The following is a 57,671-nucleotide window of genomic DNA, read 5'->3' as shown; positions in this document are numbered from 1 at the left end:
TGCGGGCCGAGCACGCCAACCTCCGCGCCGCTCTGGAGTTCAGTCCCACGGAGCCCGAGGAGGCGGCCGTGGGGTTGGCGATGATCGCGAACTCGTCCCAGTACTGGGTCGCGCTCAGTGCCCAGAGCGAGGCCAGGCAGTGGCTGCAGCGGCTGCTCGCGGTCGCCGGCGACGCCGGCGCGGCCCGCACCAAAGCGATGGGCGTGCAGGCCTTCTTCGCCCTCATCCAGGGCAACATCACCGAGGCGTGGCCGCTGCTGGCGGCGCTCCGGGAGCGCGCCGAGCGGCTGAACGACGAAGAGCAGATCGCCTGGGAAACGCACTACCGGGGGATGGCCATGGGGTACGAGAATCCGGGGCCCGCGGCGATAGCGGTCGTCGAGGAGGCACTCGCCCTGCACCGGGCACGCGACGACCTGGCCGCCGTCGCCCACACCCAGATCACACTGGCGATCATGGCGAGCCTGGTGGGAGACATCGACCGTGCACTGGCCGTCAGCCGGGACGTCGTGTCGCTCACCGAGTCCTGGGGGGAAAGCTATGTGCGGTCCTACGCCACTTCCATCGAGGCGCTCGCGGTGTGGATGACCGGGGACCGTCCTGCCGCGGACGCCCTGGTGCGGGAGGCGATCCGACTCAAACAGCCCTTCCGTGACCGCTGGGGGCTGGCATTCTGCGCGGAGATCGCCTTCTGGAGCGCCGCCCGGGACGGAGCCCACGAGCGGGCCGCCCACCTGCTGGGCATCCTCAGCGGCCTCTGGGCGGGGCTGGGCGGCACCATGCGCGAATCGGTCCCGCACATGGTCGAGCCGCACGAGGCGTTCGAGGCGCAGGTACGCGCGGCGCTGGGCGGCCGGGCGTTCCAGGCCGCCGTCGAGCGCGGAGCGCGCCTGTCCCCCGACCAGGTCGTCGCCGACCTGCTGCGCGAGGAGCCGGCACAGGTGGCCGACGATCCGCACGCCGTCCGGCTGACCCGGCGCGAGCGGCAGGTCGCCGAACTGATCGCGAAGGGGAAGAGCAACAAGGAGGTCTCGGCGTCCCTGGTGATCTCCCTGCGGACCGCCGAGAACCACGTCGAACACGTCCTGGCCAAGCTCGGCTTCACCTCACGCACCCAAGTCGCCCTGTGGGTGTCCCAACAGGAAGCGCTGCCGGCCGAGAACGCGGGCGGCAAGGGGCCCTAGGCTCCCGGGAGAAGGTCGGACCGACCGGGCCGGACGGGTGCGACCGACCACGGACCGACCACGGACCGATCGGGCGGCGGCACGCGCCACCGGGTGCCCGGGCGGTCCCGGCGCGGCTCGGGTCGCGAACGGGCGTCACCCCGGTGGGCTGCTAAGGGGTGGCCGTGCCTCGATCGGCGGGTCGGTGGCCGGTGCGGTGGCCGGTGCGGTGGCGAGCCACTCCTCCACCGCGGCTACGTGCACGGCGCAGGCCCCAGCGGCGAGGGCGGCGTCGCGGGTGGCGAGTGCCCGCCAGATGGCCTCGTGCTCACGGTGGGCCTGTTCCCGGGCCGGAGCGTGGTGGGCACCTCTGACGATGCGCAGGCGCTGGGTGTGGGTGGAGAGGATGCCCAGCAGGGTGGAGAGCACGGGATTGCCGACGGAGTCGGCGATGACGCGGTGGAACTCGATGTCCAACTCGACGAAGTCCTCGATACCGGTCGTCTCCGCGCTCCGGTCGAGGATCGTCCGCAATGTTCCCAGCTGCTCCTCGGTGAGCCGGGTGGCGGCGAGGGCGGCGGCCTGCGGTTCGAGCAGGCGTCGTACTTGGAGGAGCTGCGCCGCGGTGGGGCCGTGGGAGACGTCGGCCGCGAAGGCCAGCGCCTCCAGCAGCAGGTGTGGTTCCAGCCCCGAGACGTAGGTGCCGTCGCCCTGCTTCGGCACGAGGATGCGCATCGCGGTGAGTGCCCGGACGGCCTCGCGGAGCGAGCTGCGGGACAGGCCGAGCTGGTCGGCGAGGTCACCCTCGTTGGGCAGCCGAGCCCCGGGCTGCAGGGTGCCCGACACGATCATTTCCTTGATCTTCTCAATGGCCTGGTCCGTCACTGCCATGTCGGACTCCACTCCCGGTCGGCCGACAGGGGACGGTGGTGCATCGGGGTGACTCCTTCGGAAGTGGCGCCGGACGGGGATGCCGATGCGGCGCGACGCTGGTGCTGGCGCAGCCGGTCGCGCCGCTTCGGCGTCGGCGGGGGGTGGCGGGTGTCTACTCCTGCTTCTCGCCGGAGGCGAAGCGGGAGATGATCAGGGCGAGGATGATGATCGCGCCGTTGAGGAACTGGTTCCACAGCGCCGGCACCCCGGCGAGCGTCATGACGTTGACGACGAGTTGCAGCGTGAGCACGCCGGTGAGGGCGCCGAACAGGGTGCCGCGGCCGCCGTTGAGGCTGACGCCTCCGATGACGGTGGCGGCGAAGACCTGGAAGATCCAGCCGTTGCCCTGGTCGGCGGAGATGGATCCGTAGTGGCCGGTGTAGAGGATGCCGGCGAAGGCGGCGAGTGTGCCGCCGAGGATCAGCACGATCCAGGTGATCCGGTCGACCCGGATGCCTGCGGCGCGTGCGGCTTCGGCGTTGCCGCCGATGGCGTAGAGCGCGCGACCGTGACGCAGCCAGGCGAGGGCGGCGCCGCCGGCCAGGAACAGGACGGCGCAGATCCAGAGCGCTGCGGGGACGCCGAACCAGGAGGCCCCGCCCAGGTAGGTGAAGGAGGTGGGGAGGTTGACGATGGACTGACCCTGGGAAATGGCGATCTGCAGGCCACGCAGCAGAGTGAGTGCGCCGAGGGTGACGATGAAGCCGTTGAGGCGCAGTTTGAGGATCAGGAAGCCGTTGGCGGCGCCGATGAGGGCCCCGACGAGCAGGCAGAGCGGGATGGCGCTCCAGCCGGGGAAGAAGCCGAGGCCGTTGAAGCGGTCGCCGTGGTCGGGCAGCACCAGCCAGACCGCGATCACGGGGGCGACGCCGATCGTGGACTCCAGGGAGAGGTCCATTCGTCCGGCGATCAGGATGAGTGCCTCGGCGAGCACCAGCAGGCTGAGCTCGGTGGCCTGCTGTCCGACGCCGAGCAGATTTTCCGAGGTAAGGAAGGCCGGCGAGACGGCGAAGCCGATGACACCGAGGACCAGCAGCACGGGGAGCAGTGACAGGTCCCGGTAGCGGGCGAGGTCGAAGCGGCGTCCTGCTCGGTCGGCGGCGGGGAGGGGGGCGAGCTTAGTGCTGGTGGACATGGCTTTCCTTCGTTTCAGTGCCGGCCATGCCCTCCATGGCGGCGACCAGTTCTTCGTCGCTCCAGCCGTGCTCGAACTCTGCGACGACGCGGCCGTGGAACATCGCCACCACCCGGTCGCAGACCCTGAGGTCGTCGAGTTCGTCGGAGACGATCAGGGCGGTCCTGCCGTCGTCGGCCACCTGCCGGACGGTGCCGAGCAGGGACTCCTTGGACTTGATGTCCACTCCGTTGGTGGGCCGGATCGCGACCAGGACGTGCGGTCGGGTGGCCAGGGCCCGGGCGATGACCACCTTCTGCTGGTTTCCGCCCGAGAGCCCGTCCACCGGTGCGCCGGGGCCCGGGGTCTTGATGTCCAGGTCGGCGATCATCCGCTCGGCGAATTCCCTGGTCCGGGACGGAAGGACGGTGCCGAACGGGCCGAGCTGGTCGGTGACGGTGAGGGTGGCGTTCTCCGCCACGCTGCGGTGCGGGACCAGGCCCTGGATGTGGCGGTCCTCGGGAACGAACCCGATACCGGCGGAGAGCGCGGCCGGGACCTTGCCGGTGCGGACCGGCCGGCCGGCGACGGTGATCCGGCCCGCCTTGGGGCGATGCAGGCCGGCGATGCTCTCGCCGACCTGCACGTTGCCGCTGGCGGCGGCCCCGGCCAGCCCGAGTATCTCGCCGGCCCGGGCCCGCAGGCTGAGGTCCTCGAACGCCCCGGGCAGGGTCAGGCGGTCGAGTTCGAGCAGGTACGGCGCGTCGGGCGCGGGCCCCGAGGTCGGCCGCGCCTCGGCGGCCGCGGTGCGACTCTCGCCGGTCATGGCCTCGACCAGGGCGTGGTGGCCGAGGCGGACGACGGGTGCGGTGGTGATGTGCCGGGCGTCGCGGTAGACGGTGACGGTCTCGCAGAGGTCGTAGACCTCCTGGAGGTGGTGCGAGATGAACAGGAATGCGACGCCCTGCGCCTGGAGCGCGCGGAGCTTGTCGAACAGCCGCTCGATGCCGCGGGCGTCGAGTTTGGCGGTTGGCTCGTCGAGGATGATGAACCGGGCGCCGAACGACAGCGCCCGGGCGATCTCGACGAACTGCCGCTGCTCTACCGTGAGCCGTTCGGTCCGGGCGGCGGGGTCGATGTCGACGCCGTACTCGGCGAGCAGGTCCGACGCGCGGGTGCGCAGACGCCGCCAGCTGATCGGGCGCAGCGCTCCGTCGCTCTGCCGGTCCAGGAAGAGGTTCTCGGCCACGGTGAGGCTGCCGATGACGGTGGAGCGCTGGTAGACGCAGGCCACCTTGGAGCGCCAGGCCGCGGTGTCCCCCGGGGCGGGGGCTGCCTCGCCGTTGAAGCGGAGGGTGCCGGTGTCGGGGTTCTGCAAGCCGGTAAGGATGGAGACGAGGGTGGACTTGCCTGCTCCGTTACGACCGACCAGGGCGTGCGACTCGCCGGGGGCGACCGTCAGGTGGGCGTCGTGCAGGGCGACGGTTGCGCCGAAGCGCTTGCTGATGCCGCGTGCCTGGACGAGCGGGACTGTCAGGCGGCTGGTGTCCGCCATGGTGGTGTTCCTTTCCGCTGAGTGGTCCGCGGGGGGGCGGGCCCGGGGCCCGCCACCCGCAGGGTCACTTGCCGACGCTGTTGCCCCAGAGGGACTTGTCGTCGACGTTCTCCTTGGTCACCAGCGGGGCGGGCAGCTGGTCCTCCAGCCCGTTGGGCAGCGCGATGATCGTGGAGCCGTGGTCCGTGGGCCCGGCCTTGAAGGTCTTGCCCTGGGCGGCGGCGTTCGCGTAGTACAGCGCGTACTTGGCGTAGAGGTCGGCGGGCTGGGAGACGGTGGCGTCGATCTGGCCCTTGCGGATGGCGTCGAACTCCTGCGGGATGCCGTCGTTGGAGACGATGGCGATGTGGCCCGCCTCGCCGGCCGGCTTGAGCAGGCCCTTCTGCTGGAGCAGGGCGAGGGTCGGTTGCAGGAAGACGCCGCCGGCCTGCATGTAGATGCCGCCCAGGTCGGGGTGGGCGGCCAGGGTGGACTGGAGTTTCGCGGAGGCGACGTCGCCCTTCCAGTCGGTGGCCAGCTCGATCACCTGGATGCCGGGGAAGCCGGTCTTCATGCAGGAGGCGAAGGCCTCGGAGCGGTCGCGTCCGTTGATGGAGTCCAGCGCGCCCTGGAACTCGGCGACCGTGCCCTTGCCACCGAGCTGCTTGCCGAGGAACTCGCAGGCCTTGGTGCCGTACGCCTTGTTGTCGGCGCGCACCACCATGTAGACCGGGCCCTTGTCGGGGCGGGTGTCGACGCTGACCACGGGGATCTTCTTGGCGGCCAGCTGCTCCAGGGTGGAGGCGATCGCCCCGGTGTCCTGCGGGGCCATCACCACCGCCTTGGCGCCCGTGTTCTGGAAGACCTGGACGTTGGCGACCAGCTTGGTCACGTCGCCCTGCGAGTTGCTGACCGGCAGGGCGTTCAGGCCCTGGTCCATCACGCCCTTCTTCACGTACTGGGCGTAGGAGTTCCAGAAGTCGGAGTCGGCCCGTGGCAGGTCCACACCGATCGCCGGCTTGTCACCGGCCGCGCTGCTGTTGTCACTGCCCCGGTTGCAGGCCGTGGCGAATCCCGCCAGGACGACCGCAGCGGCGGCGGAGGCCGCGATTCTGCTGGAGCGAAGCTTCATGATGTGAATCTCCTTGGCGTGGTGGCCGGGTGGGTGGGGAGAGACGTCGGTCGTCCGCGTGGTGGGAAGGACCGAGCGGCGGCCACGGGACGAAGTGGGGAGGTACCGGCCGCGCCTGCGGGCCCTCATCTCCCAGGAGCGGCCGGCACCCGTGGGCCGTGGTCCGGCTCAGGGCTGGGGACCGGACCACGTGTCCGTGGGGCCATCCCCTCGCGACGATCACATCGCCGTGAGTCATCGGATGGCTTCTGTAGCCGGGACATTACGAGCATGAAACCACCATGGCAAGAGAAGACCTCTGATGAATCTGAAACGTAACCTCCATACGCTCCGCGATCCCGTCGCAACCCCGCTGTGACTGCTCTGGCCTGCGGGTCTGACAGGGCTCCTCGGTTGACCGCACGGAAACATCGGAGGACTTCTTGCCTTTCGACCCGCTCGATCGTATGGTCAGGCCACTGCGGATTCATCCGATGTGTTGGGGGTCGAGGACATGGCCTCCGCGTCAACAGGAGGTAAGGCATGAAGCTGCTACGTATCGGCACACCGGGCGAGGAGGTTCCGGCGGTACGCGACGGCGACGGCCGGACGTTCGCCATCTCGGGCCTGACCGGGGACATCGACGGGGCGTTCCTCGCCTCACGCGGGATCGACAAGGTCCGCGCGGCGCTCGCCCGAGGAGTCCTGCCCGCCCTGGACATCGCCGGGCTGCGCATCGGCGCCCCGGTCGCCCGCCCCGGAAAGGTGGTCTGCATCGGGCTCAACTACCGGGACCACGCCGAGGAGACCGGCGCCCCCGTCCCGGCCAGGCCGGTGGTCTTCCTGAAGGACCCGTCCACCGTGGTCGGCCCCTACGACCACGTGCTGATGCCCCGGGGCTCCACGAAGACCGACTGGGAGGTCGAACTCGCCGTCGTCATAGGCCGCGAGGCCCGCTACCTCGCCGACCCCGCCGACGCGGCCGAGGTGATCGCCGGCTACGCGATCAGCAACGACGTCTCCGAGCGCGAGTTTCAGCTCGAGTACTCGGGCCAGTGGGACCTCGGAAAGTCCTGCGAGACCTTCAACCCTCTGGGCCCCTGGCTGGTGACTCCCGACGAGGTCGGCGACCCCCAGGCGCTGGGCCTGCGCCTGTCCGTTGACGGAGAGTCACGCCAGGACGGCAACACCAAGAACATGATCTTCGACGTGGCACACATCGTCTGGTACCTGAGCCAGTACATGGTGCTGCGGCCCGGCGACGTCATCAACACCGGCACCCCGGCAGGTGTGGCCCTCGGCCTGCCCGGCACGCCCTACCTGCGCGAGGGCGACACCGTCGAGCTGTCCATCGACGGCCTCGGCACCCAGCGTCAGACCTTCCGGAACGCGTGAAAGGCACTCACTTGTCCACCACCGTCGCGCGAATCACCGCCGTCAACACCTATGACATCCGATTCCCCACCTCGCGGGAGCTGGACGGGTCCGACGCGATGAACCCGGACCCCGACTACTCCGCCGCCTACCTCGTCCTGCGAACCTCCGCAGGCGGCCACGAGGGCCACGGCTTCACCTTCACCATCGGCCGCGGCAACGACGTCCAGGTCGCCGCCATCGACGCGCTCAGCGCGCACGTCCTCGGGCGCCCCGTCGCCGAGCTGTGCGCCGACCCCGGCTCGCTCTACCGCGACCTGATCGGCGACAGCCAACTGCGCTGGCTCGGCCCCGAGAAGGGCGTGATGCACATGGCCATCGGCGCCGTCGTCAACGCCGTCTGGGACCTGGCGGCCAAGCGCGAGGGCAAGCCGCTGTGGCAGCTGCTCGCCGACGCCGACCCGGCGTGGCTGGTCTCCCAGGTCGACTTCCGCTACATCGCGGACGCGCTCACCCCCGACGAGGCCCTCGAACTCCTCGCCAAGGGCAAGGAGGGCCGCGCCGAGCGCACCGCCCACCTGCTGCGCACCGGTTACCCCGCCTACACCACCTCCCCGGGCTGGCTCGGCTACTCCGACGAGAAGCTCACCCGCCTCGCCAAGCAGGCCGTCGCCGACGGCTTCACCCAGATCAAGCTGAAGGTCGGCGCCGACCTCGACGACGACATCCGCCGCTGCCGCGCCGCCCGCGCCGCCGTGGGCCCGGACATCCGGATGGCCATCGACGCCAACCAGCGCTGGAACGTCGGCGAGGCCATCGAGTGGACCAACGCGCTGGCCGAGTTCGACCCGTACTGGATCGAGGAGCCCACCAGCCCCGACGACGTGCTCGGCCACGCCACGATCCGACGGGGCGTCAGCCCCGTCAAGGTCGCCACCGGCGAGCACGTGCAGAACCGCATCGTCTTCAAGCAGCTGCTCCAGGCCGACGCGATCGACATCCTCCAGCTGGACTCCGTCCGGGTCGGCGGCGTCAACGAGAACCTCGCCATCCTGCTGCTCGCCGCGAAGTTCGGTGTCCCCGTCTGCCCGCACGCCGGCGGCGTGGGCCTGTGCGAACTCGTCCAGCACCTGTCGATGTTCGACTACGTGGCGCTGACCGGCACCACCGAGGACCGCGTCATCGAGTTCGTCGACCATCTCCACCAGCACTTCCTCGACCCCGTCGTGATCGACGCGGGCCGCTACCAAGCGCCCACCGCGCCCGGATTCTCGGCCACCATGTACCAGGCCACCATCGACACCTACCATTACCCCGACGGCGCGTTCTGGGCGGCCGACCGCACATCGGAGCGGCCCGCCCCGCAGACGGAGCTCAGCGCATGACCACCTTCGAAGGACTCACCGCCCTGGTTACCGGGGGAGCCTCCGGCATCGGCCTCGCCACCGCCCAACTCCTCAGCGAGTACGGAGCCGACGTGGCCGTCCTGGACCTGGACCCCGACGGCGCCCTGCCACCACTGCACCGCTTCGCCGCCGATCTCTCCGACGACGCCTCCGTGCGCGCCGCCGTGCAGGAGGCAGCAGCCGCCCTGGGCGGCATCGACATCCTGGTCAACAACGCCGGGATCGGCGCTGCCGGGACCGTGGAGGACAATCCCGACGAGCAGTGGCACCGCGTCCTGGACGTCAACGTCCTGGGACTGGTGCGCACCACCCGAGCAGCTCTGCCGTACCTTCGCCGCTCGGAGTTCGCCTCCGTGGTCAACACCTGTTCGATCGCCGCCACCGCCGGCCTTCCGCAGCGGGCCCTGTACTCGGCGAGCAAGGGCGCCGTTCTCTCGCTCACCCGGGCGATGGCCGCCGACCACGTCCGCGAGGGCATCCGCTTCAACTGCGTCAACCCCGGGACGGTCGACACCCCCTGGGTCGGTCGGCTGCTGGACGCCGCCGCCGACCCGGTCGCCGAACGCGCCGCGCTGAGCGCCCGCCAACCCATCGGCCGACTCGTGAGCGCCCACGAGGTGGCCGCCGCCATCGCCTACCTGGCGAGCCCGGGCGCCGGCTCCGTCACCGGCACCGCTCTCGCCGTCGACGGCGGCATGGCAGGCCTGCGCCTTCGACCCGGCGGCCAGTCGTGACCGTCCGACAGAACCCCTCCCCCACCGGTACCCTCCCGCTGAGCGAACTGGCCTTCGGCGCCGCCGGAATCGGGAACCTCTTCGCCCCGGTCAGCGACCAGGACGCCGAACTGGCCGTCGAAGCCGCCTGGCGCCACGGTGTGCGGTACTTCGACACCGCACCCCACTACGGCCTCGGACTGTCCGAGCGACGGCTCGCAGCAGCGCTGCGCGGCCTGCCCAGAGAGCAGTACATCCTCTCCACCAAGGTCGGCCGGCTGCTGGAACCCTCCTCCTCCGTCGAAGGCGACGACCTGGCCGCCGGATTCGCCGTCCCGGCCACCCACCGGCGCCGCTGGAACTTCAGCGCTCACGGCGTTCGCCGCTCCATCGAGGACAGCCTCGAACGGCTCGGCCTCGACCGGATCGACATCGCCTACCTGCACGACCCCGACGACCACGCCCACCAGGCCCTCACCGAGGCCTATCCCGAACTGGAGAGGCTGCGCGCAGAGGGCGTGGTGGGCGCGATCGGCATCGGCATGAACCAGGCCGAGCTACCGGCCCGCTTCGTCCGCGACACCGACATCGACGCCGTCCTGCTGGCAGGCCGCTACAGCCTGCTCGACCAGCGTGGCCTGACCGAACTGCTCCCGCTCGCCGCCGAACACGGCGTCAGTGTCGTCATCGGCGGCGTCTTCAACTCCGGCCTGCTCGCCGATCCCCGACCCGGCGCCACCTTCGACTACGCCCCCGCCCCCGACGCCCTCCTGGCCCGCGCACTGGAACTCAAGACCGTCTGCGAGCGACACGGGGTGCCGCTGCGAGCGGCCGCACTACGTTTCCCGTTCGGACACCCGGCGGTGGCGAGCGTCCTGGTCGGAGCCCGCAGTGCCGCCGAGATCCAGGACGCCGCCGCCATGCTCCACCACCCGGTGCCCGCCGCACTGTGGGCGGAGCTCAAACACCGCCGACTGCTCGGCCCGGACGTCCCCGTCCCCCAGGCGGTGGACTGATGCGCATCGCCCTGTTCATCACCTGTTTCAACGACACGATGTTCCCCGGCACCGGCCGCGCCGTGGTCACCGTCCTGGAACGGCTCGGCCACACCGTGCACTTCCCGCAGGAGCAGACCTGCTGCGGCCAGATGCACTTCAACACCGGCTACCGCCCCGACGCCCTCCCCCTGGTCGCCAGGTTCGCCCGCACCTTCGCCGAGTACGACGCCGTCGTCACCCCGTCCGCCTCCTGTGCCGGCATGGTCAGGGAGAACCACCCGCTGCTCGCCGAGGAGTACGGCCACGACGTGCTGCGGTCCTCGGTGGCCGACCTGGTACCCCGGGTCCACGAGTTCACCGAGTTCCTCACCGACGTCCTGAAGGTCACCGACGTCGGCGCCTCCTTCCCCCACCGCGTCACCTACCATCCCACCTGCCACTCCCTGCGCGGACTGCGCCTGGGGGACCGGCCGATGAAACTCCTGCGAGCGGTGAACGGAATCGACCTGCTCGACCTGCCCGACGCCGACTCCTGCTGCGGATTCGGCGGCACCTTCGCCGTCAAGAACGCCGACACCTCAAGCGCCATGCTCGCCGACAAGGCGGGCGACGTACTCGCCACCGGCGCCGACGTCCTCTGCGCCGCCGACAACTCCTGCCTGATGCACATCGGCGGCGGCCTGTCGCGGGGCGGCAGCGCGGTGCGGACGATGCACCTGGCCGAGATCCTCGCCGCCACCGAAGGAGCCCCGCGATGACAACCCCACCTGGCCCCGCAGGCCGAGGGGTGGTGTGGCTGGACACCCCGTCCTTCCCCGCCGCCGCCCGCACCGCGCTGAAGGACGATCAGCTGCGCGCGAACCTCAAGCGGGCCACCGGCACCATCCGCGAGAAGCGTCTCGCGGTCGCCTCGGAGCTGGACGACTGGGAGGACCTGCGGGCAGCGGCGGCCGCCATCAAGAACCGCACCGCGCGCCATCTCGACCACTACCTCGTCGAGCTGGAAAGGTCGGTGACCGCGGCCGGCGGGGCCGTGCACTGGGCGGCGGACGCCGCAGAGGCCAACCGGATCGTCACCGACCTCGTGAAGGCCACCGGCGAACGGGAGGTCGTCAAGGTCAAGTCCATGGCCACCCAGGAGATCGGCCTCAACGAGGCACTCGCCGAAGCCGGCATCACCGCGTACGAGACCGACCTCGCCGAACTCATCGTCCAGCTCGGCGACGACCGCCCCTCCCACATTCTCGTCCCGGCGATCCACAAGAACCGCACCGAGATCCGCGACCTCTTCGCCGCACGCATGGGCGACTGGGGCGAACCGGCCTCCGAGGGCCTGGGCGACGACCCCCGCGAGCTGGCCGAGGCCGCACGCCGCCATCTGCGGGCGAAGTTCCTCACCGCCAAGGTCGCCGTCTCCGGCGCCAACTTCGCCATCGCCGACACCGGCACCGTCACCGTGGTGGAGTCCGAGGGCAACGGCCGGATGTGCCTGACCCTGCCCGAGACCCTGATCACCGTCATGGGTATCGAGAAGGTCCTGCCCACCTGGTCCGACCTGGAAGTCTTCTTCCAACTGCTGCCTCGCTCCTCCACCGGCGAGCGCATGAACCCCTACACCTCGACCTGGACCGGGGTGACGCCGGGTGACGGACCGCAGCAGTTCCATCTCGTCCTGCTCGACAACGGCCGAACCGACACCCTCGCCGACACCGTCGGCCGTCAGGTGCTGGCCTGCATCCGCTGCTCCGCCTGCCTGAACGTCTGCCCGGTCTTCGAGCGCACCGGCGGCCACGCCTACGGCTCCGTCTACCCCGGACCGATCGGCGCCGTCCTCACCCCGCAACTGGTCGGCGTCGAGCAGGCCTCCTCCCTCCCCTTCGCCTCCACCCTGTGCGGGGCCTGCTACGACGCCTGCCCCGTGAAGATCAACATCCCGGAGGTGCTGGCCCACCTCCGCGCCGAGGTGGTGGAGGCCAAGCGCCACCCACTCGCCCCGGAAGCACTCGCGATGAAGGCCGCCGCCACCGTCCTCGACTCCCCGCGGCTGCTCTCCCTCGCGCAGAAGTCCGCCTCCCTGGGCGGGCGGGCCCTGGCCCGCAACGGCCGGATCGGCCGGATGCCCGGTCCGCTGCACGGCTGGTCCGACTCCCGCGACACCCCCGTCCCACCGGCCGAGTCCTTCCGCAGCTGGTGGCGCAAGAACCGCGAAGGTGACCGATGACCAGCCGCGAAGCCATCCTCGCCCGCATCCGTACCGCACTCGCCGACGTCCCGGCGCAGGAAACTCCGCAGGACGTACCCGTACCCCGGACCTACCGCCGCAGCCACGCCTCGCCCGGCGATGACATCGTCGCCCTCTTCGCCGAACGGGTCGCCGACTACCGCGCCACCGTGACCCGCGCCACCGAGGCCGGTCTGCCGGATGCCATCGCCGCCGCCCTCCGCACCCGTGGGGTCCACCACCTGGCGCTCCCGACAGGCTTCCCCCCCGGCCTCCTCCCGGCCGGCGACTGGCAGTGGCACCCGGAACCTCTCGATACCCCTGCCCTGGACGCCCTCGACGGCGCGATCACCCTCGCCGCCGTCGGCATCGCCGTCACCGGGACCATCGTCCTGGACACCGGTCCCGGCCAGGGCCGGCGCGCCCTCACCCTCGTCCCCGACCACCACCTGTGCGTCATCCAGGCCGGGCAGATCGCCGAGGACGTCCCCGCCGCCCTCGCCCGGCTCGACCCCGCCCTGCCGCTCACCTTCATCTCCGGCCCGTCCGCCACCAGCGACATCGAACTCCACCGGGTGGAGGGCGTGCACGGCCCCCGCGTCCTGGACGTCATCATCGTGGAGACCTCATGAGAATCGCCCTGCACACGCGTGTCCGCGCCGACCGCATCAGCGAGTACGAGGCTGCCCACCAGCAGGTACCCGCCGCGCTCACCGCCGCGATGCGGGCCGCGGGCGTCACCTCCTGGACCATCTGGCGCAGCGGATGCGAGCTCTTCCACCTGCTGGAGTGCGAGGACTACGCCCGGCTGCTCGCCGAGCTGGAAGGCCTGCCGGTGAACATCGCCTGGCAGGCCCGGATGGCCGACCTCCTCGAAGTGGTGCACGACTACTCCGCCGAGGGCGCTTCCGCCGGTCTGCCGCAGGTGTGGGACCTGTGACCGACCGGCGGATCATCGACGCGCACCACCACATCTGGGATCTGTCGGCCCGCCCGCAGCCCTGGATCACCGGAGAGGCACTCGCCCCGCTCGACCGCTCCTTCTCCGTCGCCGACCTGCAACCCGAGGCCCGCGCGGCAGGCGTCCGCGCGACCGTGGTCGTCCAGACCGTGTGCGTCCCCGAGGAGACACCCGAGCTGCTCGCCGTGGCGCAGGCCGGTGACCTGGTGGCCGGAGTGGTCGGCTGGACCGACCTCACCGCCCCCGACATCGCCGACCGGCTCGCCGAACTGCTCGAAGGGCCGGGCGGTGAGCGGCTGGTGGGCATCCGCCACCAGGTCCAGGAAGAGCCGGATCCCGGATGGCTGCTGCGCCCGGACGTCCGGCGCGGCCTCGCCGCCGTGGCAGCCGCCGGCCTCGCCTTCGACCTCGTCGTCCGACCGGGCCAGCTGGCCGCCGCCGTCGCAGCCGCGGCCGGCCTGACCGGTCTGACCTTCGTCCTCGACCACCTCGGCAAACCTCCCGTCGCCGAGGGCCGGTCGGAGCCGTGGGCCCGCGACCTGCGCCGGCTGGCCGCGCTGCCCAACACCGTCTGCAAGCTCTCGGGACTGATCACTGAGGCCACCCCCGGAGTCTGGAGCATCGAGGACCTGCGACCGTACACCGACACCGTCCTGGAGGCCTTCGGCCCGTACCGCCTGCTGTTCGGGTCCGACTGGCCCGTCTGCACCCTGGAGGCCGACTACGGGCGGACGCTCTTCGTCGCCGAGGAGCTCACAGCATCCCTCAGCCCGACAGAAAAGGAGATGATCTTCCATCGCAACGCGACCCGGGTCTACGACTTGCGGCTGCCGTAGGCGCTGCCCGCCGCAGGTCGGGGTGCCCGGGAGCAGGCGACGGCCACATCGGGACAGAGTGCTCGACGGGACCGGATCGTTGTACGCGGCGGTCCGGTCACGCGGCAGTCCGCTCACGCGACGCCACCGTCACGCCCGCGGCGGCAGCAAGAAGCCCTTCGAGCCGACCGTCCCCCGGAGCCACTGCTCCACGCCGGCGACGTGGACCCGGGCCCAGGCCTCTGCCAGGTCCGGACGACGCCCCGCGATCGCCTCGAAGATCGCCCGATGCTGCTCCAAGGTGCGGCGCAGGGAGCCCTCCTCGGTCAGTCCGCGCCAGATCCTCGCCCTGGCGGTCGGCCCCGACATCCCTTCCACCAGCGCGCAGAGCACCGAGTTGCCCGCGCCGAGCGCGATCCTCCGATGGAACTCCAAGTCGTTCTCGATGACCTCCTCCAGCGTGAGGTCCTCGCTCGACCTGTCGAGTACCTCCCGCAGGCCCTCGATGTCCTCGTCCGACATCCGCTGGGCGGCCATCGCCGACGCGGCCGGCTCCAGAATCCGCCGCACTTCGAGGAACTCCAGCACCGTGTCGTCCTGGTGAAAATCCACGACGAACCCGAGCGCCTCCATCAGCAGTCCGGGTTCGAGACTGGTGACGTACGTGCCGTCGCCCTGACGCACGTCCAGCACCCGGATCAGCGACAGCGCCTTGACCGCCTCACGCAGGGAACTCCTCGACAGTCCCAGCCGCTCGGCGAGGTCCGGCTCCCGGGGGAGACGAGCGCCCGGCCCCAGTTCCCCGCTGACGATCATTGCTTTGATCTTCTCGATAGCCTCGTCGGTGACCGGCATGGCCCTCCTCCCTCCCGAACATCTGAGGTTTGCAGCATAGACGGGTCAATCCCTCGTGAGGATACCGGCGGGAACCTCGCCGACCGTGGTGCTCGATCCCGCCCTGGGCCCGCTGGCCGTTCGACCCCACGGGCGGCCGGCACGGCACAGTCGCGAACGCTTCGACCAGCACCGACTCCCCACGGGAGCGGGGGGCTGCCCGCGGCTCGTTCCCATCACGCCGCCGGGTGCGGTACTGAACCAAGCGGTCCGCCGCCGACATCCGCGCGGTCATGTGACCTCCGATGTAGCGCGGCGGCACTACGCGCTCTGCGTCTTGTGATGCGGCATCCTTACCGACAGTAACGAATAGGCGCCCTCCGGCGCGCGGCGAGGTGCGGGCAAGGTGCCGCACCTGCCCACGATCCCTGCGGGCCGCGGCATGGACCGGGAATCGTCCAGGCCGGCGCCGACTTCGAGCACCGCCGCAAGATCACCGCGTTCCGCGACGCCCTGGCGAAACGCGGGCCGCCTCCACGCAGACCCTGGCCACCGGCAGCGGGCCCAAGGTGTTCCGCCAGACCACCTGGTGTCGGGGCTCCAAGGGCACAATGCGCTCCCGCTTCCGGGTCCTCACCGTGCGACCGGCAGGCGCCGCGGCCCGCACTCACACCATGACCCAGGCCGGCGGAGGCGCCACCTGGGCCGGCGTCCTGCCCGGGACCACCCTGCTCAGCGAGTGGGCCACCGGGCCGAAGGTGCCCACCAAGTACTGGCTGACTAGCCTGCCCGCCGACACCGCGACGCGTCACCTGGTCCGGCTCGCCAAATGCGCTGGCGCATCGAGCACGACTACCGCGAGATGAAGCACCGCCTGGGTCTGGACCACTTCGAAGGCCGCGCCAGGCGCGGATGGCACCACCACCTTGCCTCGTCACCGCCGCCCACGCCTTCCTCACCCTCCGGCGCCTCGACACAAATGCCCAAGCGCTGTCCTGCCCCTTATCAGGTCCTCGACCAGCGCCAGAACTTGCTGAGCTGCTGGACCGGCATCTGCCACACCGTCCTGCAACTGGTGGTGGCCTGGCCGACGAGTCCGTGGTGAGCCGGCAGGAGAGCCCGGGGGTGTGCGGTTCCGGCTGTTGGAGACGGTCCGCGAGTGCGGCGACGACCACCTGACCCCGCCGGCCGAGCCGACACGTGTGCGCCGTCTGCAGGCCACCTGCTCCGCATCGAACCAGTGGTCCCGCAGCTGGTCCAGCAGGCCCTTGATCTTTGAGTCTCGTAACGGGCTCCGCCGCGGCCAGGTCCGCTCTCCGAACCCCCGCAGCGTACGGCCCGGGAACGATCCCCAAAGCCAGCCCGACGGCGGGCAGCGGGCGGCCCGATACGGCAAACCAGTTCCCGGCCGATGCGCCGAAGTCGGTTCACCGCGCCGGACCGTGGGCTATCGCTCGCCTGTCCTGGTCGGGGCGGGTCGCGGTCGGAAACGGGCCGGAGCACCCCAGGCCCACTTTGACTCAACCGTAACAATGCGTGATCGCCACTGTTGGGCACCGAGGCATGTGTCACGTTGCGTGTGCATACTGGTGAGAGGCGGTCTCGTGCCGAGCACGCCTGCCTCGTGGGCCGTGGGAGCCCCGTCGACGCGGGGCGGGCAGCTACGGAGAGTCCGGGCCCGTGGGCGCCGAGGTGAAATCATGGGTGCAGACGTACTTACGGCCGGGGCTTTCGGGCTGCCGGCGGAGGTGGACCGTTTCGTGGGGCGGCGCGGTGAGCTGGCCGCGGTGGTCGGGTTGCTGTCGCGGTCGCGGTTGGTGACGCTGATCGGCCCGGGTGGTGTCGGCAAGACGAGGCTGGCTTTGCGGGTGGCCGCCGATGTGGGCGGGTCGTTCGAGGGCGGTATGTGCCTGGTCGAGTTGGCGCAGCTGCGGGATCCGCTGCTGGTGGCGCAGAGCGTGGTGGACGCGCTTGACGTCGAGGACCACTCCGGTCGGACGCCGGAGGAGGTGCTGGCCCGCTTTCTGGCGGAGCGTCGTTTCCTGCTGGTGCTCGACAACTGCGAACACCTGGCCGTCCCCTGCGCCCGGCTGTTGGAGGGCCTGCTGCGGGCCGCGCTCGGCCTGAAGGTACTGGCCACCAGCAGGCAACGGCTCGCCGTCCCGGGGGAGCACGTGTTCGTCGTCCCGCCGATGCGTGCGCCCGTGGAGGAGCGGTTTCCCGGACTTCGGGCGCTGCGGCAGTTCGAGGCGGTGGCGCTGTTCGAGCAGCGGGCGGCCGCCGTGCTGCCGGGGTTCGCGGTCACCGAGGCCAACGCCGGGACGGTGGCGCGGCTCGTCGCCGCGCTCGACGGCATCCCGTTGGCGATCGAGCTGGCCGCGTCCTGGCTGCGGGTGCTGACTCTCGATGCCGTGCTGAGCCGGCTGACGGACCGCTCCACCCTCCTGGACACCGAGGCCGCAGGCGCCCGGCCCGACCGGCAGACCCTGCGGGAGATGATGGACTGGAGTTTCGAGCTCTGCTCGCCCCAGGAGCGGCTGCTGTGGGCGAGGGTGTCGGTCTTCTCCGGCGGCTTCGACCTGGCCGCCGCCGAAGCCGTCTGCTCCGGCAACGGCATCCCGAAGTCCGCGGTCCTGCAGCTGGTGGCCGGCCTGGTCGACAAGTCCGTGCTGAGCCGGCAGGAGAACGCCGGGGGCGTGCGGTTCCGGCTCCTGGAGACGATCCGCGAGTACGGCGACGACCACCTGACCCCGCCGGCCGAACGCGCCCGCCTGCGCCGTCGCCACCGGGACCACTTCAAAGGCCTGCTGGAACAGCTGCGGGGCCACTGGTTCGGTGCGGAGCAGGTGGCCTGGTTCACCCGGATACGGGCCGAGCATGCCAACCTCCGCGCCGCTCTGGAGTTCAGCACCGCCGAACCCGGCGAGGCAGCCGTGGGACTAGCCATGATCGTGGAGTCGATTGACTACTGGAACGCGCTGAGCGCCCAGAGCGAGGCCAGGCAGTGGCTGCGCCGCCTGCTGGCGGTGGCCGGGGACGCCGGCGCGGTCCGTACCCAGGCCATGAGCGTCGACGTATATCTCGCGGTGGTGCAGGGCAGAACGACCGAGGCGTGGCCGCTGCTGGCGGCTCTCCAGGAGCGCGCCGAGCGGCTGGGCGACGACGAACAGATCGCCTGGGCGGTGCATCACCGGGCGATGGCCACGGGGTTCGAGAATCCGGGGCCCGCAGCGGTCCCGGCCTTCGAGGAGGCACTCGCCCTGCACCGGGCACGCAACGACCTGAGGGCGGTCGCCAACACCCAGGTCAATCTGTCGATCACCGATAGCCTGGCGGGAAACCCCGAGCGCGCGCTGGCCCTCAGCCGGGAAGTCGTGGCGCTCACCGAGTCCCGGGGAGAGACGTACCAGCGTTCCTACGCCATCTCCGCCGAGGCGCTGGCCGTGTGGATGGCCGGCGATCGGGCCGCCGCCGACGCCCTGCTACGAGAGGCGATCCGTCTCAAGCAGCCGTTCCGCGACCGCTGGGGCCTGGCATTGTGCGTCGAACTCGCCTTCTGGAACGCCACCCAGGACGGAGCCCACGAACGGGCCGCCCACCTGATCGGCATTCTCCAGGGCCTGTGGGCCGGACTGGGCGGCACCATGCAGGAATCGGCTCCGTTCATGGTCGGGCCGCACGAGGCGTTCGAGGCGCAGGTACGCGCGGCGCTGGGAGGCCGGGTGTTCCAGGCCGCCGTCGAACGCGGAGCGCGCCTGTCCCCCGACCAGGTCATCGCCGACCTGCTGCGCGAGGAGCCGGCACAGGTCACCGGCGATCCGCACGCCGTCCGGCTGACCCGGCGCGAGCGGCAAGTCGCAGAACTGATCGCGCAAGGAATGAGCAACAAGAACATCTCGGCGGCCCTGGTGATCTCCCTGCGGACCACCGAGAACCACGTCGAACACGTCCTCGCCAAGCTCGGCTTCACCTCCCGCACCCAAGTCGCCCTGTGGGTGTCCCAGCAGGAAGCGCTGCCGGCCGGAAGCACAGCAGACAAGGAAGCCTGAACTCGGACGACAGCCGAACCTCCATGATCGGCACTATGGACTGTGGGCGCCGGACCGAACTGCACCCGGCCCGCGAGAAGTTCGCAGCTCACATCTCTGCCACCAGGGCGTGCCAGTGGCCGCACGCCCGGATCCAGACCGATCCGGGCGTGGGGACCAGGCAGCATGATCCGCGCCTTCAGATGTCGAGCTCGACCACCCCCTTCCTCCTCCAGCAGCGTTCCCGGCATCTCTCCACCACCTCCAAGGCCGACGTTCGCGGCTGGTATCCGCATGAGTCCCGGTGGAAGACCGGATTCACCCTCCTCATCAGATGGCGGGCCACCACGGTCTGAGCCACCCGGTCGGCGACGGCGGGTGTCAGGGGACGGCCTCGCCGGTGCCTCGGACACTCCGGGCCGCGCAGGAAGCCCGCTGCGGGACGCTCTCAGTAGGCACGCAGGTCCGAGCAGCGACGGCCTGGAGAAGTACGTCCAACCTATTGACATTAATCCGATGTTTAATCCACCATCATGCTTCAAATCCCCCATGAACGGCCGACCATCCGCCAGTACATCGGATGTATTGGCTAGGAATCGGAGTGACCCCCATGACTCCACCGCTCAGACCGACGCTCGCGGCTTCAGTAGCCACCCTCGTGGCTGCCGCCTCCTGCGCCCTGGCCGCCCCCACGGCAACGGCCGCTGTCCAGACGACGCTCTACGCGTCACCGTCGGGGTCGGGCAGCGCCTGTACGCTGACCGCTCCCTGCAGTCTCACCGGCGCGCGTGACGCCGTCCGTACCCTGGCACCGGCGATGACGGGTGACATCGTGGTGCAGCTGCGCGACGGCACCTACCGCCTCTCCAGCCCCTTCCAACTCGGTCCGCAGGACTCCGGAACCGGTGGCCACACCGTCGTCTACCAGGCGTACCCAGGCGAGCACCCCGTTTTCAGTGGCGCGCAGCAGATCAGTGGTTTCACCCAGGTCGACGCGGCCAAGAACATCTGGAAGGCCCCGGCACCCGCGGGGGCGCAGGGCCTGCAGTTGTACGTCAACGGTCAGCGAGCCGACCGTACCCGCTCAGCCCTCAACCCCACCGGCTTCACCAAGACCGCCGCCGGGTTCACCACCGCCGACCCTTCGTACACCGGCTGGCGCAACGCGTCCGACGTTCAGATCGTCGCCCGAAATGCCTGGAAGCACCTGCGCTGCCCGCTGTCGGGCATCACCGCGGCGGGTGGAGGCTCCAGCCTGAACGTGGCCCAGCCCTGCTGGTCCAACACCAAGACATCGCCCACACCGGGCTTCCCGTTCAACGGGAACGGCACGATCGGGATCAACTCGATCAGCTGGCTCGAGAATGCCTACGAGCTCCTGTCCGCACCGGGCCAGTTCTATCTGGACCGGACCGGCGGCATCGACGGCAGCGGAACCCCGGAGCTCTACTACATCCCGCGCGGCGGCGAGAACCTCGCCACCGCCGATGTCGAGCTGCCCACGCTGGAAACCCTGGTGAGCGCCACCGGCACACCCGGCCATCTGGCGCCGGTCAACGACAGTGACGCGGGCGCCTCCTACACCGGATCGTGGGCCGTGTCCCCCAACCGCGGAAACGGCGACCTGAACAACGACGTCCACTACACGACCGCCAACGACGCCTCGGTCACCTACACGTTCACCGGCACCGGCCTGGACGTGCTCAGTGAGACCAACACCGACGAAGGCGCATTCGACGTCTATGTCGACGGTGTCCGCACGTCGTCCTCGGCGAACAGCTCGACCCGCCTGGCCCAGCAGGTGATCGCCTCGGTCACGGGCCTCGCCAAGGGCACGCACACCGTGAAGCTGGTCAAGACCGCCGGCACCTACCTGCTCGTCGACGCTTTCACCGTCGTCCCGGACGTGATCGCTCCGGTGCACGACATCGCGTTCCGGGGCGTCACCTTCTCCTACGCGACCTGGCTCCAGCCCGGCGGGCCGGACGGGTACGCGGACAACCAGGCCGGCGTGCTGTGGGCGGGCAGCGCGACACGGGTGGTCCGCACTCCGGGCGCGGTCTCCGTCCACCGCGGACAGCGGATCTCCATCACCGGCGGGCAGGTCAGTCACGTCGGAGGCAACGCCGTGGACCTGGCCGACGGCACCCAGGACTCCACCGTGAGCGGCAACAGCATCTACGACGCCTCCGGCGGCGGGGTGTCGGTCGGCGAGGTGGACGACTACTACCTCACCGACACCGCGCGGATGACCACGGGCGACACCGTCCAGGACAACGCGGTGTTCAACATCGGCCGCGAGTACGAGGACGCGGTCGGCATCTTCGTCGGCAACTCCCGCAACGTCACGCTCGCCCACAACGAGATCGCGCACACCCCGTACTCCGGCATCTCGCTGGGCTGGGGCTGGGGCTGGGCCTCGCCCGGGGTCACCCAGCACGGCACGATCTACTCCGGGGCCAACCAGATCCTCGGCAACTCCATCCACGACACCATGCGCACGCTCAACGACGGCGGTGCCATCTACACCCTCGGCGGCCAGGGCAACGGCAACGGAACCACCACCTCGGTGGTGTCCGGCAACTACCTGTCGACCTCCAGCGGCTCGCAGGGCGAAGCCCAGGGCCTCTACCACGACGAGGGAAGTTCCTACTGGAACACGTACAACAACGTAGTCAGCCAGATAGGCCACCGCTGGACCCAGGAGTGGATCGACACCATCCACGACATCACCATCCACGACAACTACACCGACACTCCGAACTACCTGAACAACGGCACCAACGTCACGATCACCAACACCACGCTCGTCACGAACGGCACCTGGCCGCAGGGCGCCAAGGACATCGTGGCCCAGGCCGGCCTGGAATCCGGCTACCGCGCGCTCATGCCGCCCACCGCCGACCTGCTCAACGACGGGGACTACGGCGCCCTGACGGCCCCGGCCACCATCTCCTACACCGGCAGCTGGACCGTCGACCCCCCGCACAGCTACGGCGAGCTGAGCGTGCGCAGCTACGGCGACCTGAGCGCCGACGTCCACGACACCAAGACCAACGGCGACTCGGTCACCGTGGCCTTCACCGGCACCGGTATCCGGGCCCTGGGTGAACTCTCCTCGGACCAGGGACAGCTGGCCGTCACCCTCGACGGCTCCGCCGCCGGCACCGTCGACACCTCCACCACCGGCGCGCGCCGGGCCCAGGCCGTCATCTACCAGAGCGCGAACCTTCCCTACGGGAGCCACACGCTCACCCTCACCAAGAACAGCGGGACCTACGCGACCATCGACGCCTTCCAGCTCGACCGCTCGGTCAACGACGACGACCCCTCGCTCGTCTACAACGGCAGCTGGGGCCCGCTCGCCAACCGGGGGTTCGGCGACTTCAAGAACGACGTCCACTTCACCCCCTTCAACGGCGACTCCGTCACCGCCACCTTCAACGGCACCGGCGCCGACGTGGTCACCGAGACCAACAGCGACGAGGGCACCATCACGGTGTACGTGGACGGCCAGTCGCGCGGGACGGTAAGCGCCAACGCGGCCACCCGTACCGCCCAACAGCGCGTCTACACGATCGACAACCTGCCCTACGGTGTCCACACGATCAAGCTCGTGAAGACCTCGGGCCAGTACCTCCTGGTCGACCGGCTCACCTACCGCTAACGGTACCCGTGTTCGTTCCGCCGCCCGGCAACGGACGGCGGAACGAGCACGACGATTTCTCTGAACAATGGATCCGGCAGAGTGAGCATGAGATGTCCACACATCCTCTCCTCCGGCATCCACGGAATGAGGCACCCCGTGCGACTGCTGTAGAGATCCCTCGGCAGCGTTCCGACCGTCCTCGACGCACTCCGAGCCGCCACTTCGATCCCTCCCACCGCTGCGGCGGCCACCAGCGGGAATCCGATTGTCGACGGTCACGCCGAGCCCGGGTTCTGCACCAAGGACCGGACCGCCGCCACCACGATTCCCGGCTGAACCGTGGAGTGCGACAACCCGGTCACTTATCGGATGAGCAGTGGGTGTTGATCGAGCCGACGATCACAGCCTCGAAACAGGACCGTGTGAGGCGATCGGCGACCAGACACCCCGGGGCCTATGATCTCCGGGAGATCGTGAACGCGATCTTCTACCAGAACCGGACGGGCTGTCAGTGGCGCTACCTGCCCCATGACCTGCCGACCTGGTCGGCGGTGTTCTACTATCTCACTCTGTGCCGCCGGGACGAGCTCGACCAGCGGATCCAGGAGCTTCTGCGCTGCCAGCTTCAAGGACGAAGTGATCATCCACGGTGCACTGCTGGCCATCACCGTCGAGGTCGTCCGCCGCTACCAGGCCGACCAGGGCAGGGGCTTCGTCCCGCAGCCAAGCGGTGGGTGGTCGGGCAGGTCAACGGCACGCTAAGGCTGCACCAGCGCCTGGCCCGCGAGAACAACCTCCGGCCCGACAACTCCGCCTCGCGGGTCTACTGGGCAGCTACCGCGAGCATGACCCGCCGCCTCACCATACCCACCCCGGCCTGGCGCGACATCCTCCGGGCAACCGCGTGAACGTCACCGAACTCCTGACGGACCTCCAGGGCCGGCAGGACGAGGCCACCGACCGCGCCCACGAAGTACGCGGCAAGATGAAGCGCCTCACCGCCGCCCTCACCGAGACCGAAGCACGCCTCGCGGACCTGGCCACCACCCGGAAGGTCATCGCCGGTCCTCAGGGGAAGCTCGTGTGGATCTCTCGAGCCCTGCCCGGTCGCACCCACGACCTGACCGCGGCCCGCTCCCACCGCATCGTGAAGACCTGCGTCCGGCTCCGCGTCCCCGTCCTGGCCGACATGGCCTACACCAGCGCGGGCGGCACGTTCGCCTTGCCGGCCAGGCGCTCGCCCCGCCAAGAGCTCACGGCCGGGCAGAGATCGGTCAACCGGGCCCACGCCCGGCTGCGGTATCCCGTCGAACGCGGCGTGGCAACCGTCAAGCGCTGGCGTATCTTCCACCACGCCCGCTGCAGCCCGACCCGTCTGACGTCAGCAGCCAAGGCAGTCCTCACTCTGGAGAGGCAACGCTGAAAAGGCTCAGAATGAGTTGGCCAGGTGCAGCGCCCGGCCTGCCGACATAACAGCCCTTCCAAGAGCTCGGGTTCACACGGTGTCAGATATCCAAGCGCCCAACCCATGCGCCCCACGGTAGTGGCGCTGTCCATCGACTTTCGGTGGCTTCAACGGGAGCGGTCGACGGCGGCCCGCACACAGCGCAAGTACCTGATCCCGAGGGGGATCGGGCGCTCGTCGGCATGGGGGGCGCGCTCAGCGGCCGGGGCCTGTCGATCCCATCGATGAGGGGCCAGCACGTTCGGCCCGAAGTCGGCGTGCCGCGCCCCTCCCTTCAGAACTGCCTGCACGTCGAACTGGTTGGAAAACGACAGACTCATACGCCCTCCCGCATCATGAGCATTATGGCCGCACTCGAGCCTCAAGTTCAGCGGACAGGTACCAGCCTTCGATGGCCGGCGCCATGTAGAGGCGGGCCTTGAGACTATGAGCAGTTGGCGGCGGTGTTCCTGGTCTGCTCGGATCCAGGCATCGGCGAGGGTCTGGCCGGTTTCGACGTCGACCCAAGCGGCAGGGCGTTGCGGGAGGGCAGCAAGGCGGCGTCGTTCGTCGACGACGATTTCGAGGGCTTCGGAGTACTCGTCGTCCCCGCCGGGGTAGTCGAACAGGCCGCGGCGCTTATCCTCCCGCAGATCCTTCATCGCCTGGGCTACATGGTTCAGCTGCTCGGTGTGGTCCTCGCCCGGGATGAACCGGCGGACCGTCAGGACCGCCGGATTCGGTGACGAGCCGGCGGCAGGACCTCTCGGCAGGAGGAATGCGCCCGCGCCCACAACCGTCAGGGCAGGCGCGCCTTGCCATGTCGTCCGTGCCCGGCACCCTGCGGGTCCGGGCCGCCGAGGAACTGCCGGCGGCACCTGGTGGGGCGTCGCCCGCCGTGGCGGTCAGATGCCGGAGACATCGGCGAGCTGCCCGACCGCCGCGGTGATGGCCATGGCCAGCCCGCCGCCGAGGACGACGCGCACGGTCGGGTGCAGCACACCGGTTCCGGCGGCGCGGGCAGCCAGCACGCCGGCCGTGGCGAGGCCGAGGAGGGTGACGGCGACGATCAGCCACATCCTGGCGGTGGTACTCCCGGCGAGGAGACCGAGGAAGGGAACGAGTCCGCCGGCCAGGAAGCTCGTGGCGGAGGCCACGGCGGCCTGCAGCGGCTTCGCGGCGGTGTGCTCGCTCTGGCCGAGTTCGTCACGCAGGTGGGCCTGAAGCGGATCGGCCTCGTGAAGGGCGACCGCGACCTGCCGCGCGAGATCCGGCGGAACGCCGCGGGCCCGGTAGATGGCGGTGAGTTCGGCGAGCTCGGCCACCGGGTTCTCGGCGAGTTCGCGCTGCTCCTTCGCACGGTCGGCGGTCTCGACGTCGACCTGGGAACTGACCGAGACGTACTCGCCGGCGGCCATCGACATCGCCCCCGCCGACAACCCGGCGAGGCCGCCGGTCAGCACCGTCGAGGTGCTCGCACCGCTGGCCGCGATGCCCACCATCAGGCTCGCGACCGACACCAGACCGTCGTTGGCGCCGAGCACGGCGGCGCGCAGCCAGCCGGCCCGGCCCGCGCTGTGGCTCTCCTGGTGCGGGTTGGGCCGGTCGAAGAAGGTCATCGGTCAGCCGCTCCTGTCGGTCGTCGAGTTCATTGTCGGTTTGCCGGCAGGCCTGCGCACTCGACGGGCCCGGTTCGAGTGGTGGGCGAACACGTCGGGGCCGCCGCCGTCCTGCTCGATGAAGCCGAAGCCATGTTCGGCGTTGAACCATTTGACGGTGCCGGTGGCCGTGCGCTTCTCCTTCGTGGGAACTGATCGGTCCCACTGGTCGGGCGAGAACTTCGGAACCACACCGCAGCGGACCCCGCAGCCAGGGAGCCGAACCGGACACGAAACGGCGTGGGTGTGGCGCCCGTACGCGCCTCGGTCGGGTCGGGCCGCCGTCGGCCGCGAACACGGGCGGACTCCCCTGCTGAACAGATGCGGGAGTCCCCGCACTGGCAGACCCTGGGAGAGGAGCCGACCTCGGAGGAGAGCGATGACCAGTACCAGTGGCTCACGGGAACCGAGCGCCATGGTGCACATGTCGATCTCCGGTGCGCCGCCCGTGGCGAACGTGGTCGCCGACACGGTGGGGCAGTCGTTCAAGCTGATCGTCGTCCCTGGTCCTGGCGCAGCAGGGGACTATGTCTCGCCCGGCGATCAGGTGGTCCGCACCCGCTGGCAGGTGGACACGTCGGCGCCGATCGAAGAAAACGCCGCACGGCCGGTCCCCCTCGCGGATGCCGGCGCCGGCCCGGTGAAGGTCGAGCTCGGCGGTCGAGCCGATGCCGTGGTCAAGGTCGCGGCGCTGATCCGCGGCCGCTTCCGCGCCGGAGCTCCGGCGGGGATCTCCCAGGCATTCGAGGTGTGGCCGGGAAGTCCGCCGCACCCAACAGGCCAGCCATGACCGACATGGCATGCGCCTGGCAAAGTGTCGGGCCCTGCCGCACCGCATGGGTCGACCGGCACGGTCATCCGGTCTCACCGAGCGGGTTCGGCATGACGTTGCGGCCACGACCGCACCACGCCCACCCGTGCCGGGCCGTGTGAGCCGCCACCCGGTTCAGAGCAGCAGCGGACGGCAAGCGGGGGGCGGTGGACATCTGCGCCGCCCTCGGTCCGGCCCGGCCACGGCAGGCGCCAGGTGGCGGGCTGACGCCAGCGTCCGCCCGCACCGCGGTGCCGCGCCAGGGCCGGTCGGCTCGGACAGCCCGCCGACGAGCCGGGACCGCCCCGTGGGGCCCGTTGCATCGTCTTCGGGGCCCGAACGGCCCTGGCACCGGGCCCCCGGCCCGGCGAACGATGAGAGTGAAGAGGCGACGGCTGTCGGCTGTCGGCCGGACCCGGGGGCCCGAGGCAGGAGAGGGAGCATGTTCACTCCCGCGGCACCTCCGTACGGACGGAACCTCTTCGAGGCGATCTGGCAGCGCCACTGCCGCCAGCCCTTCGCCAACCGCGACGTCCCCGAGACTGGCCTCGGCGAGCTGACCGCTGACGCCGAACGCCGCACCGGCCCCGACCTGGCGCGAATGGCCGGGACGCGCGCCTGGCTGCGGCTGGAGGAACCGGCGGCGGACGGGATCCCGGCAGCCGCTCTGGGTCCTCAGGACCACGACGCCCTCGAGGCCCTGCCTCAGCTGGCCACGCTCACCACCCACCCGGCGCGGCACCGGAGCAAGGAGGTCCGTCATGGCAGGCACGTCTGAGCGTGGACAGGCCATCGTGGTCGGATTCGACGGATCGCCGGAGAGCCTGGCCGCCACCGAGTGGGCGGCCCGCGAGGCCCTGCGGTGCGGGCTGCCGCTGGAGCTGGTGCAGGCCTGGCCGTGGACGCAGCCCTACGTCCTCGGGAGCGAGGAGGCCGAGCGGTGGGGCCGGCAGCGGCTGGCCGCGCGGGAGGCCGAACTCCGGACGGCGTTGCCGGGGATCGAGGTGAGCGCCGTCCACGTTCCGGACGCCGCACCCGCCGTGCTGGAAGCGGCCGGGAGGACGGCGGCGATGCTGGTGCTCGGCTCGCGCGGCCTGGGCCCGCTCCGGGGGTTCCTGATCGGCTCGGTGAGCCAGGAGGTGCTCGGCCGGGCCGGCTGCCCGGTGGTACTGGTGCGCGCGGACGACAGCGCGCCGGGCGAGCACCTCCCGGCGGCCGGCGGGGGCCCCTCCACCGGTACGGCGCTGCGGGAGGTCGTCCTCGGGCTGGACCTGCGGCACCGCTGCGACGAGGTGGTGGCCTTCGCCTTCCGGAGCGCCGCCCTGCGGTCGGCGCCGCTGCGGGTCGTGCACGCCTGGGCCCCGCCGCACGGCAGCGAGTACCTGGCCGCCGTAGCGGCCCGCTCCCTGGAGAGGGATCTGGCCGCGGTCGAACGCCAGGCGCTCGCGGACGCGTTGGGCCCGGTGCGGGAGCGGTACCCGGAGGTGGACGTGGTCGAGGAGGTGACGCCGGGCAACGCCGCCGCCACGCTCCTGGAGGCGGCCGCGCAGGCCGGGCTGCTGGTGATCGGCCGCCGCACCCGGCGCGCGGCGGTCGGCCCGCGGCTCGGCCCGGTGGCGCATGCCGCGATCCACCACGCGCCCTGCCCCGTCTCCGTCGTCCCGTACCCAGGACGCCCCTGACGTCCGACGGCCCGGCAAGGGGGTGTCGGACGGTGGTGGACGGACCCAGCCGGTCTCCCGAGAGGTGAGTGGTCGTGCAGGCAGTGATCGTGTACGAGAGCGTTTACGGCAACACCCGAACCGTGGCCGAGGCGATCGCCGAGGGCCTGCGGGGTGCCCGGCCCGACGCGGTGGTGAGCTGCGTTCCGGTGGCCGGGGCGGGGCCCGAGGTCACCGGCGCCGCGGACCTCCTGGTGGTCGGCGGGCCCACCCATGTGTACGGCATGAGCACGGGGCCGAGCCGCAGGATGGCCCGGTTCGCCGCGGCCGGGGCGCCCGAGGGGGACGAGCCGCGGGCGCACGGCCCGAAAGCCGACGCCGGCCCGGGGCTGCGCACCTGGTTCCGCTCACTCCCGAAGGCGCCGCCGGGCACCCGCGCGGCTGCCTTCGACACCCGCGCGGACATGCTGATCAGCGGTGGGGCCGCCCACGGGATCGCCCGCCGGCTGGCTCACCACCGCTACCACCTGGTGGCCGGTCCCGAAGGCTTCGTCGTCGAGGGCACCGGCGGCCCGCTGCGCGGGGGCGAGCGCGAGCGGGCCGCCGCCTGGGGCGCGTCGCTGGCCTGACCGGGACGGCGCCGGCCCGGCCCGTCACCGTCGTGGCGGCCGCTCCACAGGCAGCCGCGGTGACCGCGGGGTCGCCGAGCCTCCGCTCCACCCGAGCAGGTCACTGCCGTCGCCGACCGGTTCACGGTCAGGGGTCCACGGCCCCGACCGGGCGCCCCGGGACGTCCGTGCCGTCGCGTCCGAACCGCCCGCGCTCGAACGGCTGAGCCCGCTCGAGAACGCGTCCATCCGGCGGCGGATCGGCCTCCGGGCCGCCGCGCCGGGGCCGCGCGGCCATCGCGGATCAACCCGTGGTGGTCAGGCCGAAACCGTAGGGGAACAGCGGGTCGTAGTGCGGGTCGCCGATGTTGATCGGTTCCTGGGCCTCGCTGCGCGGCCAGGTGACGGGGAGCTTCCCGGTGAAGGGGCGCTGGCCGAACAGGACGTCGGCGACCCCGTCGCCTTCGCTGCCCGGGAGCCAGGACATCACGAAGGCGTCGGCCTCGGGCAGTTGGCCGGTGACGATCTGGGGGCGGCCGGCGACGTCGAGGACGACGCAGGTGGTGATCGTGGAGCAGACGCGGTCGATGTTCGCCCGGTCGGTGGTGGAGAGCTCCAGCGTGCGGCCGCGGGTGCCGACGTCGCCGAAGCCTTCGGCGTAGGGGGTCTCACCGACGACCACGATGCCCACGTCGTAGCCGGCGGTGGGGGCGCCGGCGTCGGCGCTGTAGGTGACGTTCCCGGCGACGTGCCGGATGCCGTTCAGGATGCTGGTGCCCGGGAACGCGGTGTTGCCGGACTGTCCCTGCCAGGTCACGGTCCATCCGCCGGCCTGGTTGCCGAGGTCGTCGGCGTTCACCCCGGCGACGTAGATCCGCTGGGAGGGCGCGAGCGGCAGCGCGTGGTGGTCGTTCTTCAGGAGCACCTGGGATTCGGCGACCGCGCGGCGGGCCACGGCCCGGTGGGCGGGTGAGCCGATGCCGCCGATGTTGGTGCGGTCCGTGAAGGGGTGCTCGAACAGGCCGAGTTCGAACTTCGCCCGTAGGATGCGGGACACGGCGTCGTCGACGCGCGACATCGGCACCCGGCCGGCCTGGACCTCGGCCGCGAGGGCCTGTTCGAACTGCGGCGCGTCGTACGGCTGCATGAACATGTCCATACCGGCGTTGACGGAGGTGCGGACCTGGGTCGCGAAGTCGCCCGGGAGTTCGGTGATGGCGTCCCAGTCGCTGATCAGGAAGCCGTCGAAGCCGATCTTCCGCTTCAGGACGTCGGTGAGCAGCTCCTTGCTGGCGCTCATCTTGACCGGGCCGCTGCCGGGGACGTCGGTCCACCGGACGGACGAGTAGGACGGCATGATGCTGCCGACGTGGTGGACCTGGACGGCCGCGACGTACGGCGCGAGGTCGATGGCGTCGAAGCGCCGGTGATCGGTGACGGTGACGCCGCGGTCGATGGTGTAGTCGCCGGTGGTGGAGGTGCCGTAGGTGGTGTCGCCGTCGCCGGCGAAGTGTTTGACGGTGGCCAGCACGCGGTCCGGCCGGGCCAGATCCTCGACCCGGGTGCCCTGGAAGCCGTCGACCGCGGTCGTCATCCGCTGCACCAGCCGCGGGTCCTCGCCGAAGCTCTCGTACGCCCGGCCCCAACGCTCGTCCCTGGTGACGCACACGCACGGGGCGAAGACCCACTGCGGGCCGGTGGCCCGGGTCTCGGCGGCGGTGATGTGCTCGGCCTCGGCCACCAGCCGGGGATCGCGGGTGGCGCCCATGCCGATGTTGTGGGGGAAGATCGTCGCGCCGACGAGGTTGCCGTGCCCGTGCACGGAGTCGACGCCGTACAGCAGCGGGATGTGCAGGCGGGTCTTCAGCGCCTGCCGCTGGTAGCCGTCGACCATGTCCGCCCAGGCCTGCGGCGTGTTGGGCGTCGGGGTGGAGCCGCCGCCGGACAGCAGCGAGCCGAGGCCGAGGGCGGTGATCCGGGTCGGGTCGGCGTCGACGGAACCGCGTTCGGCCTGGGTCATCTGGCCGATCTTCTCCTCCCTGGTCATCCGGCCGAGCAGGTCGCGGACCCGTTGCGACGTGGGCAGACCGGGGTTGAGGTAGGGCGGCCTGGCACCGGCGGCGGTCGTACCGGGTTCGGCCTGGGCCGAGGCCGACGGAAGCGCTGTGGCGAGCAGGGCGGCCGCGGCCAGCAGGACGCCTGCGGCGCGCCGGCCGGTGCCGGGTCGGGGCAGGACGGGTCGGGGCTGGTACCTCATGTCGATGCTCCTCGGGCGTGGTTGCGGTGGGACCGGGGTCGGCGGCCGGGCCGGCGACCCACGGCGTTGTCGCCGCCGTGGGTCGCCGGCCGGACGGGCTACCGCAGCGTCCAGACCTGGTTGGCCTGGGTGCCGCTGCCGTAGCAGTCCCAGATCTGCAGCAGGGCGCCGTTGCCGGAGCCGCCAGCGTCCAGGCACTTCCCGGACGCCGGGTTGACGACGGTGCCGTTGGCGTTGAGCTGCCACTGCTGCGCGCCGGTGCCGTTGCACGACCAGAGCTGCACCTTGGCGCCGTTGACCGTGGCACCGGCGGCCACGTCGAGGCACTTGCCGGACTGCGGGTTGACGAGGGTGCCGCCGGTCCGCGTCCACCTCTGGTTCCAGCCGGCCCCGCAGTCCCACAGCTGGACCGGGGTGCCGTCGGCCGTGCCCCAGTCCTTGAGGTCCAGGCACCGGCCGCTCTGCTGGCCGGCGACCGTGCCGGACGGACCGCCGCCGGAGCCGTTGGCCTCGTAGGAGAAGGAGTTCACGGCCAGGCCGGGGCCGCCGACCCAGGGCTCGAAGCCGAACTGCACGCTGGTCATGTACCAGGCCGGCGACAGATAGCCGCGGCCGATCGAGTCGTCGGTGAAGTCCTTGATGTTCACCGTGATGGTGTTGGTGGGCTGCTGGCGGACGTAGGAGACGGTGTTCCAGGAGACGCCGTTGCTCTGGCGGCCGTACCAGACGTCCCAGTCGGCGCCCTCGATCCGGACGGTGGCGACCTTGGAGCCGAACGGCGAGGGCGGCCCGGCGTGGTTGGCCCAGATCATCATCTCTTCGCCGTTGTTCTGGCCCGACGGGTTGGCACCGGTGTCGAACCAGAGGTCGTACGCGGCGTCCCACTGCCCGTCGGCGGTCGAGAAGTCGACGCTGGACTGCGGATTGCCGAAGGCCGACACCTGCAGCGGCAGACCGTTGCCGCTGGAACAGTTGCCGTAGTGGCAGCCGGCGTAGATCGACGGGTACGCCGCGGGCGCGCCGCCGGTGGAGACGTTGTGCCAGCCCTTGGTGACCTTGAAACCGTCGTCGTTCACGTCGATGCACTGCTCGATCGAGTCGCCCCACTCGTTGTTCTGGACGACGTACTTGCCGCCCGAGACCTTCACGCTGTCGGTCCGGCCGCAGAGGGTGGTGCTCGCGGACGCCGGCGAGGCGCCGGCCAGGGAGAGGGCGGCCATCAGCAGCGCGGCCACGACGGCGGCGAGCACTGCGGCTCCGCGGTGCGGCCTGGTACGGGATCCGGGCATGGGAATCCTTTCGATCGCCGGGCAGGTCGGTGCCGCACCCGGGCGGTGGGGGCTGCGCATCGGACGGAGGCGTGGGAGCGCTCCCGCGAGCGGTTGTGCGGACGCCCGCTCCTTCCGGGGGTGACCGGCGGGCACGTGGGGCACGTGGGGCGGGACGGCTCCGTCAGGGCCGGTTCGCATGGTGGGACCGGTGCGCGACAGGTGAGCCGCACGGGCTCACTCGCACTGCAACACATGAAGCCAGCGAGGCTGATGGACTGTCAAGCGGTCTGCTTGCCTTCAAGTTTTGAAGAAAAGGCGGCATGTCCCTGACGAGGGAAAACGAATTTCGCGCGTTGGAGCGGACCCGTCGGGCGCCTGTCACTTCATCAGTCGACGTAACAGTTCCGGCACCCGCTCCGGCCGTCCGGCCGCCCGGCCGCCGGGGTCGCGGCGGCCGGAGCGGGCGGCGATCGGCTGTCGGCTATCGGCGGCCGGCCGCGCCCGGTACGGGCAGGGCGGTGCGGTCGACCTTGCCGTTGGCCGTCAGGGGGAGGGCGTCCAGGGCCACGAACTGGTCGGGGACCAGGTAGGCGGGGAGCTTGGCGGCGAGGTGTTCGCGCAGCTCGCCGGGGGCTGTGTGGGCCGGGGTGACGTAGGCGACCAGCCGTTTGGCGCCGCCGGGGGCGTCGACGGCGGTGACGACGGCTGCGGCGACCTGCTCGTGGGCGAGCACGGCGGCCTCGATCTCGCCGAGTTCGACCCGGAAGCCGTGGATCTTGACCTGGAAGTCCTCCCGGCCGAGGAACTCCAGGTTGCCGTCGGGCAGGTAGCGCCCCAGGTCACCGGTCCGGTAGAGGCGCTCGCCGGTGCGCGGGTGGGTGAGGAAGGACGCCTTCGTCCGTTCCTCGTCGCGCCAGTAGCCCATGGCCACGCCGTGGCCGCCGATGTGCAGCTCGCCCGGCACCCAGTCGGGGCGGCGGCGCAGGGCGCTGTCGAGGACCTCGAAGTGCTGGTTGGTGAGCGGCCTGCCGTACGGGATGCTGGGCCAGGCGGGGTCGACCTCGCCGATGGGGTAGCAGTTCGACCAGATCGAGGCCTCGGTCGCGCCGCCCGCGCCGATCACCTCGATGCCGGGAGCCGCCAGGGCCCGGATGCGGTCCGGCAGCGAGACCGGGATCCAGTCGCCGCTCATCAGCACCAGGCGCAGCGACCCGGCCAGTCGCTGCTGCCGGCAGGCGGTGTACTCGACCAGCAGCTCCATCAGCGCGGGGACGGTGTTCCACACGGTGACCCGGTGTTCGGCGAGCATCCCGGCCCATTCCCAGGGAGCCCGGCTGCTCCCAAGGCCGGGCATGACGAGGGCGCCGCCGACGCTCAGCGGCCCGAGGATGTCGTAGACCGACAGGTCGAAGGAGAGCGCGGAGAGTGCGAACACCCGGTCGGTCGGGCCGATCGCGAAGCGGCGGTTGATGTCGGTGATGGTGTTGAGCGCGCCGCGGTGGTCGATCATCACACCCTTGGGGCGACCGGTCGAACCGGAGGTGTAGATGACGTAGGCGAGGTCGCGCTGCCCGCGCCTGCGGGGCAGTGCCCGCTCGCCCTCTCCCGCGAGGTCGGACTCGTCCAGGACGATCAGCGGGAGTCCGTCCGGCCAGGGCAGCGTACGGGCGAGCTGTGCGGTGGTGACGGCCGCGGCCGCCTGCGCGTGGGCGAGCAGGTGGTGGAACCGCTCGGCGGGCAGGTCGGGGGCGATCGGCACGTAGGCGGCGCCGGCCGCGAGCGTGCCCAGGACGGCGGCGGCCTGCTCCCAGCCCTTGTCGAGGACGACCGCGACCATCGCCGGCCGGGCCCGGTGGTCCGGCAGTTGCTCGGCCACCCGGGTCGCCGCGGCCCGCAGTTCGCGGTAACTGACCGTGCGTGCGGCGGTGATGACCGCCGGGGCGTCGGGGGTGAGCTCCGCCCGGCGCCAGAACGGCTCGTGCAGCAGGTCGTCGGCCAGCGGGGCGCCGGTCGAGTTGACCTGCTCGCGCACCAGCTGCTGACGGGCCGGCAGCGGATCGCCGGGCGCCTCCTGCCAGGCCTCGGCGGGCTGCTGGAGCAGCAGGAGGTGGGTGTCCGCCAGGTCTTCGAGGAGGCCCTCGGGCAGGGCCAGGCCGGCCGCGTCCCAGGTCAGCAGCAGGCCGCCGGCGGCGTCCGCGGCGGCCTCGTACCGGAGTCCGGCCCGCAGCCGCAGGGGCAGCTCGGGCCGGGGCCGGGCGCTGCCCAGGGCGCGGGCGCAGTCGAGGAGGCCGCGGTGCGGGTCGGCGTCGACGGGCAGCGGCACGCCGTCCGCGTCGAGGGTGAAACGGGGCTCCTTTGACCAGTCGGCGACGGTGCGGGCGAAGGCCGCCGCGAGCACCACCGGGGCCGGCAGGTCGTGTGCGGCCGCTCGGGCCAGCAGGGCGCACCACGCGTCGGCGGGCAGCCGGCGCGTGACCGTACAGTCCCCGTCGGGCCGGGTGGCGTCGCGCGGACAGGGCAGCTGCGGCGGCGCGGGGGCGGTGGAGGTCGCTTCGGGGGCGCGCGGGATCGGGGCGGTCGGTGTCATGGGGTGCCTCCTCGTCAGAACGTGTCACCGCCCGGGCCGGACGGTGCACCGGGTCGGCGGCACTGCACCGGGCGGCACTGCACCGGGCCGCTCCGCACTGCCGGCCTGAGCGATCGGCTCGTCGCGCAGCGCTGCGGCGGATCGCCTCGGTCAGGCTGCCAGGTCGGTGGGGAGCCGCACGAGAGAAAAACAGGCAGCGCGCACCGCGGCCACAGGTGCCGCCCGGGCCCGGACCGGTGTCCGTACGACGGCCGGGCCGGGCATGGGGGGATCGCCCCCATGTTTCCGGTCGAGTCCTGCTGGAGCCCGGTGGTGGACGCCGAAGCCCGGTGGCAGCGGGCGCCACGGCGGTGCGGGCGGCAGGCGCGGGAGGCGGGGCCGGGCGGGCGGTGGGGCCACGTCGGGCGCGGTACGGGTCGGTGGCGGGCGCCGGCGGCCCGGGCCGCCGGTGGGTCGGGAAACCTGGGTGCCGTCACCCGATGCCGCCGGGCGGCCGCGCGCCCGATGCTCTTCGAGTCGGACCCAGGCCACATTCCAGGAGGAGCTGATGGGCGAACCGGTGAAGGTCGGCATCGTCGCGCAGGACCCGGTGCTGGAGGCCGGTACGCGGATCAGCCTGCAGTGCCACGCCGACATCGCGGTGGCGCTGCCCGGGGAACAGGCGCAGGTCGCGGTCATGATGGTGGACCGGGTGACCCCGCGGGTGATGGACGCGGTGCAGGCCGCCCGGGCGGCGGGCCAGCGCCAGGAGGTCGTGCTGGTCGCGACGGAACTGGCGGCCGGCGACGCGGTCCAGGCGTTCGCGGCAGGTGTCCGAGGGCTGCTGCGCCGCTCCGAGGCCACCGCCGAGCGCCTGGCGTCGACCGTCGTGGCGGCCGCCGCGGGCGACTGCACGCTGCCGCCGGACCTGCTGGACGGGCTCCTCGACCACGGCCACCGGGCCGGCGCCCGCCGCACGGGCGCGAACGGGGCGGGCGCGAACGAGGCGGCCGCGAACGGGGCGGCGGCGCCCGGCGGGTCGGCGCTGTCGGAGCGGGAGCGGGCGGTGCTGCAACTGGTCGCCGACGGCCGCGAGACCGAGGAGATCGCCCATGAACTGTGCTACTCCCCCCGCACCGTGACCAGCGTGGTGCACGACGTCACCCGACGGTTCCAGCTCCGCAACCGCGCGCACGCGGTGGCCTTCGCCCTGCGGGCGGGCCTGCTGTGATCGCGACGATGGCGGCCCCCGCCGCGGCCGCGGTCACGGGCGCCTCCCCCGCCAGCGGGCCCCGGGTGAGGGTGCGGTCGAGCGACGCGGCGGCGCGCGCGGTGGTGGAGGCCAAGCTGATCATCGCGGGGCTCCGGCCGGCCCACGCGCCGGATCCCTCGCCGCAGGACGTCCTGGTGGCCGTCGGCGACACCGTGGAGGGTGCGATCGAAGCCTGCCGGCCCGCCCTGCCGGGCAGCGGCGAGCAGCTGCTGGTGGTGGCCGGGGTGCTGTCCCGCAACGGCGCCCTGCAGGCGCTGCGGGCGGGCGCGCGGGCCATGCTGCTGTCCGCCGAGGCGACGCCCGACCGGCTGGCCGCGGCCGTCCACTCGGCCCACCGCGGCGAGGGCCGGCTCTCCCACCTGGTGCTGGCCCGGCTGCTCAACGGGTCGCCGGAACCGGCCGATCCCGGCCGGCGCCCGGGCGGCTCGACCCTGACGTACCGCCAGATCGAGGTGCTGCGGCTGATGGCGGACGGCCACGGCAACGAGGCCATCGCCAGGACGCTCGGCTGCTCCAAGCACACCGTCAAGAACGTGATCTACGAGCTGATGGGCCAGCTCCAGGTCCGCAACCGGGCCCACGCGGTCGCGCACGCCGTGCGGACCGGGCTGATCTGACCCGCGGGCCGGCCCCGGGACGCCGGGCCGGGACAAACGCGCAGCGACCCGGCCCCGCGGCTGCCATTCGTTCCCTGGTGCCGGGCCACGCTCCGGCGGCACGCTGCTCCTGCCCATGTCCGCCCGGCGGGCATGGCGACCCTCCCTCCACCTGCGGGCACTGCCACGAGCGGCCGCCGCGGGCCCGACCCCTGCCGAGAGGACCTGATGGACATCGCCGAGGACACCCCGACCACCGGCCAGGAGCCGTTGCCGGAGCCCGAGTTCAAGATCTTCGAGGAGCTGGAGTCGGAGGTCCGGCTGTACTGCCGCACGTTCCCGGCCGTCTTCGAGCGGGCCAAGGGCGCCGAGCTGTTCGCCGAGGACGGCCGGTCGTTCATCGACTTCTTCTGCGGCGCGGGGACGCTCAACTACGGGCACAACAACGACTTCATCAAGGCCCGGCTGGCCGACTACCTCGCCGCCGACGGCATCGCGCACGGCCTGGACATGTACACCGTGGCCAAGCGGGAGTTCCTGACCACCTTCGCCGACACGGTGCTGCGGCCCCGCGGGCTGGACTACAAGGCCCAGTTCACCGGCCCGACCGGCACCGATGCCGTGGAGGCCGCGCTCAAGCTCGCCCGCAAGCAGACCGGCCGCTCCGGCCTGGTCGCGTTCACCGGCGCGTACCACGGCATGTCGCGCGGTTCGCTCGCGGTGACCGGAAGCCGCCGGGCCCGCCGGGCGGGCGGGGTCGGCGGGCAGGACGTCACGTTCATCCCCTTCGAGGACGGCCCGCAGGGCCGGTTCGACTCGATCGGCTACCTGGAACGGCTGCTCGCCGACCCCTCCTCGGGCGTCGAGGTGCCCGCCGCGGTGATCCTGGAGCCGATGCAGATGGAGGGCGGCGTCTACCCGGCGAGCGCCGAGTGGCTGCGCGCCCTGCGCGAACTCACCGAGCGGCACGGGATCCTGCTGATCCTCGACGAGATCCAGGCGGGCTGCGGCCGCTCCGGACGGTTCTTCTGCTTCGAGCACGCCGGGATCACCCCGGACGTGGTGACGCTCTCCAAGTCGCTCAGCGGCTACGGGCTGCCGCTGTCCATGGTGCTGTTCAAGCGGGAGCTGGACGCCTGGGAACCGGGCGAGCACACCGGGACGTTCCGCGGCAACCAGCTGGCCTTCGTCGCCGCCACCGCGGCCTGCGAGCTGTGGCGGCAGGACGCCTTCCAGGCCCAGCTCGCCGCCGCGATCGACCGGCTTGGCCAGTTCCGCGGCGAACTGGACGCGCTGGAGCAGGGATTGGTGACGCGCGGGAGCGGGATGGCGCTCGGCATCGACCTCGGTGCCGGCGACGGTCCGCAGCGCGCCGACCGGCTGCAGCGGTACGCCTTCGACCGGGGGCTGATCGTCGAACTGTGCGGCCGCCACGACGAGGTGGTCAAGCTGCTGCCTCCGCTGACCGTCGATCCCGCCGTCCTCGACCGCGGCCTCGACGTGCTGCGGCAGGGCTTGCAGTCGGTCTGACGTCCCGCCAAGGAAGCAAGGAGACGCAATGTCCCGTCCGCTACGCCGCCATCTGATCTCGATCGACGACCTGGGCTTCGAGGAGATGCACCGCATCGTGCAGCGGGGCGCCGACTTCGCCGCCGGCCGCTGCGAGGACGCCCGCCCGCTGCGTGACGCGGTGGTGGGCATCCTGTTCCGCAAGACCTCCACCCGCACCCGCACCGCCTTCTCGGCCGGCACCCTGCGCCTGGGCGGCCGGCTGATCGGCTACGGCCCCGACGACCTCCAGGAGAACACCGGGGAGACGGTCGAGGACACCGCCGCCGTGCTGTCCCGGATGCTCGACGTCCTGGTGGCCAGGACCGCCGGCGACGAGGCCGAGCTGCGGGCCTTCGCGGCCCAGCGGCGGATGGCCGTGGTCAACGCGATGAGCGCGGCCGAGCATCCCACCCAGGCGCTCACCGACCTCACCACGCTGCTCCGCCGGTTCGGGCGGATCGAGGACCTGCGGGTGCTCTACGTCGGCGAGGGCAACAACACCGCCTCGGCGCTGACGCTGGCGCTGTCCCGCTACGCCGGTACGGAGCTGCACCTGCGCACCCCGGGCGGCTACGGGGTCGAGCAGCGCTACCTCGACCGGGCCGCCGAGTACGCGGCGGGCAGCGGCGCGCTGGTGGCGCAGCGGCACGACATGGCCGAGCTGCCCGAGGTCGATGTGGTCTATACCACCCGCTGGCAGACCACCGGCACGGCCAAGGCCGACCCCGACTGGCGGCGCGCCTTCGAGCCGTTCCAGGTGGACAAGACCGTCCTGGACGCCGCCCCCGGTGCGCTGTTCATGCACGACCTGCCCGCGCACCGCGGCGACGAGGTGACCGCCGAGGTACTCGACGGGCCCGCCTCGATCGCCTTCGAGCAGGCCGAGAACAAGTACCACAGCGCCCGTGCGGTGCTGGAGTGGTGCGTCGGCGGCGACCCGGCGGGAGACGGCGATGAGTGAGCCCGTCCTGCTGCCGGACGGCAGCTGGCGCCTGTGGCGACACTTCGCGCTGCGCGGGCCGGGCTTCCCGGTGACCGGGGTGCTGCGCCTGGCGCCGCGGGGCCTGGCCGAGGCGGCCGACCGGTTCGGCGCCGCGGCGGAGCTGGCCGGGGCCGACTGGCAGTCCTTCGAGGCCGCCTTCGCCGACGCCGCCGTCGGCACCGCCCGGGAGCTGCAGACGATCGCCGGCCGGCCCGACTTCCGGGCCGCGGTGGCCTGGCAGAACCGGGCCGTGCTGCGCTCCGGCATCGCGCCCTTCCTCGCCTGGACGCCGAGCGCGACCGGCCGGACCAGCATGCCCCGCCAGCGGGAGGAGCTGGTGGCGCACTACTGGCAGCGGTTCTGCGTGAAGAACGACACCATCGGCTTCTTCGGCCCGGTCGGCTGGGCCACCCTCGACCCGGAGCTGCGCGGGGTCGAGGTGGACCGCGGCACGGGCCTGATCAGCCGCTCCGAGGTGTTCTTCTCCAGCTGGTCGATCGACGAGCTGGCCAGGACCCTGGACCGCGATCCGGGCCTGCGCCCCTGGCTGGCGCCGCGCCGGTTGCCGTACCTGCGGATCGGGGAGGTCGAGGTACGGCTCCCGGGGCGCCCCGCGCAGCCGGTGTCGGCCCTGGAGCGCCAGGTGCTGCTGCGCTGCGACGGGGTGCGCCCGGCCCGGGACATCCAGCGGGAGCTGGCCGACCTGGCCGCGCCGGAGCTCGTCGAGCAGGTGCTGGAGCAGCTGGTCCGGCGGCGCTGGATCACCTGGCGGCTGGAGATCCCCGCCACGGCCTACCCGGAGCGCCACCTGCGCCGGACCCTGGAGCGGGTCGGCGACCCGGCGGTCCGCGAGCCCGCCCTGGCCGGCCTCGCCGTGCTGGAACGCGGCCGGGACCGGGTGCAGGCCGCCGGGACGGACGCGGAGGCGCTGGTCTCGGCGCTCGCCTCGCTGGAGACCGACTTCGCCGGCCTGACCGATGCCCCGGCGCAGCGCGAGAAGGGAGCCCGGACGGCGCCGAACCGCGCGCTGGTGTACGCGGACTGCCGCCGCTCGGCGACGGCCCGGGTCGGCAGTGCGGTGCTGGAGGCGCTCACCCCGCTGGAGCTGTGCCTGACCGCCTCCCGCTGGATGACCGACCGGTTCGCCGAGGTCGTCGGCGCCCGGATCACCGAGGCGTACCGGCGGCTGCGCGCGCAGTCGCCGACGGTCGACCTGGGCTCGCTCTGGTTCGAGTGCCTGCCCGCCCCGCACAGCCGCTCGATCGCCGACATCGACGTCATCCAGGCGGAGCTGCGCGAGCGCTGGGCGGGCATCATCGCCGCCCCCGAGGGGGCTCGCCGGGTGGAGCGGGCCTCGGCCGACATCACCGAGCAGGTCCGCAAGGCGTTCGGGGAGCCGGGCACCGGTTGGTCGCTGTCCCGTTACGCCAGCCCCGACGTGATGCTCATCGCCGAGGACCTCAAGGCGGTGGAGCGCGGCGAGTTCTCGCTGGTGCTCGGCGAGCTGCACGTCGCGATGAACACGCTGGGCGCCTCGCTCTTCGTCACCCAGCACCCGGACCGCGAGGAGCTGATCGCGGAGACCACCGCGGACTTCCCCGGCCCCCGGCTGATCCCGATGCTGCCCAAGGAGCTGCCGCTGATCCGTTGGTCGGCGCGCAGCCGGCCCTCGCTGGAGCGCCCGCAGGACTACTTCGTCGCGCTGGTCGACCACACGGCCGACCCGCGCCGGCCGGGCACCGTCCGCTGCGCGGACGTGACGGTCGAGGAGCGGGACGGGCGGCTGGTCGCCGAACTGCCCGACGGCGCCGTGTTCGACCTGCTGGACGTCTTCTGCCACGCGATGACCAACCGGGTGATGGACCGCTTCCGGATCCGCCCGGACGCCGACCACTCCCCCCGGGTCACCGTGGACAAGATGGTCCTCTGCCGCGAGACCTGGCGTGTCGCCGCCGGGCAGCTGCCGTTCGCCACCGAGCGCAACGAGGCGCGGCGCTTCGTCCGGGCCCGCCGCTGGCAGGCCGCGACCGAGCTGCCGCGGCACGTGTTCGTGGTCTCGCCCGCCGAACCCCGGCCGTTCTACGTGGACTTCGACAGCCCGGTGTACGTCAACATCCTCGCCAAGGCGATCCGTCGGCTGGCCGCCCGCGATCCGCAGGCCCGGCTGACCGTCTCCGAGATGCTGCCCACCCCGGAGCAGGCCTGGCTCACCGACGACCAGGGCAACCGGTACAGCTCCGAACTGCGCTTCGTCGCCGTCGACCGCTCCAAGCTCCCGGGCGGTGCCGCATGACCGTACCGTCGAGCTACGTCGACGCGATCCTCGCGCACGCCGCCCGCGCCCCCGGGGCGCCCGCCCTGGTCACCCCGGACACCGTCCTGTCGTACGGCGAACTGGCGGACCGGATCGACCGGCTGGCGCGGCTGCTGGCCGCGCGGGCGGTGGGGCCCGAGCAGGTCTGCGCGGTGGCGGTGGAGCGCGGCGTGCACGCCGTGGTGGCGATGGCCGCCGTCTCACGGGCCGGCGGCGCCTTCCTCACCCTGGACGTGGACGCACCCGCGCCGCGGCTGCGGGCGATGGCCGACAGTGCCCGGGTCGGCTTCCTGCTCACCACCTCCGCCCTCGCCGCCAGGCTCGGACCGGCCGTCCCCGGCCCGGTCGTGCTGATCGACGGAGCCCAGGCCTCGGGGCCCGCTCCGCGGGTCCCGCTGCCGGACGTCGCACCGCGCTCGCTGGCGTACGTGTCGCACACCTCCGGCTCGACCGGCACGCCCAACGCGGTGCTGATCGAGCACCACGGGCTCACCCGCTACCTGCGGTTCGTGGCCCGCGACTACGGGCTCGGCCCGCACACCACCGCGCTGCAACTGGCGCCGCTCGGCTACGACGCGTCCGTCCGGGACACCTTCGCCCCACTGGTCGCGGGCGCCCGGCTGGTCCTGGCGGACCGCTCGGTGCTGCTGCGGGCCGAGGGATTCGCCGCCACGGTACGGCAGTTCGGCGTGGACACGGTGCTCAGCGCCACGCCGTCGCTGCTCACCTTCCTGACCCGGCACGAGGCGATCGCCGAGGAGCTGGGCGGCCTGCGGCTGACGGTCTCCAGCGGGGAGTCGCTGCGGCCCTTCCTCGCCGCGGGCGGCCACCGGGTGCTCGGCGGCCGGCTGGTCAACCAGTACGGCCCGACCGAGTGCACCATGACCTCGACCCGGCTGCACCTCCCGGAGGAGCCGGAGACCACCGCCGACCTGATCGGCACGCCCATCGACGAGGTCGCGGTCCGGCTGCTCGACGCCGACCTCGCCCCGGCGTCGGACGGCGAGGCCGGCGAGATCCACATCGCCGGCGCCGGCGTGGCGCGCGGCTACTGCGGGCGCCCCGGGCTGACCGCCGACCGCTTCCGGCCCGACCCGGCGGGCCCGCCCGGCAGCCGGATGTACCGGACCGGCGACCTGGCCCGGCGGCGGCCCGACGGCACCCTGGAGTACCTGGGCCGCGGCGACCGGCAGATCAAGATCCGCGGCTACCGGGTGGACCCGGCCGAGATCGAGGGCGAGCTGCTCGGCCACCCCGCGGTGACCGGCGCCGTGGTCACCGCGGAGACCGACGACCAGGGCCGCACCTATCTGGTCGCCCACGTCGCCGGAGCGCTGGCCGAGGTGGCCGACGCCGCGCTGCGCACCCATCTGGCGCGGACCCTGCCGTTCCACCTGATGCCGCGCCGCTTCACCCGGATCGACCGGGTGCCCACCACCAGCACCGGCAAGGCCGACCGCCGCGCGCTGAGCTCCCCGGCCCTGGACCGGACGCCATGACAGGTCTGCAGACCCGGCTCGAACTGGCGGACGTCCGGGCGGCGGCCGACCGGATCGCCGCCCAGGTGCGCCGCACCCCGCTGCTGGCCCTCGACGCGCTGCCCGGCCTCCTGCTCAAGGCCGAACACCTGCAGCACAGCGGTTCGTTCAAGGTCCGCGGCGCCGCCAACGCGATGGCCGGCGCCGGCGCGGGCGAGATCGTCACCGGCTCCTCGGGCAACCACGGCATCGCGGTCGCCCGCAACGGCCGGGCGCTCGGCGTCCCGGTCACCGTGGTGATGGCGGCGGGGGCCAGCGCGGACAAGGAGCGGGTGATCCGCTCGCTCGGCGCGCAGGTGGTCCGGGTGGACGGCGGTGTGGCGGAACGCGAACGGCAGGCCCTCGCCCACGCGAGGCGGACCGGCGCGCTGCTCGTGCCCTCCTCCGACCACGAGCTGGTGGTCGCGGGCCAGGGCACCGTCGGCCTGGAGATCTTCGAGGAGGCGCCCGAGGTCGACACCGTCTTCGTCCCGACCGGCGGCGGCGGCCTGCTCGCCGGCATCTGCCTTGCCGCCCGGGCGGCCAGGCACCCGGTGCGGATCATCGGCGTCGAGCCGGCCGGGGCCAACCGCTACGCCCGCTCGCTGGCCGCCGGGCGGCCGGTCTCGGTGCCGCCGTCGACCACCGTCGCCGACGGGCTGCGCGGGCAGCGGCCCGGCGCCGTGCCGTTCCCGATCGTGCAGGAACGGGTGGACGCGCTGGTCGACGTCACCGACCAGGCGATCGTACGGGCGATGCGCCTGCTGCACCGGGCGGGCGTCCCCGCCGAGCCCAGCGGCAGCGTCGCCCTGGCCGGGGCGCTCTCCTGGGCGGGCCGCCCGCTGCGCGGCGGCCGCGTCGCCGTCGTGGTGTCGGGGGGCAACACCCCCGGCGCCCTGGCGGCCGGGCCGGGCGGCCGCCCGCCGGAGGGCCCGGCCCGCCCCACCCGCGGCTGACATGCCGTCAATTCTCCCGTCCCGCAAGCATCCACTCACTCGGAGGTATCGGATGACCAGCACGCACAGCCCGCAGGTCGAAGCGGCCGCACTCCCCGAACTGATCGCCTCCTTCTACCGGGAGACGCTGGGCGACGAGGCGCTGGACACCTTCAGCGACTTCTTCGAGGCCGGCGGCGACTCGCTCAGCGCCTTCCAGATCACCGCCCGGCTGCAGCAGGCCGTCGGCGTGGAGATCCCGGTCGCCCTGGTCTTCACCTACCCGTCGCCCGAGGACCTCGCCGAGGTCGTCATCGCCGACGCCGGCCTGAGCTAGAAGGAGGCGGACCATGGCCGGGACAACCGTCCCGCTGGGGGACAAATGGCAGCTGTGGCGGCAGTTCGCCCTGCGCGGGCCGGGCTTCCCGGCCGACGGGGTGCTACGGCTGGCCGCGCCCGGGCTCGCCCGCGCGGCCGACGCCCTGGGGCCGCGGGCCGCGCTGACCGGGCCCGCCTGGAAGGCCTTCGAGGCGACCTTCGCCGAGGCGGCGGTGGACAGCGCCCGGGAGCTGCAACGGATCGCCGCCCGGCCGGACTTCCAGGCCGCGGTGGCCTGGCAGAACCGCGCCGTGGTCGGCCGGGCCGTGGAGCCGTTCGTGCGCTGGGAGCCGAGCGCCGCCGGGCGGACCAGCAGCCATCGGCAGCGCGAGGAACTGGTCGCGCACTACTGGCAGCGGTTCTGCGTCAAGAACGACACCATCGGCTTCTTCGGCCCGGTCGGCTGGGGCGCACTCGACCCGGACCGGCGCGGGGTCACGGTCGAGCCCGGCGCGGGCCTGGTCGCCCGGACCGAGGTGTACTTCTCCAGCTGGTCGATCGACGAGCTGGCGAAGGTCCTGGAGGCCGACCCGCAGCTGCGCGAGTGGGTCGCCCCGCGCCGCATGCCGTACCTGCGGATCGGCGCGGCGGAGGTCCTGCTGCCCGGTCGGCCCGCCCAGCCGGCCGGCGAACCGGAGCTGGCGGCCCTGCGGCTGTGCGACGGCCGGCGCCCGGTCCGGGAGATCCGGCGGGAGCTGGCCGACCGGGCCGCGCCGCAGGAGGTCGAGCACCTCCTGGACCAGCTGGTCCGGCGGCGCTGGATCGTCCGCAAGCTGGAGGTGCCGGCCGGCACCCACCCGGAGCGCCACCTGCGCGACTGGCTGGAGCGGGTCGGCGACGAGACCGCGCGGCTGCGCGGCCTCGGCCTGCTGGAGGTGCTCGAACGCGGCCGGGCCAGGGTCGCCGCGGCGGCGGGCGGGCCGGAGCTGGCCGCGGCGCTGGCCGCCCTGGAGTCCGACTTCCGGGAGCTGACCGCCACGGCGGCGGCCCGTGAGAAGGGCAGCACCACGGCGCCCTGCCGCACCCTGGTCTACTCCGACAGCATCCGGGCCGCCACGGCGACGGTCGGCACCGAGGTCCTGGAGGCGCTGGCGCCGCTGGACCTCCTGATGACCAGCGCCACCTGGCTCACCTCCCGGCTGGCAGCGCGGGTGCTGGAGCTGGCCGAGCAGGTCTTCGATCGGCTGAGCCAGGAGCGACCGGGCCCGGCCGGCGGTGCAGCCGTGGACCTGGCGTCGTTCTGGTTCGCCTGCATGCCGATCCTGCACGGCGACGCGGTCGCCGAGACGGCCGCCCTGCAGCGCGAGTTCTGGCAGCGCTGGTCCGCGATCCTCCGCCTGCCGGAGCACGGCGGCAACGTCGAGGTCACCTCGGCGGACATCGCCGAGGCGGTCCGGGCCGCTTTCGACGGACGGCCCGCCGGCTGGACCGCGGCCCGCTACCTCAGCCCGGACGTGATGCTCGCCGCCGACGGCCGGGAGGCCTTCGAGCGGGGCGAGTTCGCGCTGGTGGTCGGCGAGCTGCACGTGGCCATCAACACGCTCGGCGCCTCGCTCTTCGTCCACCAGCACCCGGACCCGGCCGAGCTGTTCGAGCAGACCGGCCGGGACCACCCGGGGCCGAGGCTGATGCCGCTGCTGCCCAAGGAGCACCGCGCCCGGCTCTCCACCCGGGTCCGGCACGCCCTGGTCCGCCCCGAGGACTACCAGATCGCCCTGCTGGACCACGGCGCCGACCCGTACCGGGAGCGGACCGTGCCGAGCGCCGAGGCGGTGGTGGAGCGGCAGCACGGCCGGCTGGTGGTCCGGCTGCCCGACGGTGCGGTCTTCGGCGTGCTCGACGTCTTCGCGCACGTCCTGACCACCCTGGTGATCGACCTCTGCCGGCTGCTGCCCGAAGCCGACCACACGCCCCGGATCACCGTGGACCGGCTGGTGCTGGCCCGGGAGACCTGGCGGTACGTCGGCGCCGCCCTCGACTGCGCCCAGGACAAGAACGAGGCGCGCCGCTTCGTGCGGGTCCGCCGCTGGCACGCCACCAGCGGGCTGCCCAGGTTCGTCTTCGTCACCACGCCGACCGAACCCCGGCCGTTCTTCGTGGACTTCGAGAGCCCGGCGTACGTCAACCTGTTCGCCAAGGCGGTCCGCCGCCTCGCCCGGCAGGACCAGGAGGGCCGCCTGACGGTCACCGAGATGCTGCCCAGCCCGGAGCAGACCTGGCTCACCGACGACCAGGGCAACCGCTACACCAGCGAACTGCGCTTCGTCGCCCTCGGCGACTGACGCCGGCCGAACGGGCCGCCCCCGGAGAGCTCCGGGGGCGGCCCGTCGCCGTGTCCGCACCGCGCTGCCGGGCAGCCGCGACAGACGGCGACGGACCGCCGGCGCCCAAGGCGCCGACGGTCCGTCAAGGTGCGCTCACCCGCCGGTCGGCAGGTACCACGATGGCTGCGGCCCGAGCCGGTCGGCCGGCGCGGCGGGCGGGGCCTGCGGTGCGCCGGCGCCGATCACGCCGATCACGCCGATCTCGAAGACCTCGCACAACGCCCTGACCGCCCGGGCGAGTTGCGAGCGCGGGCAGAGCACGGCGAGCCGCCGGGACTCGAACGAGGTGGCGGCCAGGCGCACCCCCGCACGGGCCAGCGCCTCGCAGAAGGTCGCCGTCATCGCGGGCGCCGAACGCAGGCCGGCGCCGAGCAGGGCCACCTCGACCACCTGGTCGTCCAGGCGGACCTGGCCGGCCCCCGCCAGCGCCCGGGCCAGCGTCGCGGCCGCGAGCGGCCCGTGGCTCCTCGGCACGGTGAACGCCACCGCCCGCGAGCCCCCGCAGGACGCCACGGCAGCGACCGGGACGCCGAGTCCGGCGGCGAGCCGCAGGATGTGGGCGGCCGCGGGTGGCGGCCCGGCGCCGCCCGCGACCGTGATCAGGACATCGGAGAACGAGGCGGTGACACCTCGCACGATCGGCTGCTCCAAGGGGTCCTCCCCGGTACTGCCGTGGCCGTCAGCCCGTCAGGATGTGCCCGTCGCCCGCCCGGTGGACGCGCGAGCGGCGCAGGTTCTGGGTGGCGAAGGTGCGGTGCAGCCAGCGGTCGCGCCCGTCGTAGCGCGGGGCGAAGCCGGTACGGCCGTGCACGGTGACCCGGTTGTCGACGACCGCGAGGTCGCCGGGCAGCAGGTGATGGGTCAGGGCGTGCGCGGCGAACAGGTGCTGGAGTTCGAGCATGGCCTGTGCCGCCCGCTCGGTGAGCGGCTCGGTGGCGGCGAAGTCGACCAGCAGGTCCGGGTCGTCGGGGGCGCCGCTGAGCACCGGGTGCGGCTGGGACTGCGCCGCGGGCAGTGCGAAGGAGGGCGGCGGCGCGGTGGTGAACTCCGGCCTGAAGAGGGTCTCCCGGTGGGTGGCGTCGAGCAGGTGGTGGACCTGCCGGATGGACGCGGTGCGCAGCCCGGCCACCCGGTCGTGGTCGGCGCGCACGCACAGCAGCAGGACGAAGTCGGGCCGGTGGGGGTGGAAGGCGTTCTCGTTGTGGAAGGTCAGCAGGGCGGAACCCTCGTTGCCCTGGAACTCCTCGCTGCCCGGCACCGGGACCACGTCGTGGACCATCGCGCCGGACTTCTCGGGCCGGAAGGAGATCGGCTGGCCGAGCGCGTGGGTGAGGAGCATCAGGACGGCCGCGGGCATCGTGGCCTCGGCCCGGACGGAGCCGCTGACCATGGGCGTCGGCCCGATCAGCTCCTCGTCGACCGGCAGGCCGCGCAGCAGCAGGGCGCCGGCCGGCCCGGAGTCGCGGCCGAAGGCGGCGAGGGATCTGCGCAGGGCGGCGGGCAGGTCGTGGCAGCGCCGGCCGGCCTGCCGGATCCAGGCGGGGTCGTCGATCCGTCCGTCCGCGAAGGGCAGGAGGTCGGCGGCCAGGCTCTCGACGGCCATGGACACGCTGGGGTCCACGGTCACCACGCTGTCGTGCGAATCCGCTGTGAGAACGGGGGGCATCGGTTCACTTCCTTGGTCGGGATCGGGTCCGTGGTCTGCGGCGGGCCGGAGTGGGCCGGCGGTCCCTCCGGGCCGGCGCCCGCCGCGGTACGTGTGTGCTCGGCCGGCTCGGCCGTCCGCCCGGGGGCGTGCAGGCCCTACGCCTGCTGCGCGCCGGCCAGCAGGCCGGTCAGCAGCTTCGCCAGCCCGCCGACGTGCGGCGCCTTCAGCACACCCAGGTGGTTTCCGCTCACCCGGTGGACGGTCAGCCCCTCGGCCGCCAGCTCGCTCCAGCGCGCGGTGAAGTCCTCGAAGCTGACCCCGACCGCGACCTCGTGCTCGCCCGCCGCCACCTCGTCACCCGCGATCAGGTGCAACCGGCCCTGGTAGGGCGTGTGGCGGTAGGCCAGCCGGGTCTGCAGCAGCTCCCGCCAGACCCGGATCCGGCCGGGCCAGAACTCGTCGCCGGGCTCCGGCAGGGCGACCTCGCCCTCGTCCAGGATCGTGTTGAGCCGGTCGGCGGCCTGCCGCTGGAGTTCGGCCACCCGCTCCTGGTCCGCGCCGGCCCGCGCCGCGGCCGCGAGTTCCGCGAACGCCGCCTCGGCCCGCTCGAAGCGCCGCACGAACTCGTGCATGTTCTCCCGCTCGTAGGTGTCCAGTGCGGGGTCGAGCAGGAGGAAGGTGACGTCCTCGCCGGCCGCGTGCAGGCGGCGCACCATCTCGGTGGTGATCTGGCTGCCGCCGCACCAGCCGAGCAGGTGGTACGGCCCGCTGGGGGCGATCCGCCGCAGCTCGGCCAGGTTCAGCTCGGCGACCTGCTCGACGCTCTCCGGCGCCGGGCACGGGCGGGTCAGGCCCGGCCACTCGAAGGCGGCCACCGGCTGGTCCTGGTCCAGGTGGTCGGCCAGCTCGGCGAACCAGTGCGCGCTGCCGGGGTGCACGCAGAACAGCGGCGGCCGGCTGCCGGTGCGGCGCAGCCAGACGATCGAGTCCGCCGCCTGCGTGCCGGCGGTGTCCCCGGCCTTGGCGTCGGTGACCACGGCGGCCAGCTCGGCCACCGTCCGGTGCCGGTAGAAGTCCTGGAAGGTCAGCTTGTAGCCGTGCTCGGCGCGGAGCTTGGTGATCACCTGCATCACCGTCAGCGAGTGACCGCCCAGCTCGGTGAAACCGTCGTCGATGCCCACCTGCTCGCGGCCCAGCGCCGCGGCCCAGGCCCGGGCCAGGATGTTCTCCACGGCCGTGCGGGGGGCGCGGTAGGGGCGGGCGGAGACCGGCTCGGTGGTCCTCGGCAGCCGCGCCAGGTCGACCTTGCCGCTCGCGGTCATCGGCAGCTCGTCCAGCACCAGGTACCGGGACGGCACCAGGTGGGCCGGCAGCAGCTGGGCCAACCGGTCGCGCAGGGCCACCGGATCGGGTACGCCGTCACCGGCCGGTACCAGGTACGCGGCCAGCTCCTTCTCCCCGCCCGGCGTGGTGACCACGTGCACCGCGACCTCGCGCAGGTCGGCCTCGCGGCGCAGCACGGCCTCCACCTCGCCGGGCTCGATCCGGTAGCCGCGGATCTTGATCTGGTGGTCCACCCGGCCGGCGAACTCCAGCACCCCGTCCTCGCGGTAGCGGGCCAGGTCGCCCGTCCGGTAGAGCCGCTCGCCGGGGCGGGCCGCGTACGGGTCCGGTACGAAGCGCTCGGCGGTCAGCCCCGGGCGTTCGACGTACCCGCGGGCCAGCTGTGCCCCGCCGATGTACAGCTCTCCGACCACCCCGACCGGCACCAGCTCCAGGTCGCGGTCCAGCACCCGCATGGTGGTGTTGGCGAACGGACGGCCGATCGGCAGCACGCCGGCCGGCAGCTCGCCCGGTGCGCCTTCGAGGTGCGAGCAGCCGACGGTGGTCTCGGTCGGGCCGTACTCGTTGTCCACCACGGTGTGCGGCGCGTGCTCGGCCCAGCGCGAGACCATCTCCCGGGTCAGCTCCTCGCCGCCGGCGATCAGGCGCCCGGCCGCGCGGCGCAGGGCCTGCGGGGACAGCGACTGGTTCAGCAGGGCCAGGTGGGAGGGCGTCAGCTTGAGGATCCCGAAACCGCCGCGCTCCAGCTCCGCGACCAGGGCGTCGATGCCCGGGGTGCCGTCGTCCTCGGTGAGGGTGACCGGCTGGCCGGACAGCAGCGCGGGGAAGAGCGAGGTGACCGGGAGGTCGAAGGCCATCGAGGAGTACAGCGGGGCACCGGTGCCGCCGAGCGGCCGGTAGCCGTCCAGGCACCAGCACACGTAGTTGACCAGGTTGCGGTGCTCGATCATCACGCCCTTGGGCGTTCCGGTCGAGCCGGAGGTGTAGATCACGTAGGCCAGCGAGTCGGGTGTGGCCAGCGGGCCGAGATTCGCCCGGTCCTGGCCGGCGATGCCCGCGTCCTGGTCGACCAGGAGCCGCTCGACGGTGCTCTGCGCGAGCAGGCCGGCCAGTTCGGTCTGGGTGACCACCACCCGGGCGCCGGTCTCGGCGAGCAGCCCGGTCAGCCGGGGCGCCGGGTGGCCCGGGTCGAGCGGCAGGTAGCCGGCGCCCGCCTTGAGCACCGCCAGCAGTGCGACCACCAGGTCCGGGCCGCGGCGCAGCAGCACGCCGACCCGGGACTCCTGGCCGACCCCGAGCTCGCCCAGGCGCCGGGCCAGCCGGTTGGCGCGGGCGTTGAGTTCGGCGTAGTCGAGGGTGTCGCCGTCGGCGCAGCGCAGCGCCGTGGCCCGGGGGGTGCGCTCGACCTGCGCCTCGAACAGCTCGTGCAGGCAGGCGTTCGGGTAGGTGGCCTCGGGGCCGGTGGCGAAGTCCGCCAGCCGCGCGTGCTCCTCGGCGTCGAGGACGGCGCCGCGGGCGTCGCCCCGGGGGTCGGCGGCCATCGCCTCCAGGATCCGCCGGTACAGGGCGGCCAGCCGCCGTCCGTTGGCGCGGCTGATCCGTTCGGGCCGGCCGGAGAGGAAGACCACGCCGGGGAAGGTCCACACGTCCAGCGCGAACTCGTTGGGGCTGACGTCGACCACCTTGCCGGAGTCGATCTGCCGGTTGTCCAGGACGTGGAAGTCCAGGTAGGTGAAGGCGACGTCGACCAGCGGGGTGCCCTCGCCCCAGGCCCGCTGCATCTCGGGGAGCGGGAAGCGGCGGTGCGGCCAGGCCTCCACCTCGGCGGCGAAGGCCTGGCCGGCCAGTTCGCTCCAGGTGGTGCCGGTCAGCTCGACGCCGAGCGGCAGGGTGTTGAGGTGCATGCCGCGGACCAGCTCGCCGCCGTCGGTCTCCAGGCGGCCGTTGCAGACCAGCCCGCTGTGGAAGCGGTGGCTGCCGCTGATCGTGGCGACCGCCTTCAGATGGGCGGCGAACAGCACGCTCTTGAGCGGGACGCCGGCGGTGGCGGCCAGCCGGCGCAGGCCCGGCTCCAGGTCCCGGAACGGGACGGTGATCTGGAACGGCCGCTCGGCGGCCTGCGGGTCGGCGGCCCAGGCGGGCGGCAGGGCGACCCGGTCGAAGCCGGCGACCCGCTCCTGCCAGAACGCCCGGTCCTCGGTGGAGGTGAGGGAGCGCCGCTCCAGCGCGACGTGGTCGGCGAACCGGACGGTGTGCCCGGTGGGGCCGGCCGGGGCCTGCCCGGCGCGGATCGCCCGGTAGTCGCGCATCACCTCGTCGATCAGCGAGTGGTGGCTCCAGCCGTCGAGGATCGCGTGGCACTCGATGAAGGAGAAGGTCCAGCGGTCCTCGGCGGTCTGGTGGACGTGGAAGCGCAGCATCGGTGCCCGGCCGATGTCGAAGGGCGTGCGGCGGGTGTCGGCGGTGAACCGCGCCAGCTCGGCCCGCGCCTGCTCCTCGTCGAGTCCGCGCAGGTCGTCGTAGCCGACCTGCGCGGTGGCCTCGGCGTGGACGAGTTGCAGCGGCTCGGAGTACCCGTCGAGGTCGAAGCTGGTGCGCAGGATCTCGTGCCGCCTGGTGAGCTGCGCGGCGGCCTCGCGCAGCGCGGGCAGCGAGAACGGCGCGTCGTCGATGAACGGGAACAGCGTGATGTTGTGGTACGGGCTCTCGTCCCGGTCGGCGAGCATCTGGTAGACCATCGCGGCCTGTACCATGGCGAGCGGGTAGGCGTCCACCAGGCCGGGCGGCAGGGCCGCGCGGTCGGGCGGCGACAGCAGGGCGAACGGTGCCACCCGCTGTTCCTCGACGCTCGCCGGCCGGCCGGGCGTGGCCGCGTCCGCGCACCCGGCCAGTGCTTCGACGCTCTGGTGCAGCAGCAGGTGCTGCACGGTCAGGTCGACACCGCGGCGGCGGAGCGCGCCGACCACCTTGATCGCGCGGATCGAGTCGCCGCCCAGCTGGAAGAAGTTGTCGAGGGCGCCGACCTTCGGCAGGGTGAGGACCTCCGCCCAGGTCTCGGCGACGATCTGCTCGGTCCTGGTCCGGGGCGGGACGTAGTCGCCGGCTCCGAGGGCGAGGTAGGCGTCGGGGTCGGGCAGGGCCCGGCGGTCGATCTTGCCGTTGGCGGTCATCGGGAAGGCGTCCAGCGGGACGAGGATCGCGGGCACCATGTAGCCGGGCAGCGTCCGGCCGAGCCGGGCGCGCAGCTCCGGCACGTCGAGGACGCGCCCGGCCCGCGGCGCGACGTACCCGACCAACCGGGCCTCCCGCTCGCCCGGCCGGCGGTGCGCGATCACCAGGCTGCTCTCCACGTCGGGGTGGTCGCCGAGGGTCGCCTCGATCTCGCCGGGTTCGATCCGGTGACCGCGGATCTTCACCTGGTCGTCGGCCCGGCCGAGGAACTCCGTCTCGCCGTCGGCGTCGTAGCGCGCCAGGTCGCCGGTGCGGTACATCCGGGCGCCCGGCACGGTCGCGAACGGGTCGGGCAGGAACCGCTCGGCGGTCAGGGCCGGGCGGCCCAGGTAGCCGCGCGCGAGGCCGGCGCCGGAGACGAAGAGCTGGCCCGGGACGCCGATCGGCACCGGGTTGAGGCTCTGGTCCAGCAGGTACAGCCGCAGGTCGCCGAGCGGGCGCCCGATCGGGCTGCGCCGGGTGCCAGCGCTCTCGGCGGCCCGGACCGGGCGGTGGGTGACGTGCACGGTGGTCTCGGTGATGCCGTACATGTTGACCAGCACGGGCCGCTGGTCGCCGAACCGGTCGAACCAGGGGCGCAGTTCGGCCACGTCCAGGGCCTCGCCGCCGAAGACCACGGTCCGCAGCGCCAGCGCCTCGGGCCGCAGGTCCGCCAGCGCCACGGCCTCCTGGAGGCCGCGGAAGGCGGAGGGGGTCTGGTTGAGCACGGTGACGCGCTCGGTGACCAGCAGGTCGAGGAAGTCCTGCGGCGAGCGCGAGAGGGCGAACGGGACCACCACGACCCGGCCGCCGGTCAGCAGCGCGCCCCACAGCTCCCAGACCGAGAAGTCGAAGGCGTAGGAGTGGAACAGCGTCCAGACGTCGTCGGGGCCGAAGCCGAAGTCCTCCTGGCAGGAGCCCAGCAGGCGCAGCACGTTGGCGTGGGTGACCGGGACGCCCTTGGGGACGCCGGTGGAGCCGGAGGTGTAGATGACGTAGGCGGTGTTGCCGGAGCTCGCCAGGGGGGCGGGGTCGGTGTCGGGCCGGTCCTGGTCGTCCTCGTCGAGCAGCAGGGTGGTGACGGTCTCCTCGCCCGTGCGGCGGTCGGCGACCACGGCGCTCACCCCGGCGTCGGCGAGGATGAAGGCGAGCCGCTCGGCCGGCTGGCCCGGGTCCAGCGGGAGGTAGCCCGCCCCGGACTTGAGCACGCCGAGCAGCGCCACCACCAGGTCGAGCCCGCGCTCGAAGCGCACCCCGACCAGGGTCTCGGGGCCGGCGCCGAGCGCGCGCAGCCGGTGGGCGAGGCGGTTGGCCCGGGCGTTGAGCTCCCGGTAGGTGAGCGAGACGCCGTCGCAGGTGGCGGCGGCCGCGTCCGGGGTGCGCTCGGCCCAGCGCCGGAAGACCTCGGGGAGGGTGTCCTCGGCGGGGTAGCTGTGGCCCGCTCCGCTCCAGGAGGCGAGGAGTTCGCGTTCGGCCTCGGGCAGCAGTTCGAGCCGGTCGACCGGCTTGCCGGGGTCGGCGACGATGTCCGCCAGCAGCCGCAGGTAGTGCTCGATCGTCCGGTGGATCGTCGCCTCGTCGAACAGCGCGGTGGCGTACTCCAGCTGGCCGGTGATGGCACCGTCGGCCGTGGTGGCGAGCGCGAGACCGAGGTCGAACTTGGCGGTGCGCCAGTCCACCGGCTGCTGCCGGGCGCGCAGCGCACCCGGCTCGGCCGGGGTGTGGGCGGCCAGCTGGAAGACCACCTGGAAGATCGGGCTGCGGGAGGGGTCGCGCTCGGGCGCCAGCTCGTCGACCAGGCGCTCGAACGGGGTCTCCTGATGGGTGAACGCCTCGAGGGCGGTCTCCCGGGCCCTGGCCAGGAGTTCGACGAAGGACGGGTCGCCGGACAGATCGGTGCGCAGCGCGACCGTGTTGGCGAACAGGCCGACCATGCCGTGGGTCTCGGCGCGCTCCCGGCCCGCCACCGGCGTGCCGACCACCACGTCGCTCTGTCCGCAGCTGCGGCCGAGCAGCAGCTGGAAGGCGGCCAGGAACACCATGAACGGGGTCGCGCCCTCGGTGCGCCCCAACTCCACCAGCGGGCCGACCAGTTCGGCCGGGACGGTGAACGTCGCGACGGCGCCGGCGGCGTCCCGGACCGGGCCGCGCGGCCGGTCGGTGGGCAGCGCCAGCGGGGTGAGGTCGGCCAGCGCGGTGCGCCAGTGGGCGAGCTGGGCCGCCAGGCGGTCGCCGGAGAGCCGCTCGCGCTGCCAGCCGGCGAAGTCCGCGTACTGCACGGTGACCGGTTCGAGCGGTGCGGGCCGTCCGGCCGCGAAGGCCTGGTAGAGCCGGTCGAGTTCGCCCAGCAGCACGCCCTCCGACCAGCCGTCGGAGGCGATGTGGTGGAGGGTCAGCAGCAGTGCGTGGGCGCCGTCGCCGAGCCGCACCAGCAGCGCCCGGACCGGGTGCTCGGAGCCGAGGTCGAAGGGGCGCCGGCCGTCCTGGTCCACCAGCTCGGCGAGCCGCCGCTCCGCCTGCTCCGGGTCTGCGTCGCGCAGGTCCACGGTGGTCAGGGCGATCGGCCCCGGCTCGTCGATCAGCAGCACCGGCTCGTCGTCCACGGCCGGGTAGCGGGTGCGCAGCACCTCGTGCCGGGCCACCAGCCCGTCCAGGGCGCGCCGCAGCGCGTCCGGGTCGAGGGGGCCGGGCAGGCGCAGCAGCAGCGGCATCAGGTACTCGGTGCCGCCCGGCCGGAGCTGGTCGAGCACCCACATCCGGTGCTGCGCGAACGACAGCGGGAGAGCGCCGTCCCGGGGCACGGGGGCGATCCCGTCCTGCCGCTTCTTCGTCAAGCCGCGCAGGCGTCGCTGCAGCAGCTCCGTGCGGGAGCTCGGGCTCGTGCTCATCCTTCGCCTTCCTGTGCGTGCGACGGGGTGCCGGCCGGCGGCGGTCCACCGGCCAGGCACAGCCTGCCGACGGGGGACGAGCGGGGGGCAGGGTCAGCGCGGCGAACTTTCGGCCGCGGACTGCGCGCGTGACTGCCGGTCCTTCTCTGGGCCGGCGGCGGGCGGACTCCCAGCATCGAGCCATGACCGACACCGTGCGCGAGGAAGCCCCCCGGACCGTCACGCCGTTGCTGCGCAACCGAGACTTCGTGCTGCTCTGGCAGGCGGCGGCGGTCTCCGGGCTGGGCTCCAACGCCACCAGCGTGGCGTATCCGCTCCTGATCCTCGTGCTGACCGGCTCCCCGGCCGACGCCGGGCTCACCGGCTTCGTCGCCCTGCTGCCGCAGCTGCTGTTCCAGCTCCCCGCCGGGGCACTGGTCGACCGCTGGAACCGCCGGCGGACGATGATCTGCTGCGACGTGCTGCGCGGCCTGGCCGTCGCCGGCGTGGCGGCGGCGCTCCTGCTGGACCGGCTGTCGCTGCCGTACGTGCTCGCGGCCGGCTTCGTCGAGGGCACCCTGACGGTGTGCTTCCGGATCGCCGCCTCGGCGGCCGTCCCCAATGTGGTGCACCCCTCCCAGCTCGCCGCCGCGCTCTCCCGCAACGAGGCGCGGGCACGCGGCGCCGCGATGCTCGGCCAGCCGCTGGGCGGCCTGCTGTTCGGCCTGGGCCGGGCGGTGCCGTTCGTCTTCGACGCCGCCAGCTACCTGTGGTCGCTGGTCAGCCTGCTGCTGATCCGCCAGGAGTTCCAGGCCGAGCGGCGCCCGCGCGGCGGCCCGCTGCACCGCGAACTCACGGCGGGCGTGCGCTGGTTGTGGCGCCAGCCGTTCCTGCGCACCACGACCTTCCTGATCGCCGGGAGCAATCTGCTCTTCCAGGCGCTCTTCCTGACGGTCATCGTGATCGCCCGCGGGCAGCACGGCTCGTCCGCCGCGATCGGCGTGATGTTCGGGGTGGCGGCGGTCGGCGGCGTGCTCGGCTCCCTGGTGGCGCCCGCGGTGGAGCGCCGGCTGTCGATGCGGACGGTGGTGATCGGCGCCAACTGGGCCTGGGCGCTGCTGGTGCCGGTGCTGCTGGTGGTCCGCGACCCGTACCTGATCGGCCTGGTGTACGCGTTGATGTGCTTCGTCGGCCCGGTGTGGAACGTGGTCATCTCCGCCTACCAGCTGGCCGTCACGCCGGACGCCATCCAGGGCCGGGTGCTCGGCGCGGTCGGCCTGGTCGCCTTCGGCGCCGTCCCGCTCGGTTCGCTGATCGGCGGCCAGTTGCTCGCCCGGCTCGGCGCGGACTCCACCGTGTGGTTGCTCGCCGCCTGGATGGTCCTGCTGGCCGCGACCGCCGCGCTCAGCCCTTCGGTGCGCTCCGCCCCGGCCCTCACCGACGCCGCCGCGACCGCCACCGGGCCGGCGCCCGAGCCCGCGCCGGCCGCCTGACGCCTGCGCCTGCGCCTGCGCCTGACGCCGGACGTACGAGGCCTGTTGAGGCCCGACGCACCAGAGCCGCCCCTGCGCGGCGCACGGCACCCGCCGTGCGCCGCGCTTC

At 72.7% G+C, this 57,671-nt stretch carries 40 protein-coding genes and 3 pseudogenes (1 of these 43 running past the window's edge); 30 read left to right on the top strand and 13 right to left on the bottom strand.

Annotated features, from left to right (window positions below):
- Positions 1–1,184, top strand: partial view of a LuxR C-terminal-related transcriptional regulator gene (locus AB0K43_RS26320; protein ID WP_363643909.1) — the 3' portion only. 1,153 nt of this gene lie to the left of the window's left edge; 1,184 of the gene's 2,337 nt are visible here — the last part of the coding sequence; its start codon lies off the left edge, out of view; its stop codon occupies positions 1,182–1,184.
- Between the two features lie 135 nt (positions 1,185–1,319).
- Here AB0K43_RS26320 and AB0K43_RS26315 read toward each other — a convergent pair whose 3' ends face one another.
- The 4 genes from AB0K43_RS26315 to AB0K43_RS26300 all read right to left on the bottom strand — a co-directional run bounded on the left by AB0K43_RS26315 (position 1,320) and on the right by AB0K43_RS26300 (position 5,876).
- The gene (locus AB0K43_RS26315; RefSeq protein WP_363643907.1) at positions 1,320–2,054 is read right to left on the bottom strand and encodes a FadR/GntR family transcriptional regulator; all 735 of its coding nucleotides are present in this window, start codon (positions 2,052–2,054) and stop codon (positions 1,320–1,322) included.
- A 154-nt stretch (positions 2,055–2,208) separates the two neighbouring features.
- Positions 2,209–3,231 (bottom strand): ABC transporter permease, encoded by a 1,023-nt coding sequence (locus AB0K43_RS26310; protein WP_363643905.1) that lies wholly within the window; start codon positions 3,229–3,231, stop codon positions 2,209–2,211.
- Positions 3,215–4,765 (bottom strand): sugar ABC transporter ATP-binding protein, encoded by a 1,551-nt coding sequence (locus tag AB0K43_RS26305; protein ID WP_363643903.1) that lies wholly within the window; start codon positions 4,763–4,765, stop codon positions 3,215–3,217. Before AB0K43_RS26305 ends, AB0K43_RS26310 begins: the two co-directional genes overlap by 17 nt.
- A 64-nt stretch (positions 4,766–4,829) precedes the next feature.
- Complete coding sequence (locus AB0K43_RS26300) at positions 4,830–5,876, bottom strand: sugar ABC transporter substrate-binding protein (protein WP_363643901.1); 1,047 nt, start codon at positions 5,874–5,876, stop codon at positions 4,830–4,832.
- Between the two features lie 522 nt (positions 5,877–6,398).
- Between AB0K43_RS26300 and AB0K43_RS26295 the strand changes: the two genes are divergently transcribed.
- From AB0K43_RS26295 to AB0K43_RS26255, 9 genes are read left to right on the top strand one after another with little or no spacing between them, the layout of a single operon-like run.
- Positions 6,399–7,250, top strand: a complete 852-nt coding sequence (locus AB0K43_RS26295; protein ID WP_363643899.1) for a fumarylacetoacetate hydrolase family protein — start codon at positions 6,399–6,401, stop codon at positions 7,248–7,250.
- A gap of 11 nt (positions 7,251–7,261) precedes the next feature.
- Positions 7,262–8,614: an L-fuconate dehydratase gene (locus AB0K43_RS26290; protein ID WP_363643897.1), complete on the top strand. Its 1,353-nt coding sequence runs from the start codon at positions 7,262–7,264 to the stop codon at positions 8,612–8,614.
- Entirely contained in the window at positions 8,611–9,369 is a 759-nt protein-coding gene (locus AB0K43_RS26285; protein WP_363643895.1) for an SDR family oxidoreductase, read from the top strand. The genes AB0K43_RS26290 and AB0K43_RS26285 overlap by 4 nt, the downstream gene beginning before the upstream one ends.
- Positions 9,366–10,364, top strand: a complete 999-nt coding sequence (locus tag AB0K43_RS26280; RefSeq protein WP_363643893.1) for an aldo/keto reductase — start codon at positions 9,366–9,368, stop codon at positions 10,362–10,364. The genes AB0K43_RS26285 and AB0K43_RS26280 overlap by 4 nt, the downstream gene beginning before the upstream one ends.
- Entirely contained in the window at positions 10,364–11,104 is a 741-nt protein-coding gene (locus AB0K43_RS26275; RefSeq protein WP_363643891.1) for a (Fe-S)-binding protein, read from the top strand. The genes AB0K43_RS26280 and AB0K43_RS26275 overlap by 1 nt, the downstream gene beginning before the upstream one ends.
- Positions 11,101–12,567: a LutB/LldF family L-lactate oxidation iron-sulfur protein gene (locus AB0K43_RS26270; RefSeq protein WP_363643889.1), complete on the top strand. Its 1,467-nt coding sequence runs from the start codon at positions 11,101–11,103 to the stop codon at positions 12,565–12,567. Before AB0K43_RS26275 ends, AB0K43_RS26270 begins: the two co-directional genes overlap by 4 nt.
- The gene (locus tag AB0K43_RS26265) at positions 12,564–13,199 is read left to right on the top strand and encodes a lactate utilization protein C (protein WP_363643887.1); all 636 of its coding nucleotides are present in this window, start codon (positions 12,564–12,566) and stop codon (positions 13,197–13,199) included. Before AB0K43_RS26270 ends, AB0K43_RS26265 begins: the two co-directional genes overlap by 4 nt.
- A complete protein-coding gene (locus AB0K43_RS26260; protein WP_363643885.1) occupies positions 13,196–13,507 on the top strand; it encodes an L-rhamnose mutarotase in 312 nt (103 codons plus the stop codon). Before AB0K43_RS26265 ends, AB0K43_RS26260 begins: the two co-directional genes overlap by 4 nt.
- Positions 13,504–14,364, top strand: coding sequence for an amidohydrolase family protein (locus tag AB0K43_RS26255; RefSeq protein WP_363643883.1), 861 nt, complete (start codon positions 13,504–13,506; stop codon positions 14,362–14,364). Before AB0K43_RS26260 ends, AB0K43_RS26255 begins: the two co-directional genes overlap by 4 nt.
- Positions 14,365–14,493: 129 nt before the next feature.
- Here the strand turns inward: AB0K43_RS26255 and AB0K43_RS26250 are convergent, their stop codons facing one another.
- The gene (locus AB0K43_RS26250; protein WP_363643881.1) at positions 14,494–15,198 is read right to left on the bottom strand and encodes a FadR/GntR family transcriptional regulator; all 705 of its coding nucleotides are present in this window, start codon (positions 15,196–15,198) and stop codon (positions 14,494–14,496) included.
- An 808-nt stretch (positions 15,199–16,006) separates the two neighbouring features.
- On the opposite strand from AB0K43_RS26250, the gene AB0K43_RS26245 reads away from it, so the two are divergent.
- The 6 genes and pseudogenes from AB0K43_RS26245 (at position 16,007) to AB0K43_RS26220 (ending at position 25,044) form a co-directional block, all read left to right on the top strand.
- A complete protein-coding gene (locus AB0K43_RS26245) occupies positions 16,007–16,282 on the top strand; it encodes a hypothetical protein (protein WP_363643879.1) in 276 nt (91 codons plus the stop codon).
- A gap of 595 nt (positions 16,283–16,877) precedes the next feature.
- A complete protein-coding gene (locus AB0K43_RS26240; RefSeq protein WP_363643876.1) occupies positions 16,878–19,226 on the top strand; it encodes a LuxR C-terminal-related transcriptional regulator in 2,349 nt (782 codons plus the stop codon).
- A gap of 796 nt (positions 19,227–20,022) precedes the next feature.
- Positions 20,023–22,872 carry a hypothetical protein gene (locus tag AB0K43_RS26235; RefSeq protein WP_363643874.1) on the top strand — a complete coding sequence of 950 codons (2,850 nt, stop codon included), beginning with the start codon at positions 20,023–20,025 and terminating at the stop codon, positions 22,870–22,872.
- A gap of 326 nt (positions 22,873–23,198) precedes the next feature.
- Positions 23,199–23,762 (top strand): annotated as a pseudogene (locus AB0K43_RS26230) (transposase).
- Positions 23,759–24,277 (top strand): transposase family protein, encoded by a 519-nt coding sequence (locus AB0K43_RS26225; protein ID WP_363643872.1) that lies wholly within the window; start codon positions 23,759–23,761, stop codon positions 24,275–24,277. Before AB0K43_RS26230 ends, AB0K43_RS26225 begins: the two are co-directional and overlap by 4 nt.
- Positions 24,278–24,753: 476 nt before the next feature.
- On the top strand, positions 24,754–25,044 hold the full coding sequence (locus AB0K43_RS26220) for a hypothetical protein (protein ID WP_363643870.1): 291 nt from the start codon (positions 24,754–24,756) through the stop codon (positions 25,042–25,044).
- Between the two features lie 159 nt (positions 25,045–25,203).
- Here AB0K43_RS26220 and AB0K43_RS26215 read toward each other — a convergent pair whose 3' ends face one another.
- Both AB0K43_RS26215 and AB0K43_RS26210 read right to left on the bottom strand, forming a co-directional pair.
- A complete protein-coding gene (locus AB0K43_RS26215) occupies positions 25,204–25,917 on the bottom strand; it encodes a VIT family protein (RefSeq protein WP_363643868.1) in 714 nt (237 codons plus the stop codon).
- A 66-nt stretch (positions 25,918–25,983) separates the two neighbouring features.
- Positions 25,984–26,148: pseudogene (locus AB0K43_RS26210) on the bottom strand (cold shock domain-containing protein); the annotation flags it as partial.
- Positions 26,149–26,335: 187 nt separating this feature from the next.
- Between AB0K43_RS26210 and AB0K43_RS26205 the strand changes: the two are divergent.
- From AB0K43_RS26205 to AB0K43_RS26190, 4 genes are all read left to right on the top strand, one after another.
- Positions 26,336–26,746 (top strand): hypothetical protein, encoded by a 411-nt coding sequence (locus AB0K43_RS26205; RefSeq protein ID WP_363643866.1) that lies wholly within the window; start codon positions 26,336–26,338, stop codon positions 26,744–26,746.
- A 463-nt stretch (positions 26,747–27,209) separates the two neighbouring features.
- Complete coding sequence (locus tag AB0K43_RS26200) at positions 27,210–27,545, top strand: hypothetical protein (protein ID WP_363643864.1); 336 nt, start codon at positions 27,210–27,212, stop codon at positions 27,543–27,545.
- Positions 27,529–28,449, top strand: coding sequence for a universal stress protein (locus AB0K43_RS26195; protein ID WP_363643862.1), 921 nt, complete (start codon positions 27,529–27,531; stop codon positions 28,447–28,449). Before AB0K43_RS26200 ends, AB0K43_RS26195 begins: the two co-directional genes overlap by 17 nt.
- Positions 28,450–28,523: 74 nt before the next feature.
- Positions 28,524–29,057, top strand: a complete 534-nt coding sequence (locus tag AB0K43_RS26190) for a flavodoxin domain-containing protein (protein WP_363643860.1) — start codon at positions 28,524–28,526, stop codon at positions 29,055–29,057.
- 292 nt (positions 29,058–29,349) lie between these two features.
- Here AB0K43_RS26190 and AB0K43_RS26185 read toward each other — a convergent pair.
- The 3 genes and pseudogenes from AB0K43_RS26185 to AB0K43_RS26175 all read right to left on the bottom strand — a co-directional run.
- Positions 29,350–31,140: pseudogene (locus tag AB0K43_RS26185) on the bottom strand (glycoside hydrolase family 3 protein); the annotation flags it as partial.
- Positions 31,141–31,391: 251 nt separating this feature from the next.
- On the bottom strand, positions 31,392–32,582 hold the full coding sequence (locus AB0K43_RS26180; protein WP_363643858.1) for a ricin-type beta-trefoil lectin domain protein: 1,191 nt from the start codon (positions 32,580–32,582) through the stop codon (positions 31,392–31,394).
- A gap of 463 nt (positions 32,583–33,045) precedes the next feature.
- On the bottom strand, positions 33,046–35,151 hold the full coding sequence (locus tag AB0K43_RS26175) for an amino acid adenylation domain-containing protein (RefSeq protein WP_363643856.1): 2,106 nt from the start codon (positions 35,149–35,151) through the stop codon (positions 33,046–33,048).
- Positions 35,152–35,698: 547 nt separating this feature from the next.
- Between AB0K43_RS26175 and AB0K43_RS26170 the strand changes: the two genes are divergently transcribed.
- The 9 genes from AB0K43_RS26170 to AB0K43_RS26130 all read left to right on the top strand — a co-directional run bounded on the left by AB0K43_RS26170 (position 35,699) and on the right by AB0K43_RS26130 (position 46,958).
- Positions 35,699–36,361, top strand: a complete 663-nt coding sequence (locus AB0K43_RS26170) for a LuxR C-terminal-related transcriptional regulator (RefSeq protein WP_363643854.1) — start codon at positions 35,699–35,701, stop codon at positions 36,359–36,361.
- Between the two features lie 8 nt (positions 36,362–36,369).
- Positions 36,370–37,020: a response regulator transcription factor gene (locus tag AB0K43_RS26165; RefSeq protein ID WP_363643852.1), complete on the top strand. Its 651-nt coding sequence runs from the start codon at positions 36,370–36,372 to the stop codon at positions 37,018–37,020.
- A 207-nt stretch (positions 37,021–37,227) separates the two neighbouring features.
- Positions 37,228–38,529, top strand: coding sequence for a diaminobutyrate--2-oxoglutarate transaminase (gene ectB / locus AB0K43_RS26160; RefSeq protein ID WP_363643850.1), 1,302 nt, complete (start codon positions 37,228–37,230; stop codon positions 38,527–38,529).
- A gap of 28 nt (positions 38,530–38,557) precedes the next feature.
- Positions 38,558–39,511 carry an ornithine carbamoyltransferase gene (locus AB0K43_RS26155; RefSeq protein ID WP_363643848.1) on the top strand — a complete coding sequence of 318 codons (954 nt, stop codon included), beginning with the start codon at positions 38,558–38,560 and terminating at the stop codon, positions 39,509–39,511.
- A complete protein-coding gene (locus AB0K43_RS26150) occupies positions 39,504–41,825 on the top strand; it encodes a lantibiotic dehydratase (RefSeq protein ID WP_363643846.1) in 2,322 nt (773 codons plus the stop codon). Before AB0K43_RS26155 ends, AB0K43_RS26150 begins: the two co-directional genes overlap by 8 nt.
- A complete protein-coding gene (locus AB0K43_RS26145) occupies positions 41,822–43,345 on the top strand; it encodes an amino acid adenylation domain-containing protein (RefSeq protein WP_363643844.1) in 1,524 nt (507 codons plus the stop codon). The genes AB0K43_RS26150 and AB0K43_RS26145 overlap by 4 nt, the downstream gene beginning before the upstream one ends.
- Complete coding sequence (locus AB0K43_RS26140; protein WP_363643842.1) at positions 43,342–44,319, top strand: threonine/serine dehydratase; 978 nt, start codon at positions 43,342–43,344, stop codon at positions 44,317–44,319. Before AB0K43_RS26145 ends, AB0K43_RS26140 begins: the two co-directional genes overlap by 4 nt.
- A 52-nt stretch (positions 44,320–44,371) precedes the next feature.
- A complete protein-coding gene (locus AB0K43_RS26135) occupies positions 44,372–44,635 on the top strand; it encodes an acyl carrier protein (RefSeq protein ID WP_363643840.1) in 264 nt (87 codons plus the stop codon).
- Positions 44,636–44,648: 13 nt separating this feature from the next.
- Positions 44,649–46,958 (top strand): lantibiotic dehydratase, encoded by a 2,310-nt coding sequence (locus AB0K43_RS26130; protein WP_363643838.1) that lies wholly within the window; start codon positions 44,649–44,651, stop codon positions 46,956–46,958.
- Between the two features lie 135 nt (positions 46,959–47,093).
- Here AB0K43_RS26130 and AB0K43_RS26125 read toward each other — a convergent pair whose 3' ends face one another.
- The 3 genes from AB0K43_RS26125 to AB0K43_RS26115 all read right to left on the bottom strand — a co-directional run bounded on the left by AB0K43_RS26125 (position 47,094) and on the right by AB0K43_RS26115 (position 56,090).
- Complete coding sequence (locus tag AB0K43_RS26125) at positions 47,094–47,651, bottom strand: ACT domain-containing protein (RefSeq protein ID WP_363643836.1); 558 nt, start codon at positions 47,649–47,651, stop codon at positions 47,094–47,096.
- Positions 47,652–47,679: 28 nt separating this feature from the next.
- Positions 47,680–48,666 (bottom strand): TauD/TfdA family dioxygenase, encoded by a 987-nt coding sequence (locus tag AB0K43_RS26120; protein WP_363643834.1) that lies wholly within the window; start codon positions 48,664–48,666, stop codon positions 47,680–47,682.
- Positions 48,667–48,803: 137 nt separating this feature from the next.
- Positions 48,804–56,090 (bottom strand): amino acid adenylation domain-containing protein, encoded by a 7,287-nt coding sequence (locus tag AB0K43_RS26115; protein WP_363643832.1) that lies wholly within the window; start codon positions 56,088–56,090, stop codon positions 48,804–48,806.
- A 182-nt stretch (positions 56,091–56,272) separates the two neighbouring features.
- Between AB0K43_RS26115 and AB0K43_RS26110 the strand changes: the two genes are divergently transcribed.
- Positions 56,273–57,562: an MFS transporter gene (locus tag AB0K43_RS26110; protein ID WP_363643830.1), complete on the top strand. Its 1,290-nt coding sequence runs from the start codon at positions 56,273–56,275 to the stop codon at positions 57,560–57,562.
- Positions 57,563–57,671: the final 109 nt, after the last annotated feature.

The sequence above is a fragment of the Kitasatospora sp. NPDC049258 genome (genome assembly GCF_040678895.1).
Taxonomy (GTDB): Bacteria; Actinomycetota; Actinomycetes; order Streptomycetales; family Streptomycetaceae; genus Kitasatospora.
This window is presented reverse-complemented; position numbering and strand designations above follow the sequence as displayed.

Coding starts and splice junctions, on each gene's coding strand:
- AB0K43_RS26270 (WP_363643889.1), top strand. CDS start 11,101: ATGACAACCCCACCTGGCCCCGCAGGCCGAGGGGTGGTGTGGCTGGAC.
- AB0K43_RS26265 (WP_363643887.1), top strand. CDS start 12,564: ATGACCAGCCGCGAAGCCATCCTCGCCCGCATCCGTACCGCACTCGCC.
- AB0K43_RS26130 (WP_363643838.1), top strand. CDS start 44,649: ATGGCCGGGACAACCGTCCCGCTGGGGGACAAATGGCAGCTGTGGCGG.
- AB0K43_RS26140 (WP_363643842.1), top strand. CDS start 43,342: ATGACAGGTCTGCAGACCCGGCTCGAACTGGCGGACGTCCGGGCGGCG.
- AB0K43_RS26275 (WP_363643891.1), top strand. CDS start 10,364: ATGCGCATCGCCCTGTTCATCACCTGTTTCAACGACACGATGTTCCCC.
- AB0K43_RS26235 (WP_363643874.1), top strand. CDS start 20,023: ATGACGGGTGACATCGTGGTGCAGCTGCGCGACGGCACCTACCGCCTC.
- ectB (WP_363643850.1), top strand. CDS start 37,228: ATGGACATCGCCGAGGACACCCCGACCACCGGCCAGGAGCCGTTGCCG.
- AB0K43_RS26115 (WP_363643832.1), bottom strand. CDS start 56,090: ATGAGCACGAGCCCGAGCTCCCGCACGGAGCTGCTGCAGCGACGCCTG.
- AB0K43_RS26250 (WP_363643881.1), bottom strand. CDS start 15,198: ATGCCGGTCACCGACGAGGCTATCGAGAAGATCAAAGCAATGATCGTC.
- AB0K43_RS26175 (WP_363643856.1), bottom strand. CDS start 35,151: ATGACACCGACCGCCCCGATCCCGCGCGCCCCCGAAGCGACCTCCACC.
- AB0K43_RS26150 (WP_363643846.1), top strand. CDS start 39,504: ATGAGTGAGCCCGTCCTGCTGCCGGACGGCAGCTGGCGCCTGTGGCGA.
- AB0K43_RS26155 (WP_363643848.1), top strand. CDS start 38,558: ATGTCCCGTCCGCTACGCCGCCATCTGATCTCGATCGACGACCTGGGC.
- AB0K43_RS26240 (WP_363643876.1), top strand. CDS start 16,878: ATGGGTGCAGACGTACTTACGGCCGGGGCTTTCGGGCTGCCGGCGGAG.
- AB0K43_RS26170 (WP_363643854.1), top strand. CDS start 35,699: ATGGGCGAACCGGTGAAGGTCGGCATCGTCGCGCAGGACCCGGTGCTG.
- AB0K43_RS26215 (WP_363643868.1), bottom strand. CDS start 25,917: ATGACCTTCTTCGACCGGCCCAACCCGCACCAGGAGAGCCACAGCGCG.
- AB0K43_RS26310 (WP_363643905.1), bottom strand. CDS start 3,231: ATGTCCACCAGCACTAAGCTCGCCCCCCTCCCCGCCGCCGACCGAGCA.
- AB0K43_RS26180 (WP_363643858.1), bottom strand. CDS start 32,582: ATGCCCGGATCCCGTACCAGGCCGCACCGCGGAGCCGCAGTGCTCGCC.
- AB0K43_RS26295 (WP_363643899.1), top strand. CDS start 6,399: ATGAAGCTGCTACGTATCGGCACACCGGGCGAGGAGGTTCCGGCGGTA.
- AB0K43_RS26260 (WP_363643885.1), top strand. CDS start 13,196: ATGAGAATCGCCCTGCACACGCGTGTCCGCGCCGACCGCATCAGCGAG.
- AB0K43_RS26285 (WP_363643895.1), top strand. CDS start 8,611: ATGACCACCTTCGAAGGACTCACCGCCCTGGTTACCGGGGGAGCCTCC.
- AB0K43_RS26205 (WP_363643866.1), top strand. CDS start 26,336: ATGACCAGTACCAGTGGCTCACGGGAACCGAGCGCCATGGTGCACATG.
- AB0K43_RS26315 (WP_363643907.1), bottom strand. CDS start 2,054: ATGGCAGTGACGGACCAGGCCATTGAGAAGATCAAGGAAATGATCGTG.
- AB0K43_RS26145 (WP_363643844.1), top strand. CDS start 41,822: ATGACCGTACCGTCGAGCTACGTCGACGCGATCCTCGCGCACGCCGCC.
- AB0K43_RS26300 (WP_363643901.1), bottom strand. CDS start 5,876: ATGAAGCTTCGCTCCAGCAGAATCGCGGCCTCCGCCGCCGCTGCGGTC.
- AB0K43_RS26120 (WP_363643834.1), bottom strand. CDS start 48,666: ATGCCCCCCGTTCTCACAGCGGATTCGCACGACAGCGTGGTGACCGTG.
- AB0K43_RS26200 (WP_363643864.1), top strand. CDS start 27,210: ATGTTCACTCCCGCGGCACCTCCGTACGGACGGAACCTCTTCGAGGCG.
- AB0K43_RS26195 (WP_363643862.1), top strand. CDS start 27,529: ATGGCAGGCACGTCTGAGCGTGGACAGGCCATCGTGGTCGGATTCGAC.
- AB0K43_RS26245 (WP_363643879.1), top strand. CDS start 16,007: ATGCGCTGGCGCATCGAGCACGACTACCGCGAGATGAAGCACCGCCTG.
- AB0K43_RS26135 (WP_363643840.1), top strand. CDS start 44,372: ATGACCAGCACGCACAGCCCGCAGGTCGAAGCGGCCGCACTCCCCGAA.
- AB0K43_RS26165 (WP_363643852.1), top strand. CDS start 36,370: ATGGCGGCCCCCGCCGCGGCCGCGGTCACGGGCGCCTCCCCCGCCAGC.
- AB0K43_RS26110 (WP_363643830.1), top strand. CDS start 56,273: ATGACCGACACCGTGCGCGAGGAAGCCCCCCGGACCGTCACGCCGTTG.
- AB0K43_RS26305 (WP_363643903.1), bottom strand. CDS start 4,765: ATGGCGGACACCAGCCGCCTGACAGTCCCGCTCGTCCAGGCACGCGGC.